The 57,671-nt window shown below is 33.0% G+C and carries 51 protein-coding genes and 1 pseudogene; 51 read left to right on the top strand and 1 reads right to left on the bottom strand.

Going from position 1 to position 57,671, the window contains the following annotated elements; translation table 11 throughout:
* Positions 1-113: 113 nt before the first annotated feature.
* From HMPREF0446_RS08930 to HMPREF0446_RS05310, 13 genes and pseudogenes are all read left to right on the top strand, one after another.
* Positions 114-236, top strand: coding sequence for a hypothetical protein (locus tag HMPREF0446_RS08930; protein WP_280510739.1), 123 nt, complete (start codon positions 114-116; stop codon positions 234-236).
* Between the two features lie 116 nt (positions 237-352).
* A pseudogene (locus tag HMPREF0446_RS05365) lies at positions 353-3,895 on the top strand (SIALI-17 repeat-containing surface protein); the annotation flags it as partial.
* A gap of 121 nt (positions 3,896-4,016) precedes the next feature.
* Positions 4,017-5,288: an ABC transporter permease gene (locus tag HMPREF0446_RS05360; protein WP_006702414.1), complete on the top strand. Its 1,272-nt coding sequence runs from the start codon at positions 4,017-4,019 to the stop codon at positions 5,286-5,288.
* Positions 5,289-5,298: 10 nt separating this feature from the next.
* Positions 5,299-5,934, top strand: coding sequence for an ABC transporter ATP-binding protein (locus tag HMPREF0446_RS05355; RefSeq protein ID WP_006702415.1), 636 nt, complete (start codon positions 5,299-5,301; stop codon positions 5,932-5,934).
* 20 nt (positions 5,935-5,954) lie between these two features.
* A complete protein-coding gene (locus HMPREF0446_RS05350; RefSeq protein ID WP_006702416.1) occupies positions 5,955-7,328 on the top strand; it encodes an ABC transporter permease in 1,374 nt (457 codons plus the stop codon).
* 185 nt (positions 7,329-7,513) lie between these two features.
* Positions 7,514-8,170 (top strand): response regulator transcription factor, encoded by a 657-nt coding sequence (locus HMPREF0446_RS05345; RefSeq protein WP_006702417.1) that lies wholly within the window; start codon positions 7,514-7,516, stop codon positions 8,168-8,170.
* Positions 8,167-9,474, top strand: coding sequence for a HAMP domain-containing sensor histidine kinase (locus HMPREF0446_RS05340; RefSeq protein ID WP_006702418.1), 1,308 nt, complete (start codon positions 8,167-8,169; stop codon positions 9,472-9,474). The genes HMPREF0446_RS05345 and HMPREF0446_RS05340 overlap by 4 nt, the downstream gene beginning before the upstream one ends.
* 111 nt (positions 9,475-9,585) lie before the next feature.
* Positions 9,586-12,207, top strand: a complete 2,622-nt coding sequence (locus HMPREF0446_RS05335) for a helicase C-terminal domain-containing protein (RefSeq protein ID WP_006702419.1) — start codon at positions 9,586-9,588, stop codon at positions 12,205-12,207.
* 190 nt (positions 12,208-12,397) lie between these two features.
* The gene (gene glgA, locus HMPREF0446_RS05330) at positions 12,398-13,816 is read left to right on the top strand and encodes a glycogen synthase GlgA (protein WP_020991386.1); all 1,419 of its coding nucleotides are present in this window, start codon (positions 12,398-12,400) and stop codon (positions 13,814-13,816) included.
* Positions 13,817-13,836: 20 nt separating this feature from the next.
* Complete coding sequence (locus tag HMPREF0446_RS05325) at positions 13,837-16,230, top strand: glycogen/starch/alpha-glucan phosphorylase (RefSeq protein WP_020991385.1); 2,394 nt, start codon at positions 13,837-13,839, stop codon at positions 16,228-16,230.
* 193 nt (positions 16,231-16,423) lie between these two features.
* Positions 16,424-19,399 carry a pneumococcal-type histidine triad protein gene (locus tag HMPREF0446_RS08145; protein WP_006702422.1) on the top strand — a complete coding sequence of 992 codons (2,976 nt, stop codon included), beginning with the start codon at positions 16,424-16,426 and terminating at the stop codon, positions 19,397-19,399.
* Positions 19,400-19,614: 215 nt separating this feature from the next.
* Complete coding sequence (locus tag HMPREF0446_RS05315) at positions 19,615-21,906, top strand: dipeptidase (RefSeq protein WP_006702423.1); 2,292 nt, start codon at positions 19,615-19,617, stop codon at positions 21,904-21,906.
* Between the two features lie 107 nt (positions 21,907-22,013).
* Entirely contained in the window at positions 22,014-22,706 is a 693-nt protein-coding gene (locus HMPREF0446_RS05310; protein ID WP_006702424.1) for a DUF554 domain-containing protein, read from the top strand.
* A 64-nt stretch (positions 22,707-22,770) separates the two neighbouring features.
* Here the strand turns inward: HMPREF0446_RS05310 and HMPREF0446_RS05305 are convergent, their stop codons facing one another.
* Positions 22,771-24,621, bottom strand: coding sequence for a glycoside hydrolase family 13 protein (locus HMPREF0446_RS05305; protein WP_006702427.1), 1,851 nt, complete (start codon positions 24,619-24,621; stop codon positions 22,771-22,773).
* A gap of 284 nt (positions 24,622-24,905) precedes the next feature.
* Between HMPREF0446_RS05305 and glgB the strand changes: the two genes are divergently transcribed.
* The 38 genes from glgB (at position 24,906) to HMPREF0446_RS05120 (ending at position 57,566) form a co-directional block, all read left to right on the top strand.
* Complete coding sequence (glgB, locus tag HMPREF0446_RS05300; RefSeq protein WP_020991384.1) at positions 24,906-26,762, top strand: 1,4-alpha-glucan branching protein GlgB; 1,857 nt, start codon at positions 24,906-24,908, stop codon at positions 26,760-26,762.
* A 19-nt stretch (positions 26,763-26,781) separates the two neighbouring features.
* A complete protein-coding gene (locus tag HMPREF0446_RS05295) occupies positions 26,782-27,954 on the top strand; it encodes a glucose-1-phosphate adenylyltransferase (protein ID WP_020991383.1) in 1,173 nt (390 codons plus the stop codon).
* A 1-nt stretch (position 27,955) separates the two neighbouring features.
* A complete protein-coding gene (gene glgD, locus HMPREF0446_RS05290; protein ID WP_006702430.1) occupies positions 27,956-29,068 on the top strand; it encodes a glucose-1-phosphate adenylyltransferase subunit GlgD in 1,113 nt (370 codons plus the stop codon).
* Between the two features lie 128 nt (positions 29,069-29,196).
* Positions 29,197-29,673: a cell wall elongation regulator TseB-like domain-containing protein gene (locus tag HMPREF0446_RS05285; RefSeq protein WP_020991382.1), complete on the top strand. Its 477-nt coding sequence runs from the start codon at positions 29,197-29,199 to the stop codon at positions 29,671-29,673.
* A gap of 12 nt (positions 29,674-29,685) precedes the next feature.
* Positions 29,686-30,873, top strand: coding sequence for a pyridoxal phosphate-dependent aminotransferase (locus HMPREF0446_RS05280; protein ID WP_006702432.1), 1,188 nt, complete (start codon positions 29,686-29,688; stop codon positions 30,871-30,873).
* A 29-nt stretch (positions 30,874-30,902) separates the two neighbouring features.
* On the top strand, positions 30,903-32,204 hold the full coding sequence (gene asnS, locus HMPREF0446_RS05275) for an asparagine--tRNA ligase (protein ID WP_040507901.1): 1,302 nt from the start codon (positions 30,903-30,905) through the stop codon (positions 32,202-32,204).
* Positions 32,205-32,276: 72 nt separating this feature from the next.
* A complete protein-coding gene (locus HMPREF0446_RS05270; RefSeq protein WP_006702434.1) occupies positions 32,277-32,960 on the top strand; it encodes a DnaD domain-containing protein in 684 nt (227 codons plus the stop codon).
* 12 nt (positions 32,961-32,972) lie between these two features.
* On the top strand, positions 32,973-33,611 hold the full coding sequence (gene nth, locus HMPREF0446_RS05265) for an endonuclease III (RefSeq protein WP_006702435.1): 639 nt from the start codon (positions 32,973-32,975) through the stop codon (positions 33,609-33,611).
* A 201-nt stretch (positions 33,612-33,812) separates the two neighbouring features.
* Positions 33,813-34,163, top strand: coding sequence for a hypothetical protein (locus tag HMPREF0446_RS05260; RefSeq protein WP_006702436.1), 351 nt, complete (start codon positions 33,813-33,815; stop codon positions 34,161-34,163).
* Positions 34,164-34,204: 41 nt separating this feature from the next.
* Positions 34,205-35,119: a hypothetical protein gene (locus HMPREF0446_RS05255; protein WP_006702437.1), complete on the top strand. Its 915-nt coding sequence runs from the start codon at positions 34,205-34,207 to the stop codon at positions 35,117-35,119.
* A gap of 96 nt (positions 35,120-35,215) precedes the next feature.
* Positions 35,216-35,428 (top strand): cold-shock protein, encoded by a 213-nt coding sequence (locus tag HMPREF0446_RS05250; RefSeq protein WP_006702438.1) that lies wholly within the window; start codon positions 35,216-35,218, stop codon positions 35,426-35,428.
* Positions 35,425-35,829 carry a ribonuclease HI family protein gene (locus tag HMPREF0446_RS05245; protein ID WP_006702439.1) on the top strand — a complete coding sequence of 135 codons (405 nt, stop codon included), beginning with the start codon at positions 35,425-35,427 and terminating at the stop codon, positions 35,827-35,829. The genes HMPREF0446_RS05250 and HMPREF0446_RS05245 overlap by 4 nt, the downstream gene beginning before the upstream one ends.
* Before the next feature lie 12 nt (positions 35,830-35,841).
* Positions 35,842-36,123, top strand: coding sequence for a glutaredoxin (locus HMPREF0446_RS05240; RefSeq protein ID WP_006702440.1), 282 nt, complete (start codon positions 35,842-35,844; stop codon positions 36,121-36,123).
* Complete coding sequence (locus tag HMPREF0446_RS05235; RefSeq protein ID WP_051349238.1) at positions 36,089-36,391, top strand: DUF1294 domain-containing protein; 303 nt, start codon at positions 36,089-36,091, stop codon at positions 36,389-36,391. Before HMPREF0446_RS05240 ends, HMPREF0446_RS05235 begins: the two co-directional genes overlap by 35 nt.
* 13 nt (positions 36,392-36,404) lie before the next feature.
* The gene (locus HMPREF0446_RS05230) at positions 36,405-37,082 is read left to right on the top strand and encodes a YoaK family protein (protein WP_020991380.1); all 678 of its coding nucleotides are present in this window, start codon (positions 36,405-36,407) and stop codon (positions 37,080-37,082) included.
* A complete protein-coding gene (locus HMPREF0446_RS05225) occupies positions 37,079-37,600 on the top strand; it encodes a cysteine hydrolase family protein (protein ID WP_006702443.1) in 522 nt (173 codons plus the stop codon). Before HMPREF0446_RS05230 ends, HMPREF0446_RS05225 begins: the two co-directional genes overlap by 4 nt.
* A 15-nt stretch (positions 37,601-37,615) precedes the next feature.
* Complete coding sequence (locus HMPREF0446_RS05220; protein ID WP_006702444.1) at positions 37,616-37,807, top strand: hypothetical protein; 192 nt, start codon at positions 37,616-37,618, stop codon at positions 37,805-37,807.
* Positions 37,808-37,820: 13 nt separating this feature from the next.
* Entirely contained in the window at positions 37,821-38,171 is a 351-nt protein-coding gene (locus tag HMPREF0446_RS05215) for a thioredoxin domain-containing protein (RefSeq protein WP_006702445.1), read from the top strand.
* A gap of 33 nt (positions 38,172-38,204) precedes the next feature.
* Entirely contained in the window at positions 38,205-39,557 is a 1,353-nt protein-coding gene (locus HMPREF0446_RS05210; protein WP_006702446.1) for a DUF2130 domain-containing protein, read from the top strand.
* Positions 39,558-39,568: 11 nt separating this feature from the next.
* The gene (locus HMPREF0446_RS05205) at positions 39,569-40,279 is read left to right on the top strand and encodes a B3/B4 domain-containing protein (RefSeq protein ID WP_006702447.1); all 711 of its coding nucleotides are present in this window, start codon (positions 39,569-39,571) and stop codon (positions 40,277-40,279) included.
* 72 nt (positions 40,280-40,351) lie between these two features.
* Positions 40,352-41,410, top strand: a complete 1,059-nt coding sequence (gene dinB, locus HMPREF0446_RS05200) for a DNA polymerase IV (protein WP_006702448.1) — start codon at positions 40,352-40,354, stop codon at positions 41,408-41,410.
* 314 nt (positions 41,411-41,724) lie between these two features.
* Positions 41,725-42,831, top strand: a complete 1,107-nt coding sequence (pdhA, locus tag HMPREF0446_RS05195; RefSeq protein WP_006702449.1) for a pyruvate dehydrogenase (acetyl-transferring) E1 component subunit alpha — start codon at positions 41,725-41,727, stop codon at positions 42,829-42,831.
* Positions 42,832-42,833: 2 nt separating this feature from the next.
* Entirely contained in the window at positions 42,834-43,811 is a 978-nt protein-coding gene (locus HMPREF0446_RS05190) for an alpha-ketoacid dehydrogenase subunit beta (protein WP_006702450.1), read from the top strand.
* A 93-nt stretch (positions 43,812-43,904) separates the two neighbouring features.
* Complete coding sequence (locus tag HMPREF0446_RS05185; RefSeq protein ID WP_006702451.1) at positions 43,905-45,521, top strand: 2-oxo acid dehydrogenase subunit E2; 1,617 nt, start codon at positions 43,905-43,907, stop codon at positions 45,519-45,521.
* 76 nt (positions 45,522-45,597) lie between these two features.
* The gene (gene lpdA, locus HMPREF0446_RS05180) at positions 45,598-47,004 is read left to right on the top strand and encodes a dihydrolipoyl dehydrogenase (RefSeq protein WP_006702452.1); all 1,407 of its coding nucleotides are present in this window, start codon (positions 45,598-45,600) and stop codon (positions 47,002-47,004) included.
* A gap of 121 nt (positions 47,005-47,125) precedes the next feature.
* Positions 47,126-48,505 (top strand): MATE family efflux transporter, encoded by a 1,380-nt coding sequence (locus HMPREF0446_RS05175; protein ID WP_020991379.1) that lies wholly within the window; start codon positions 47,126-47,128, stop codon positions 48,503-48,505.
* Between the two features lie 78 nt (positions 48,506-48,583).
* Complete coding sequence (locus tag HMPREF0446_RS05170; protein ID WP_006702454.1) at positions 48,584-48,856, top strand: UPF0223 family protein; 273 nt, start codon at positions 48,584-48,586, stop codon at positions 48,854-48,856.
* 14 nt (positions 48,857-48,870) lie between these two features.
* On the top strand, positions 48,871-49,650 hold the full coding sequence (locus tag HMPREF0446_RS05165; protein ID WP_020991378.1) for an inositol monophosphatase family protein: 780 nt from the start codon (positions 48,871-48,873) through the stop codon (positions 49,648-49,650).
* Positions 49,651-49,699: 49 nt separating this feature from the next.
* Complete coding sequence (locus HMPREF0446_RS05160; protein WP_006702456.1) at positions 49,700-50,245, top strand: LOG family protein; 546 nt, start codon at positions 49,700-49,702, stop codon at positions 50,243-50,245.
* 78 nt (positions 50,246-50,323) lie between these two features.
* Positions 50,324-50,809: a hypothetical protein gene (locus HMPREF0446_RS05155; RefSeq protein ID WP_006702457.1), complete on the top strand. Its 486-nt coding sequence runs from the start codon at positions 50,324-50,326 to the stop codon at positions 50,807-50,809.
* A gap of 58 nt (positions 50,810-50,867) precedes the next feature.
* Entirely contained in the window at positions 50,868-51,413 is a 546-nt protein-coding gene (locus HMPREF0446_RS05150) for a DUF1697 domain-containing protein (RefSeq protein ID WP_006702458.1), read from the top strand.
* A 79-nt stretch (positions 51,414-51,492) separates the two neighbouring features.
* On the top strand, positions 51,493-51,831 hold the full coding sequence (locus HMPREF0446_RS05145) for a putative DNA-binding protein (protein ID WP_006702459.1): 339 nt from the start codon (positions 51,493-51,495) through the stop codon (positions 51,829-51,831).
* A 20-nt stretch (positions 51,832-51,851) separates the two neighbouring features.
* Positions 51,852-53,288, top strand: a complete 1,437-nt coding sequence (gene ffh, locus HMPREF0446_RS05140) for a signal recognition particle protein (protein WP_006702460.1) — start codon at positions 51,852-51,854, stop codon at positions 53,286-53,288.
* 21 nt (positions 53,289-53,309) lie between these two features.
* Complete coding sequence (locus HMPREF0446_RS05135) at positions 53,310-53,864, top strand: NADPH-dependent FMN reductase (RefSeq protein ID WP_006702461.1); 555 nt, start codon at positions 53,310-53,312, stop codon at positions 53,862-53,864.
* A gap of 156 nt (positions 53,865-54,020) precedes the next feature.
* Positions 54,021-55,358 carry an MFS transporter gene (locus HMPREF0446_RS05130; RefSeq protein WP_006702462.1) on the top strand — a complete coding sequence of 446 codons (1,338 nt, stop codon included), beginning with the start codon at positions 54,021-54,023 and terminating at the stop codon, positions 55,356-55,358.
* 325 nt (positions 55,359-55,683) lie between these two features.
* Positions 55,684-56,571 (top strand): diacylglycerol/lipid kinase family protein, encoded by an 888-nt coding sequence (locus HMPREF0446_RS05125; RefSeq protein ID WP_006702463.1) that lies wholly within the window; start codon positions 55,684-55,686, stop codon positions 56,569-56,571.
* A 407-nt stretch (positions 56,572-56,978) separates the two neighbouring features.
* Positions 56,979-57,083, top strand: a complete 105-nt coding sequence (locus tag HMPREF0446_RS08870) for a putative holin-like toxin (RefSeq protein WP_396276372.1) — start codon at positions 56,979-56,981, stop codon at positions 57,081-57,083.
* A 228-nt stretch (positions 57,084-57,311) separates the two neighbouring features.
* Positions 57,312-57,566 (top strand): GlsB/YeaQ/YmgE family stress response membrane protein, encoded by a 255-nt coding sequence (locus HMPREF0446_RS05120; protein WP_006702464.1) that lies wholly within the window; start codon positions 57,312-57,314, stop codon positions 57,564-57,566.
* Positions 57,567-57,671 lie beyond the last annotated feature (105 nt).

Genomic DNA, 57,671 nt, shown 5'->3' with positions numbered 1-57,671 from the left:
GGAAGGTAAAGACGGAGATAAATACGTAAATACTGAAAGTGGAGACGTATTCGTTAAAAATAACGGAACATGGGAAAAAGAAGGCAACATCAAAGGACCAAAAGGAGACAAAGGTGAACAAGGTCTTCAAGGACGCGATGGCCGTGAAGGAGCCCAAGGACCAGCAGGTCGTGATGGACGTGACGGAGCACAAGGACGTGATGGACGCGATGGCCGAGACGGAAAAGATGTACTAAACGGAAAAGTAGACCCAACAACAGAAGGTAAAGACGGAGATAAATACGTAAATACTGAAAGTGGAGATGTATTCGTTAAGAATAACGGAACATGGGAAAAAGAAGGCAACATTAAAGGACCAAAAGGCGACAAAGGTGAACAAGGTCTTCAAGGTGAACGCGGACGTGATGGAGCACAAGGTCTACCAGGTCGTGATGGCCGAGATGGAGCTGCAGGACGTGACGGACGCGATGGCCGAGATGGAAAAGATGTACTAAACGGAAAAGTAGACCCAACAACAGAAGGTAAAGACGGAGATAAATACGTAAATACTGAAAGTGGAGACGTATTCGTTAAAAATAACGGAACATGGGAAAAAGAAGGCAACATTAAAGGACCAAAAGGCGACAAAGGTGAACGTGGTGAAGATGGTAAGACTCCAGAGGTATCTGTAACACCTGGTAAAGATGGAAACAGTACTGATATTACATTTACAGTCCCAGGTAAAGATCCAGTAACAGTAAATGTTAAAAATGGAGAAAATGGTCTAAACGGAAAAACACCAAAAGTTGACTTATTACGTGTAGAAGGTCAAAACGGAAACCCATCACATACAATCGTAACATTCTATACAGATGAAAATGGAGATGGAAAATACACTCCAGGAACTGATGAATTACTAGGTTCTGAAATAATTAAAGATGGTGCTAAAGGTGCAGATGGACAAAATGGTAAATCATTAATTACTGTTAAAGATGGTAAAGAAACAAAAGTTTACCAAGAAGATCCAGCAAATCCAGGTCAACCATTGAATCCTGAAAAACCTCTTGCAGTGATTAAAGATGGAGTAGACGGAGTCTCTCCAACAGTAACAGCTGTTCGTAAAGATGAAGAAGGTCATAAAGGTGTAGAAATCACTGTTGATAACCATGATGGTTCACAACCAACTACAGTCTTTGTTCAAGATGGTGCTAAAGGTGAAACAGGAGCAACAGGTCAAGATGGACAAACTCCAACAATCACTACTCAACGTGGAAAAGATGGCCAAAGCACTGTTGTAACAATTACAACACCAGGAAAAGAACCAGTAACATTTACTGTGAATGACGGTAAAAATGGTAGAGATGGACGTACACCACATATTGATTTAAATGCATTAGCGGATGCAGTTAGAAGAGGTGCAGGATTAGCTGCTAATCCACAACCTTCTGGAACATCAAGAAGTGCAAGAAGAGCAAGAAGTGTAGGAGATAATCCAGATGAAGTAACTCCACGAACTCAACCAGCAACTACAGACTCAACAGGTTCACAACCAACATCTTCAGATTCAACAGCATCACAACCAGTAGATGGTACTCGTATTACAGCATACTATGATAATAATGGTAACGGTAAATACGATCCAGATGTGGATGAATTAATTGGTACAAGTGATATCTTGAATGGTACAAATGGACGTAATGGTACAAATGGAGCTTCTGGAGCAGACGGACGTAACGGTGCTGAATTACTAAGTGGCGCTACTGCACCAACTGCTAAAGATGGTAAAGACGGTGATACTTATATCGATGCTAATACAGGTGACGTGTACAAGAAAGAAAATGGTTCTTGGAACAAGATTGGTAATATCCGTGGACCTCAAGGAGCAACTGGTGAAAAAGGTGAAAAAGGCGAAAAAGGTGACAAAGGTGAAAACGGGGTTAATGGAGCAGATGGTAAATCACCAGTTGTAAATGTAGCGGACAATGGAGACGGAACGCACTCTATTACAGTTCGCAATCCTGATGGTTCAGAATCTACAACTAAAGTTAAAGATGGTAAAGACGGTAAAACTGCTACTATCACTACAACAGAAAACCCAGATGGAAGTCATACAATTACTGTAACAAATCCAGACGGAACAACTAAAGAAACAGTTGTTAAAAACGGTAAAGACGGTAAAACTCCTAAAGTTGAAGTAACTGATAACGGAGATGGAACTCACACTGTTAAAGTAACAGATGGAGACGGTAATGTTACGAATGCTATTATCAAAGATGGTAAAGATGGTAAAGCTGCAACAGCAACCACTACTGAAAATCTTGATGGAAGCCATACAGTAACAATTACAAACCCAGATGGAACTAAGAATGAGTTTGTTGTTAAGAATGGACGTGACGGTGTTGACGGACGTACTCCAACTGCATCTGTTCGTGATAATGGTGACGGAAGTCATACAATTGTTATTACAAATCCAGAAGGTGTTACAACTGAAACAACAGTACGTGATGGTAAATCACCAAAAGTTACTATTACTGATGAACAAAATGGAACTCATAAAATCTCAGTTCTAAATGGTGATGGAACAACTACTGAAACAATTATCAAAGATGGTAAATCACCAGTAGCAACTGTTACTGACAACCATGATGGTACTTATACTATCCGTGTAGAAAATGGAAATGGAACTGTTTCTGAAACAACAGTACGTGATGGTAAATCACCAACTGCTAAAGTAGTAGACAATGGAGATGGAACTCACACAGTTACAATCGTTAACTCTGATGGAACTACTACAACTACAACAGTACGTGATGGTAAATCACCAAAACTTGAAGTGATCGATAACAATAATGGTTCACATACTATTAAAGTGACAGGTGCTGATGGTAAAGAAACTACAACTACAATCTTTGACGGTAAATCACCAAAAGCGAATATCGTAGATAATGGAGATGGAACACACACATTAACAATCGTTGATTCTGATGGTCGTGAATACAAATCTGTTATTAAAGATGGTAAAGACGGAAAAGATGGAGTTTCACCAACTGTAACAGTTAAAAATAATAATGATGGAACTCACGTTGTTACAATCACAAATCCGGATGGAAGTAAAACAGAAATGGTAATCAAAGACGGCAAAGATGGTAAATCACCAAAAGTTTCTGTTGAAGATAATGGAGATGGATCTCATACAATCACAATTATTAATTCTGACGGCACTGTAACAAAAACAGTTGTTAAAGATGGTAAAGACGGACGTGACGGTAAAGACGGCAAAGACGGCAAAGATGGTAAATGTGGTTGCCAAGACAAACCAGTAACACCATCAAATGATAAACCAGTACCTCCAGTAGCTGATAAACCAGAGGGACCTAAATTTGCAATGCCAGAACCACCAGTTTATGAAGTACCAGAATACACAGGTGGGATAACACCACTTGATCCTCCGGTTTATGATAAACCAGAATTTAATGGTGGAGTGCCAGGAATGCCTGAGGTTACTGAAGTACCAGAATTTAATGGTGGAGTACCAGGAATGCCTGAAGTAAATGAAGGTAATAATGCTGATGTACCAGGAATGCCAACACCTCCAGTACACGAAGTACCAGAGATGAAAATTCCAACTCCAAGTGATAATGGTAATGTTCCTCCAGTTAATGAAGTACCTAGAGAAGGTAAAGTACCACCAACAAATGGTACAACACCTCCTCCAGCAGAAGTTTCTCGTGAAAAAGAAGTTCCAACAGAAAATACTACACCTGTAGTTCCTGAAAGAACTCCTGTACCAGAAACAGGTACTACAACTCCAAATAGTTACTTACCAGAAACTGGAACTCAATCAGATTATATCTATATTGTTTTAGCTAGCGGAATCTTAATGTCACTATATGTGGGAAAAAGACAAGAAGACTAAATTAAATAAAAAATCTCGTCAGTTATTCTGGCGAGATTTTTTTGTTTTCATTTCATATACATTTCATAAACGCTCTCTATAATAAGTTACAGATAAGAAATGAGAGAGAGGAGTTATTCCTTTGATAAAAAATGCAGTACTTTATATTTTTAGAAAGAGAAAGAAAAGTCTGATATTAATCACTATTTTTAGTGTCATTTTAGCTTGTATATTTGCTTGTATGAGGTTATTATCTACGACTTCCACAGTGCAACAACAATTAAAACAAACGACAACTTCTTCGTTTGAATTTAGAAAAAAAGATGGAACAAGTTTTTCATTTAAACAAGTGGAAGAAATAAAGAAAGTTGCAGATAATGAGTCTTTAGAAAAACATTATCAAACAATTGCAAAATTAGAAAATCACTCAGTGGTGACTGGGGAAGAAAAAATTCAACGAGATGACATTGATGAAGAAATGAAAAATGTTGTTTCGCTCAATTCTAGTAGCCAAGTGAATCGAGAAAAACTATTTTCAAGTGGAGTTTTCTCATTGTTAAAGGGAAAAATGATAGAAGCAACAGATGTTCATAAAATCATGATTCATGAAGAGTTAGCTTCTAAAAATCAATTAAATCTTGGAGATACGATAACTCTTGATGTTATCCAACAAGAAACTGGGGAAAAGAAAAAAGTCGACTATGAAATTGTTGGAATTTTTTCTGGGAAAAAGCAAGAAACTTACACAGGATTAACTTCTGATTTTAGTGAAAATACAGTATTTACGGATTATCAATCCATTCATCAACTCTTCACTAGTGAATTAGGGGAAGTTGTGACAGGATTAAATATCTATGCTTCATCAAGTGAAGAATTACTAAAAATGAAACAAGCAATAGAAGCTTTACCATTCAATTGGGAAGAGTTTGTAATAGAGGATCAAAAGCAAGATTTCGATGATATATTAGAAAGTATTACAGGTCTTCAAAGTATGGTTCAGTGGATGACAATAGGGATATTAATTGCTGGAGCAGTTGTTTTATCTCTAATGCTAATGTTAAGTGTGCGAGAAAGAATTTATGAAATAGGTATTTTATTATCGATTGGAATTCATAAAGCTTGGATTATTGGTAAATTCTTTGTTGAATTATTTTTATTAACGATTCCAGCTGTTTTTGTTTCGCTTGCATTAGGGCCTATGATGGTTCAACAATTAATGAATGGATTTATATCGATGGATTCAGAACAATCTCCTTTAGGAAACTTTATTTCAAAAGGAGCACAACAGGGAGTAATAACCGTATTTAGTCAAAGTTATGCATTATTAGCAATAGTGATTGTATTCTCACTTGCTGTAACATTAGGAATCTTTTTAATGAAAAAACCAAAAGAAATATTATCAAAAATGAGTTAGGAGAATGAACATGAGTGTATTATCAATGAATAAAGTAAGTTATCAATATAAGGAAGCACGTCAATCTGTGTTATCACAAATTGATCAAGAATTTGAAGCCGGTAAATTTTACGCGATTATTGGGAAATCGGGTTCTGGAAAATCCACATTACTATCATTATTAGCAGCATTAGATAATCCAACAAGTGGAAAGATTTTATTTGAAGGAGAAGATATTCAAGAAAAAGGTGATAGCTATCATCGTAAACATCATATTTCTTTAGTATTCCAAAATTATAATTTAATTGATTATTTAACGCCTTTAGAAAATATTCGTTTAGTCAATCCTACAGCTACAAAAGAAATTTTATTACAATTAGGATTAGAAGAAAGTCATGTGAATCGTAATGTTTTAAAATTATCAGGAGGACAACAACAAAGGGTAGCGATTGCTCGTGCGTTGGTTTCAGAGGCTCCAATTATTTTAGCGGATGAACCAACAGGAAATTTAGATGAACATACAGCGGGTGAAATTATAGATGTACTAAAATCACTGGCAAAAGAAAGAAAAAAATGTGTCATTGTTGTAACACATAGTAAAGAAGTAGCAAATGCTGCAGATACGATATTAGAATTACGTGAAACAAAACTTCACGAAGTGAAATAAGTAAAGGGAGATAGAATAGGATGAAAAATGCATTTGCTTATATTTCAAGAAAAATCTTCAAATCATTCGTATTATTTGCCGTTATACTATCTATGGCGACATTAAGTATGATTGGATTATCTATGAAAGATGCAACGAATCAAGCTTCAAAAGAAGTATTTAAAAATATTACAAATAGTTTTTCAATGGAAATTAATCGTCGTGTGAATCAAGGAACACCACGAGGCGGAGGAAATATTAAAGGAGAAGATATTAAAAAAATCTCTGAATCTCCAGATATCGAAGGAACTGTTAAACGTATTAATAGTGTAGCTGATTTAGCAGATTACGATATTATTGAAACAAAAGAAACTCAAGGAGTGTTAACACCCGATCGTATTAAGAAATTTAAACGTGCTGTTATGTTAACAGGGGTTAATGATTCTGCGAAAGAAAATAAATTTGTTTCTGGCGCCTATCAATTGGTAGAAGGAAGTTCATTAGTAGAATCAGATAAACATAAAATTTTAATGCATAAAGATTTAGCTGAAAAAAACAACTTAAAAGTAGGCGATAAAATTACATTAAAATCAAATATTTATGATGCTGATAATGAAAAAGGTGCTAATGAAACGGTAGAAGTTGAAATTAAAGGTCTGTTTGATGGTCATAATAAAACGAGAGTTACAGCAGCACAAGAATTATATGAAAATACTTTAGTAACCGATATTCTTACAGCTGCTGAAGTATATGGAAATACAGAAGATACAGCAGTGTATCAAGATGCGACATTCTTTGTAAAAGGAAATAAAAATCTTGATACAGTCATTAAAGATTTAGGGAAATTAGCGATTAATTGGAAATCTTATAATTTAGTAAAAAGTTCTTCTAACTTCCCAGCCTTACAACAATCAATTTCTGGGATGTATTCAATCGCAAATAAATTATTTATTGGATCTATTGCATTTGCAGGAATTACAGTAGCATTATTACTATTCTTATGGATGAATGCTCGTCAAAGAGAAATTGGTGTTCTATTATCGATTGGCTTATCGAAAATGGAAATATTTGGACAATTTGTATGGGAGTTATTGTTCATTAGTTTACCAGCCTTTATCGGTGCAACAGGAGTTGCTATTTTAACAGGTAAAACAGTTGGAAATCAATTACTTTCAAGTGTTACTTCAAGTATTGCAAAACAAATGGGCAAACAAGCAGCCTCAACGGGTCTAGGTGGCGGAGCTGAAGTAGATGGCTTTAATAAGACATTAACTTCTTTAGAAATGGTGATTCAACCAACTAATGTATTATATGTAGTTGGTTTTATGATTGTGGTATTAGGGATTGCATTAACGATTGCCAGTGTGAAAACATTTAGTAAAAATCCTAAAGAATTATTAATGGATGTTGAATAGAAGGTTAAAATTACGGGAGAAAAGATGAACCTCTAGGATAAATAAACTGTCATTAAAAATGAAATAGATCAATAAAAGGAGCAGACAAAGAATAAAAAAGGATTCTAAGTCTGCTCATTTTTTATGAAATGACAAGGACAGAAATAAGAAAATCATTTATAATAAGAATGAGAGGAGATGAAGCTGTGAGAATTTTAATGGTCGAAGATGAAGCACCAATTCGTGAAGGAGTCTGTGATTATTTAATTGAATGTGATTATGAGATGATTGCTGCAAGTGATGGACAAGAAGCAATCGATTTATTTGATTCAAATGAAGTACATTTAGTGCTATTAGATATTCAATTGCCAAAAAAGAATGGATTAGAAGTTCTAGAATATATTCGAAGAAAAAGTTCAATCCCTGCATTAATGTTAACAGCTTTTAGCGATGAAGAATACCAATTAAAAGCTTTTAGTCAATTAGCAGATGGATATATTGAAAAACCATTTTCTTTACCTGTTTTAAAAGCTAGAATTGATGCTTTAATGAAACGTTATTATCCGGATACAGAAGTGTTTACTTATCAAAATACGAGTGTGAATTTCTCTAGTTATACAGCAACTCTTTTTGGTGAAAAAGTAGATATGAATGCTAAAGAAATTGAAATTTTAAAATGTTTAGTTGATCATGAAGGGCAAGCATTAAGTAGGCAACAAATTATTGATCAAGTTTGGAAAGAAACAGACGAAATTCCTTTTGATCGAGTGATTGATGTCTATATGAAGGAATTACGTAAAAAATTAGCATTGGATTGTATTATTACAATTCGTAATGTGGGATATAAATTGGAGAGACTATGAAATCATTAAAAATATTTCCAAAAATTTTAGCGACAACTTTTTTTATTTTAAGTATGTTAGTTATCGGCATTCATATTTCGATTTATTTTATTTTTCCTAAGACTTATCTTGAAACGAAACAACAGGAATTAAGTATAAAAGCAGACCAAATTTCGTCCAATTTAAACTTAAAAGAAGAAAGTCAAATTATGGATTTTGTGAACTTATATTCGAAAGGAAATGATATTACTTTGATGGCAGGAGCTGAAACAGGCTCTAATGAATTTGAAATTAGTCAAGGGATACCAGCAGATTTTTCAAGTTATACTAATTCTTTAGTCATTGAAGAGCGACAAATTCAAACAAAAACTGGAGAAAATTTAAACTTACAATTTATTACAACAACTGATTTACAAAAAGAAGCTATTTCTTTAAGTTGGAAATTTTTACCATATACTTTGTTAGTATCCTTCGTGATGTCACTGATGATAGCTTGGATTTATGCGAGAATTATAACCAAACAAGTTCAACAGATGAAAAAGACAATGAGAAGAATGAAGGAATTGGATCGTCATGCTTTGTTAGAAGTTCAGTCGACCGATGAGGTTGGTGAATTAAAATCACAAATTAATCAATTGTATATTAATTTATTACAAGTGATTGATAATGTAGAAGAAAAGAATGAAACGATTCTTCAATTAGAAAAAATCAAATACGAATTTTTCCGTGGACGTTCCCATGATTTAAAAACACCTTTAGCAAGTTTAAAAATTATTTTAGAAAATATGAAATATCATGTTGGAAAATATAAAAATCGTGATTATTATATTGATGAATGTATTCAAATTGTCGATGGACTGACCGTTAAAGTAGTTGAATTATTAAGAGAATCTAAGGAAGCTCTAGGGGAAAAAGCAAAATGGATTTCCCTCGAAGAAGAGATTCAAAAAGTTACTCAGGATCATCATTGGATTGCAATGAAGAGAAATTTAACCATTCATAGTCATATTGTTTCAAAGCAATTATTAATCGGACAGGAAGCTTTTAAAATGGTACTCTCCAATATTTTTAGTAATGCGTATCAATATGCTAAAAAAGGTTCGGTCATTCGAATCGTTTCGGATGAAAATTGTTTTATGATTCAAAATGAAGTGAATGATGCCGTAGAAGAAATGAATGACTTATTAGAAGAAAATCAAAAGAAAACAGGAATTGGTTTATTAGTCGTTCAAAATTTATTAGAGCATTATGGATTTAGTTACCAGTTAGAAAAGGGTAAAAAGCAAGTAACAGTTACAATAGAGTTTCCAAAAAATATGAAGTGAAAGATGAGGTACATTTCCAAATAGAAGGAAGTGTGCTTCTTTTTTATGAGAATAGTTGCGTTTCGCTAAAAGAGTTAGTAAACTAATTTTATGAGAAAAGTAGGTGAGAGAATGAAAACGAGTTATGCAGTAGTGGATTTAGAAACAACGGGTCCTAAATTTGAAGAAGGTGGAAGAATTTTTCAATTTGGGTGTTCCATTATTGAACAAGGAGAAATTGTTACTCAAGTAGATTTGTATATAAATCCAGAGACAACGATTCCTTATGAGATTCAACAATTAACAGGAGTCGACAAGAAAGAAGTGAAGCAAGCCCCTTATTTTGATGAAGTTGCCTCAACTATTTTTCAATTATTAGAAGGAAAAACATTTGTAGCTCATAATATCAGTTTTGATTATTCCTACTTAGTAGAAAGTTTTAGAGAACTAGCAGGAATTGAATGGAGTGCTCCCTGTGTGGATACTGTTCAATTAGCGCAAATTTGTTATCCGACGATTGAGAGTTATCGTCTGCAAGATTTAACGCAATTATTAGAAATTCCACATCAACAAATTCATTCAGCAGGAAGCGATGCGTATGCAACTGCTCAATTATTTTTGAACTGTTTAGAGGAATTAGAACAATTGCCTGCACCTACTTTATATCAAATGTCATTATTTGCAGATAGTTTAATGGCTGAAACAGGGAAAGTAATTCATGACTGTTATCAAAACACTTTAGTATCTCAAAAAGAAAAGGAATTTATTTTTATAGAGGGATTTGCACTGAATCCTATTGTTGAAAAAGATGAAGATAATGAACAGACACAAAAATGGAATGCATTAGAACTTTATCATCAATTAGTGGAGAAAAAGGTGATTGAATATCAACCCTTACAAGTTCAATTAATTGAATTTATGTTAGAAAGATTGAATTTTGGTGATTCTATTAATTGGGTAGAAGCAGAACCAGGAATTGGAAAAACGTTGGCGTATTTACTAGTCTCTTTACAATTACAGTCACAAAATCATCCAATATGGATTGCCACTTCGACGATTTTACTACAACAGCAATTAGTAGATCAGGAAATCAAAACGTTAGAAGAAAGTTTAGGAATCTCACTTCCAATTGCAACTGTCAAAGGACAAGAGCATTATCTTTCATTGTCAGGACTAGCTGAAGTTTTAGAAAAATATGAACAATATCAAAATCAGAAAAGTTCTTTAACAGTCATTGGATTATTAAAATGGCTAGCACATACAACTTCAGGAGATTTATCTGAATGTAATTCGTTATTTTATCATCGTGAAATATGGGAGAAAATTACTAGAAAAGAAAGACAATTCTCTAAAATGGATTTCTATCGTAGAGCGATACGACATGCGAGAAAGTCTAAAATGGTCATTACGAACCAAGCATTTTTAGTCCAATATTTAAAACAAACGCCTCAAAGAGATCATTTTGATAAACCAATTGTGATCATAGATGAAGTACAACAATTGGAGCATGTTTTAGAAAGCCAAGAACAAAAATTATTGGAATTTGATGCATTATGGCAAATACAAATGGAGTGGAACGAATATCATTTAGAAAGTTATTTAGAAATGTCGAGTACTCAAGAACATCAATCTAGACAAATCAATCGTCGATTACTTGAGATTTGTGACTTATATGAAGAATGGATGCAAATGATTCGAAAAGAAAGTTATCCTACTTCGGTTATATTGCTATCTGCAGAAGAATGGGAGAAGAGTATCCATCATCAAACATTAGCAGCGGTAAAATCAGCTTGTATTGATCTATTAAAACGAACATTTGATTTTAAATGCAATGATGAACTGGTTCAAAAAACTCATGCTTGTTTACAAAAGTTAGTACAAGAAATGGTTCTTTTATTAAAACAAGAAGAGGGATATGTTGCCGTTTCTTATGTGTTGAAAAAAGGACAATATAGTTTACAGCTAGAAAGTATGAAATCTGCATTGAAAATGTGGAGAGAAATATATGGATATATGTATCAATTTATAGGTATTTCTGCAACTATTCCAATCTTTACACCACTATTTCATTCAATCGTAAAACAAGAAGATGGATTATTTTTACCAAAAACGTATCAAAATTTTGAACATACTGTATTTATACCGACAGATTTACCGACTCCTTCCATCATTGTGACACCTGAAAGAGTGGAATTATTAGCGAGACAATTACTAGATATTTATCAAAGAAAGCAAGGAAGATGTCTAGTATTGGTTCATTCCATTGAAATGCTAGAGGAATTGGAGCAAGTGTTATTAGAACATCCAGATATTCCGTTATTAGTCCAACGAACGAATCAGTCGAGCAGAAAGGTTCAGCGGAAATTTCAACAACAAGAATCTGTTTTATTATTAGGCGTGTATAGTTTTTGGGAAGGTTTTGATAGCGGAGAGGTATCCATTGATCAATTAATTATTCCAAAATTACCTTTCCCAAATCCAACACAATTACAGCAAAGAGTCATTGCTGAGGAAATGAAATTACAAAATCGTCATTATTTCCAAGATTATGCTTTGGAAAAAATGTTACAACAATTTTATCAAGGATTAGGAAGAATGAATCGTCCGCATCAAGAAAAAGCAGAAATATGGATTTTAGATACACGTTCTATCAATTCTCCTTATGCGAATCGAGTGATGCAATGTATTCCAAATCGAGCAAAGATTTATTCTCAAACTTTTAGAAAATTAATTCAAAAAACAATGAAAGAATAGAAAAATCAAAAAACGGCAGTCGTGAGGACTGTCGTTTTTATTGTTCCTGTAAAGTTCATTAAAAAGTAAAAAACAAAACAATATTATAGTTTAATTTGTGATAAATAAGAGTATAATAGGAAATAATCAGTGAATTTTATTTCAAACTGATTAGAAGCAAGTTCCTATTAACCTAAAAAGGAGAATGATGATGAAAGTTCTATTTATCGCTGCAGAAGCATCCCCTTTTGTAAAAATTGGTGGACTAGGAGATGTGATTGGATCACTTCCCAAAGCGTTACAAGCCGAAGGAGTAGAAGCAAGAGTAGTATTACCACTTTACTCAAGTATCAATCGTGAAAAATTTCCTTTAGTATATAAAAAACATATTTTTGTGCAATTAGGCTGGAGACAAGCTTATTGTGGTATTTTTGAGTGTAATATCGATGGAATTACGTATTATTTTATTGATAATGAACAGTATTTTAATCGCTCAACGGTTTATGGACAAGAAGATGATGGTGAGCGTTTTGCATTCTTTTCAAAAGCTGCATTAGAAATTTTACCTCATATTGATTATCAACCGAATATTATTAATGCGAATGATTGGCATACAGCATTATCCATTATTTATTTAGATGACTTCAAATCAAGAGAAATGGAATTTTATCAAGGAATGCAAACTGTATTGTCTATTCATAATATTGAATTCCAAGGAAAGTTTAATCCGTATAGTATGGGAGATTTATTTGGATTAGATAATAAGTATTTTGATGCATTGATTTATAATGGTGATTTGAACTTATTAAAAGGAGCGATTCAATTAGCAAATCGTGTGAATACAGTCAGTCAAACTTATGCAAAAGAAATTTTAAATCCATATTTTTCTTATGGACTAGATAAAATATTGCAAGTAGAGCAAGGAAAATTAGTAGGAATTGTGAATGGACTAGATACAGATACATTTAATCCAGAAACAGATACTCATTTAGAAAAAAATTATTCTTTATCCTCAATCACAAAAAAAGTGGAAAATAAATTAGCATTTCAAAGACAAATGGCCTTAGAAGAAAATCCTCATAAGATGATGGTAGGAATGGTTACAAGATTAACGCATCAAAAAGGAATTGATTTAGTTTTAGACGTAGCAGATCAATTGTTAGACTTAGGAATCCAATTAGTGATTTTAGGAACGGGTGATGCTCATTATGAATCAGCCTTACGCTCATTAGAATATCGTAGACATGATGTTGTTAGAAGTTTAATTATGTTCTCAAGTGAAATGTCTTCAAAAGTATACGCTTCATGTGATGCATTTTTAATGCCTTCTAAAACTGAACCATGTGGCTTATCACAATTAATTTCTATGCGTTATGGAACAGTTCCAATTGTTCATCGTGTAGGAGGATTATATGATACTGTTCAACCATTTGATGGGGTTCATGGAACAGGATTTACATTTGAAAGTTTTAATTCTGGAGATTTATTAGATGCAGTAAGACGAACAAAAGAAGTCTATGATTTTCAAAAGGAAAATTGGACATCCATTGTTTCTCAAGCAATGAGTAAAGATGTTAGTTGGAATCAATCTGCGAAGCAATATGTTTCATTATATCAATCAATTTTATAAAAAGGGTTAAGGTGATTTTTGTGAATTCATTAAATTTTCAACAACGTATCGAGCAAACATTACAAATTCAATTTGGTGTAACAATTGATCATGCTAGTAAACGTCAAGTTTATGAAGCGATGATGAGAAGTGTTCGTGAGATTTTATCTCAAAAGAAATTTGGATATGAACAAGAATTAAAAAAACGTAGAGTGAAACGTGCGTACTATATGTCTATGGAATTTTTAGTGGGAAGAACGTTAAGAAATAATTTATTTAATTTAGGAATTGAACAAGAAATTCAAACATATTTAAGTAAACATCATATTTCTTTGGATGAAATTTATCAAATTGAACCTGATCCAGGGCTTGGAAATGGCGGTTTAGGACGTCTAGCTTCTTGTTATTTAGATGCACTAACAAGTCAAGATTATCCAGTAACAGGATTTTCAATTTTATATGAATATGGAATTTTCAAGCAAGTGATTAATAATGGTTGGCAACAAGAATTTCCGGATTACTGGTTAGATTTAGGAAAATACGGTTTAGTTTATCGTAGTGATGAAGAAGTGGAAGTTCGTTTCTATGGAAATATTAAAGAAGAAATGACAGCAGAAGGATTCCGTGTGACTCATGAAAATTATACGGCTATTCAAGCTGAACCGTATGATTTATTAATTTCAGGATATGATACAGATACTGTTAATACTTTACGTTTATGGGAAGCAAAGGCGAAAACAGGATTTAATATGAAATTATTTGAACGTGGAGAATATTCTCGTTCTTCAGAAGCAGAAGCAATTGCATCTTCTATTTCTAAATTATTATATCCAGCAGATAGCACAAGAGAAGGAAAAGAATTACGAATTAAACAACAATATTTCTTCATTAGTGCCTCACTACAACAACTAGTGAAAAATCATTACCGTGAATTTGGAACTTTAGAAAACTTCCATGAATACGCAGCACTTCATATTAATGATACTCACCCAGCGATGGCAGTAGCAGAATTTATGAGATTATTAATTGATGAATACCATTATTCTTGGGAAAAATCATGGGAAATTACTACGAAAACATTTGCTTATACGAACCATACGATTATGTCTGAAGCGTTAGAAAAATGGGCTGTGGATTTATTCCAACCAATTCTTCCAAGAATTTATTCTATTATAGAAGAAATTAATCGTCGCTTCTGTCAATGGGTGATTGATATGGGTTATGAAATGACATTACCAGAAACAGCGATTATTTATGATGGTATGATTAAAATGGCGAACTTATCAATTGTTAGTAGCCATTATGTCAATGGTGTATCAAAATTGCATAGTGATATTTTAGTCGATTCTACATTCCGTTCATTTTATGCTTTATATCCGGATAAATTTGGTAATGTGACAAATGGTATTGCACATAGAAGATGGTTAGGACAAGCCAATCCTGAGTTAACGAATTATTTAGAATCATTAATCGGTATTGATTTTGTAAAAGATTTATCTAAAATTTCTAAGTTATTAGAGTATAAAGATGATGAAAAAGTTTTACATGCATTAAAGGATATTAAACATCAGAAGAAACAACAATTAGCAGCTTATATTCAAGATACATTAGGAATTACGGTAAATCCAAATTCCATTTTTGATGTACAAGTGAAACGACTTCATGAATATAAACGTCAATTATTAAATGCTCTGCATATTGTTTATTTATATCAAGCGATTAAATATCAAGGATTAAGACCAACACCAAGAACATTTATTTTTGCTGCAAAAGCTTCATCAGGTTATGATATGGCAAAAAATATTATTAAATTTATCCATTCCATCTCTCAATTAATTGAAAGTGATGAATTAGTAAGAGAATACATTAAAGTAGTCTTTATTCCAGATTACAAAGTAAGTTTAGCAGAAATTATTTTACCAGCAGCAGATGTTAGTGAACAAATTTCTCAAGCTGGTAAAGAGGCAAGTGGTACTGGTAATATGAAATTGATGTTAAATGGAGCCATTACACTAGGAACATTAGACGGTGCCAATGTTGAAATTTTAGAAGCAGTTGGTGAAGAAAATATTGTTATTTTCGGATTAAAAACAGAAGAAGTTAATCAATTAGTTGCAGAAGGGTATAAACCTTGGGAATGGTATAATCGTTCTGAACGAGTGAAACAAACACTTGATTTCATTCGTACGATGACTGTTGGAGGTATGAACTTTAATTTCTTAGTAGATTATTTATTAAATGATGATCCGTTTATGTGTTTAGCAGATTTTGAATCTTATATTTATGCGCAACAACAAATTGAAGAGGCATATAATGATGAAAAACAATGGCAAAAGATGAGTTTAGTGAATACTGCAAAAGCGGGTATTTTCTCAGCAGATCGTGCTGTAAAAGAATATGCAGATAGAATTTGGCACATCCAACAAGTGAAATAGAATAGAAATTGACTTTTCTGAAGTAGCAATGGACGCCATCAGCTTTGCTGTAGTGACCCTAAAAAGTTAGACTTTTTTGAGACGACTGAAGTCGTCTCTTTTTTGTATAAAAAATAGGAGATAAGTCTTGACAAAAGATGAAAAAAGGGTTATTTTATAAAACGTAATATTTACGATTTAAAAGGAGATAAATATGAAGCCAACTAGAAAACAACTTTGGATGGCAAGCTTAAGTAGTGTTATTGCACTTAGCACAGCAGCTTGTGGACTATTTCAAGGACAAACAGATAATAATTCTCAACAGCAAGTTGAAGAAACAACAGTTTCTAATGCTCAAATGACTAAATTTGAAAAACTTGCAGAAGAGATTAAAAATAATAAACCGAAAACTATTGTTGGAGAAGTATTCGAAAATGGATATTTAAAAAAACATGGAGATCACTACCATTTTGTATACGGAGCTCCTCCAGCAGATGCTATTTATGAACAAAAGAGTTCTGCAACAGCAATTAGTTCTGCAGATGATGGATATGTTTTTAATCCAAATGATATTGTAGAAGAAAATGAAATGGGATATGTTGTTCGTCACGGAGATCACTTCCACTTTATTTATAAAAACAATGCCCAACAAACAATTGCAACAACATTGGCTACAAATTCAGTAGCACATGAACATCATGAAGAAGATGGGTATGTATTTGATAAAAAAGATGTTGTTAGTGAGACAGAAACAGGATATGTCGTAAGACACGGGGACCATTTCCATTTTATATATAAAGATAAACAAGGAAATCCAGTAGTAACTACAGAGCACCATGAACACGATGGAGAACATCACGACCACGAAGGTGAACACCATGACCATGATGGGTATGTATTTGATAAAAAAGATATTGTTAGTGAAACAGCAGAAGGTTATGTAGTTCGTCATGGAGATCACTTCCACTTTATTTACAAGGATAAAGATGGGAAACCTGCAGCTAGTGCTGAACACCATCATCACGAAGGTGAGCACCACGACCATGAAGGTGACAAACATGATCATGAAGGCGAGCACCGTGACCATGAAGATGACAAGCATAATCACGAAGGTGAACACCATGACCATGATGGGTATGTATTTGATAAAAAAGATATTGTTAGTGAAACAGCAGAAGGTTATGTAGTACGTCATGGAGATCATTTCCACTTTATTTATAAAGATAAACAAGGAAATCCAATTTTAGAGCACCACGACCACGAAGGTGACAAACATGAACATGAAGGTGAGCACCACGACCACGAAGGTGACAAACATGAACATGAAGGTGAGCACCACGACCACGAAGGCGACAAACATGAACATGAAGGTGAACATCACGATCATGACCATGATGGCTTTGTCTTTAGAAAAGAAGATATTGTAAGTGAAACTGAATCTGGATATGTAGTACGTCATGGCAATCATTTCCATTTTGTTTATAAAGACAAAAATGGAAAACCAATTTTAGGTAATCACCACCATGAGCATGAAGGCGACAAACATGAACACGAAGGTGAGCATCATGACCATGATGGCGACAAACATGAACATGAAGGTGAGCACCACGATCACGAAGGCGACAAACATGACCATGAAGGTGAACATCACGACAATGAAGGTGAGCACCATGACCATGACGGTGAAGTAACTTCAGATAACCATGATTCTACAATTCCAAATGAAAAAAATTTAAATGAAAAATCTCCGGAAGTTCAAAAATATTTGGACTACATTGCTTATGCATATGGTGTTGAAAGAGATTCAATTAAATTAGAATCTGCTTATAAAGATGGAAAATATGTAGGAAAAGTATTTGCTTTCCAAAATATGGAACAAGGTCAAGATAAAACACATATCCATCCTTGGGCGATTCCACTACGTAATTTTGAAGTTCCAAGTTCAGATGAATCAATTGACCCTGAATTAAGATTTGCACAAGAAATTGCTTCTTTAGCAAAACGTATGGGAATTTCTGTAAAAGATATTCGAATTTTAGGCGATAAATTTGAAGTACCACATGGAGACCATAGTCACTCTCTAAAAATTCAAAATATTGAAGGTGCTAAAAAATATGTTGCGAATAAATTGAAAGAAATTACACCAACTTATATTGCTGGAGATTTAGATACTAAAGCAGTTGAAAATCAAATTGAATCTTTAGCGAATAAAGCAGCTGAAAAATATAAAACTCAACCTGTTGAATTAAGTCGTATCCTTACAAGTTTACGTGAAATTAAAGAACGTTTAGATGAAAAAGGAAATTCAACTCAAGGATATTTAGAGTTATTAAAACAATTTGATGAAAAATATATTGAAAAAGCATCAACAGTAACAACACCAGAACTTTCTAAAGAAGAGAAAGCTCTAAACGCATTACACGAAAGTGTTATTCGTATGATCAATGAATTGGAATTAAAAGATTATAATGTTACAAAAGATGAATTAAGAGCTGCAGCAAATAAAGCTATCGAAGCCAAAGATATGAAAGCTTTAGAAGCAGTAAGAGATTATGTACAAGCTTTACAAGATGCAAATAAACGTCTTGGAGTTGAAGCGATGAAATATTTATATTTCTTTACACAACATGTACAAGACAAACCATTACCTTTTGAATTAAGAGAAAAAGTTTCAGAGTTAATTTCAAAAATTTCAAAAGCAAAATTCATTCCAGGTGAAACAGGAACAACTGAAGCTGTAATTAGTCCATCATACCTTACAAAAAATGAACTTAAGAAAGTTTATGAAAATCCATCTGAAAAAGTGGATACACGTGTTGGTGAAAAATACAAGGCAATTGCAAAACCAGATGATGAAGAATCTATGAGTAAATTAGCTGAGATGAAAGAAATGGCTGAAATTGCGTTGGATCAAGAAGATAAAGATAATTCAATCCCAACTTCAGATTTCACTGAAGAACTATCTGAAGAAGTGAAGAAAGATTTAGCAACACCAAAATCTAAAGATCAAGCAACTTCTGAAAATACAACAACTCCAAAAGCTGAGGAAACATCTACAAATGTTACAAGTACTCCAACTGAAAAGGAAAAACCTGTAGCCAATGATAAAGTAGAAGAAAATGTAGCACCTACTACAGCAACAACTGCTTCACAACCTGCAACGTCAGCTAGTGAAAAACTACACGCTTAATTTGTCGATAAACTGATAGCCAAACTACTTGTAGAACATACATATAGTGGCAATCGAAAAAGAACCGAATTATATTCGGTTCTTTTTTTATATAATCATTATAATTATTATAAATCAATGAAAAGTATTGATTTTATAACAAAGAAAGCGTATTCTACAGTTGGTTAAAATAATCGTTTAACCATAATAGATTCTTTTAAAAAGAGGGGATAGCTATGAATAAAAAAGTTAGTAAGACATTATTATCTACTGTCCTTATTGGACTTGTGTTATCTCAACAAGCTGTTGAAGCTTGTTCTGCATTTATTATTGGTAAGGGACTAACAAAAGATGGTTCGTTCTTATATGGACGTACGGAAGATTATCCATATCCACACGAAGATGGAACTCAAGAACATACTCATAATAAAAATTTCTTTGTAAATCCTGCTAAGGATTATAAAGAAGGAGATATTCTCTTGGATAAATCAACTGGAACAGTTTATCCTCATTTAAAACATGAATATAAATATACAGTAGTAGCGGATGATTCAAGAGATTCAAATGAAGGTATTTTCTCTGAACATGGTTTTAATGAACATGGGGTTTCAATGACTGCAACAGTAACAGCAACACCACGTAGTGAAGTTGTAGGAGGAAAAGCTCCAAAAGTTGCAGCAGATGGACGAGTTTTGGAAGGACCAGAAAATGAAGTTGAATATCCGGCGATTGATCCACTAGTTAAAGCAGGAGTTACTGAAGCAATTGTAACAGATTTAATTTTACCACGTGTAAAAACAGCTAAAGAAGCAGCTCAATTATTAGCAAAAGAAATTGATGAAAAAGGGTCTGCAGAAGGAAATATTATTGTTTTTGCTGATAAAAACGAATTATGGTATATGGAAATTTATTCAGGTCATGAGTATGTAGCATTTAAATATCCAGACGATAAATATTCTGTATTTCCAAATACGTATTTCTTAGGTAAAGTGAATATTAATGATAAAGAAAATATTATTGCTTCAAAAGGAATTATTGAAACTGCTAAAAAAGCAGGAGTATTTGTAGGGGAGGAAAGTAAAGGGGAAATTGATTTAGCGGCTACTTATGCGCCACCTTTAGAACGTGGTGACCGTTCACGTGTGTATGCAGGAATTAAGTTATTAAACCCATCTTCTAACGTAACTTATCAAGATAAACGTTATGAATTTTTACAAGATAGCCCAAGAAGAGATTTCACTGTAATCGATGGCTTAAATGTTCAAAGAAATCGTTTTGAAACATTAAACGGAGAATTAGTACCTGATGATCAAGTGCCAGGTTATGATACTAAGACAGATGCTTATAGAAAACAAGCAGATCCATCTGATCCAAACTATGGAAAATATGCTTATGCTCCAGGAAACGAAAATGTGATTGATCCACACGTTTATCAAATTAACCAAAAATTACCACAATCATTAGGTGGGGTAATGTGGTTAAGTTTAGGTCGTTCACGTAATACACCATATGTTCCTTATTTTGGTAGTATTAAAGATACATTTGAAGCTTATAAAGTAAGAGGAAATAAATATGATGCTAATTCTTGGTATTGGGTAGCTACTAATATTGATACAATGGTGATGGATCATCCAGATTTATTTGGAAAGACTATTCGTTCAAATTGGGAAAAAATGGAAGCATTATTAATAGATTACCAAAATCAATTAATTGATGAATATACAGGTAAATCTGATGATTATGTAAAAGAACATGCTGATGAATATACTGCTAAATCAATTGCAGTTGCAAAATCTGTCTTCCAATTAATGAAAGATGTAGAAGCTAAGATGGAAAAAGCTGTTGAAACAAAAACACCACTAGCAAGTCCATTTATCGATGTGACACCATTAAAAGAAGTATTAGATCGTCTACAACCTACTGCACCTCAACCAGCTGAACCTGCTGAAACAACAGTTGCACCAGCGACAAATAATAATACTTATGTTGCTTCAAATAATCAATCTTCAACATCTTCTAATACGACTCAAACAACACCTGTTCAGAAGAAAGGTTTTGATGGCAAACATTATATTAATGAAGAAGGACAAAAGGTAAGTAATCAATGGGTTTATGATGTGACTTATCAAAGTTGGTTCTTTATTGATTCTAATGGGGAATATGTTGAAAATAAATGGGTTGGAGATTACTATGTAAAATCTGGCGGATACATGGCGAAGTCAGAATGGATTCACGATCAAAAATCTAATGCTTGGTACTATGTAAATTCTGAAGGGAAATATTTAAGAAATACTTGGGAAAAAGTTGGTAATAAATGGTATTACTATAATGGGTCAGGTAAGATGGAAAGTGATTGGGTATTCTTAAATGGAAAATGGTTCTACTTAGAAGAAAGTGGAGCAATGAAAGAAAACCAATGGTTTGAAGTCAATGGAAAATGGTACTATGTTGATGCATCAGGTGAATTATTAGTCAATACGAAAACTCCTGATGGATACTATGTAAACGAAAATGGAGAATGGGTATAATTCTATAAAGTAAATAAGGAATCCATTAGATTTGCTAAATTCTAATGGATTTTCTAATTTATTAGCAGTATACTTGTAGCAGTATCGCTATAAGGAGCTAGAGTTAAATGGGTGTAATTATAAATGTTATTGCGATTGTGATTGGTACAATGATTGGATTATTCTTAAAACGAGGAATGTCTGAAAAGATGTCTTCTCATATTATGCAAGGTCTTGCATTAATCACATTTATCATTGGATTAAAAGGAGCTTTAGTAGATCAAGATATGATTTTGTTAATTGTTTCGATTTCACTAGGAGGATATCTTGGAGAAATGATGCAATTAGAAGAGAATATTCGAAAATTTGCAGAGTGGGTTCAAGATAAACTATCAAAAGAGGGGTCTCAAAATCAATTGGCAGAAGGTTTTGTGTCAGCTGTATTAATCTTTTGTGTTGGAGCGATGGCGGTAATGGGGTCTCTTGAAGCAGGATTGAGAAATAATCACGGTATTTTAATAACGAAAGCATTAATTGATGGATTTGCTTCGATTATACTAACGACGACAAAAGGAGCAGGAGTAATGTTATCCGCATTAGCTATTCTTTTGTATGAAGGTGGAATGATGGTTCTAGCTCAATTTGTAGCACCGTATTTAAGTGAATCCATTGTTTATGCGATGTCTGCAGTGGGTTCTTTATTACTCGTAGCATTAGGATTAAATTTATTGGAATTGACAAAAATAAAAGTCATGAATTTTTTACCCGCAATGTTTTTACCCATTGTGTTAATTCCATTATTTAGTCTCATTCGTGGATAAGATAAAAATAAGAGAGTGAATAGAGTACAAGATGTATTTCTATTCACTCTCTTTTATATATAATTTAAGCTAATTGAATTGCTCCAAAACTATTTGGTCCTACTACAACTCCGTAAGGAGTAGGGTAAAATTCTCCTTTTTGGTAAAGAATATCTCCTGAAAAGTTTTCAATAAAATGAGCAGAATTATCTAAGTTGATAATACATAGTAAATCGCCACGTTTATAAGCGATACATCCATTTGTTACTTTTATGATGTCACATTCTGCTTTAAAATCTTTTTGATATTTATGTCTGAAGTTAGTTAATTCTTGATAGAATTCTAAAATTTCATCATCTTTTTCTTTAAGGTTGAAAGTTTGACGATTATAAGGATCTCTAAAACCATACATACCAATTTCATCTCCATAGTAAATACATGGGACACCAGGGAGAGTAAATTGGATAAAGGAGGCAATATAGAATCTGTCTTTTGCTAATTGATATTCGCTAGCAGTCAGTTTATAATCTGGACGTTTTTCAACAGGAAATTCCTCAGGATTTTCAAATGCTAATACAGTTAAAATTCTTTCTGTATCATGACTAGATAAAAGGTTCATTAAAACATCTAATGCTGGTTTTGGATAGTTTTCTAGTAATTCTAATAAAGCTAGAGAAAATTTACGGGCATCCTTGTGTTTTACATACTGAATAATCGCATCTCTCCATGGATAATTCATGACACTATCAAATTGTTTTCCTAGGAAATATCTTCTTCTTGTATTATATGAGAATTTTGTCGTAGCATCTTCCCATACTTCTCCTAATAAGAAGCAATCTGGATCTTCTTGTTTTGCAGATTTTCTTAATTGATCGATAAAACAATCAGGGAATTCATCTGCTACATCAATTCTCCATCCACTAATTCCTAATCGTTGCCAATAAGGGATGACTCCATTTTGAGGATGGAACATAAATTCTTGATATTCCTTATTTTCTTTTATAACCGTTGGTAAATTCGTGAAACCCCACCATGATTGATACACATTTGGAAACTCATTAAAAGTAAACCATGGATAGTAAGGTGAATCTTGAGATTGAAATGCTCCAACACTGTCATAATGCCCATAACGGTTGAAATAAATACTATCTGCACCCGTATGGCTAAATACACCATCTAATGTAATACGAATATCCTTTTCTTTAAACTCTTTACACAAATCTTTAAAGTCTTGAATAGTTCCTAAATATGGATCTACATTAAAGTAATCAGAAGTAGAGTAACGATGATTTTCAGGACTTTCTACAACTGGATTTAAGTAAATACTATCAATTCTTAATTGTTGGAAATAAGGTAATCCTTCTTGAATTCCCTTTAAATTTCCCATAAAGAAATCTTGAGCTCGATAATTCTCATGAGTAATGGAAGAATAAGGGATATCATTCCAATCATCATGTCTTACTCTAATAGCTTCATTAGCAGCTACAGTTGCTGTATATTGTGGACTCTTTTTAAATCGATCTGGGAAAATTTGATACATGATACTACCTTTCATCCAATCTGGAGTTTGGAAATCTGCATCATAAACGGTTAATTGCCAAGAAGCATAAGATTGTTCTTCCATCGTAAAGACAGCATTAAATTCATGTTTTTTCAAATATCCGATAGAGTCATCGAAAGTAATTTCAAAATCATAAAAATATAATCCAGTTTCTAATGGTGGAATAGTCACGATATATTTTCGAGATTGCTCTCTTAGAATAGTTGTAGGTTCTAATGCGTAACTTGTTTTTTCATGAGTAAAATCGTTTAATAAAACTAAAGAAATTTGTTTGAAATAAAAATCTTGGTGAACCCATACTTCAAACAGAATATCTTGAGAAGAAGAGACTGCACCTTTAGGGTGTTTATCTTGAATAGGATTAAATTTAAGCATGTTTTATCATCCTTTCTAAAATTGTTTTATTAATATAATTGTAGTATAAAATCCGAAAAAAAGAAACTGTTTGTGAAAGAAATATTTTGATAAGATAAAGTAATAAAACGCTTTATATTTTTTGAGAAAAATTGAAAAAAATATACGAAAATAATCAAGGATATGCTATAATTAAGCCATAAGTAAACGGAAAAATACGATTAAAAGGTTTTTATTGTACAAAATAATGAAAACGCTTATCACAAAAAGTAAAACGTATTGATTTTAGGAAGGGAGGTATGCGTATGGAACATACTTTGGACAAATATTTGTTTCATGAAGGAAAGAATTTTCATGCATATGAATTTTTAGGTTCATTCCTTGAAGAAAACCAATGTACGTTTAGAGTTTGGGCCCCACATGCACAACAAGTATTTGTTTCGGGAGATTTTTGTGGGTGGAATCCAACGGCATATGAGTTAACAAGAATAACGAATGAAGGGATTTTTGAAGGGATTGTACCAAATGTTCAATCCTATGATGCATATAAGTATATCATTAAGACTTCGGATGGAAGAATGTTGTGGAAGTCAGACCCTTATGCAAGACATACACAAACTCGTCCAGAAACAGCTTCTAAAGTATATGAAAATTCAAATTATACTTGGAATGATGCAAGCTGGATTAAAAATAGAACGATTCCTTATCAACAACCGCTTAATATTTACGAAGTTCATTTAGGTTCATGGAAGCATAGTGAAAATGGAGGATTTTGTAGTTATAGACAAATTGCAGATACTTTAATTCCCTATGTAAAACAAATGCACTATACGCATATAGAGCTTCTTCCTATTACAGAGTATCCATACGATCCTTCATGGGGGTATCAAGTAACAGGATATTTTGCTGTGACATCTCGTTATGGAACGCCAGATGATTTTAAATATTTAATTGATAAAGCTCATCAAAATGGGATTGGTGTTCTATTAGATTGGGTGCCAGGTCACTTTACAAAAGATGAATTTGGATTATATGAATTTGATGGACAGTGTTGTTATGAATACTCTGATGAACGGAAGAAAGAACATAAATCTTGGGGCACACGAGTATTTGACTACGGACGTGGTGAAGTTTGTTCTTTCTTATTCTCGAGTGCTAATTATTGGATTAAAGAATTCCATCTAGATGGATTACGAGTAGATGCTGTTAGTTCAATGCTATTTTTAAACTACGATCGTCCAGAACATTTAGCAGCTAAAAATATTTATGGTGGAAATGAAAACTTAGAGGTATTAGATTTCTTCAAAACTTTAAATCAATATGTAAGAGAAAATTATCCAGGTGTCATGATGGTTGCTGAAGAAGCGACTGCGTATCCTAAGATTACTGCTCCAGTCGAAGATGGTGGACTCGGTTTCCATTTTAAATGGAATATGGGATGGATGAATGATAGCTTAGATTATATTGAAACAAATCCAGTTTATCGTCAAGGGTGTCATAATAAACTAACTTTTTCAATGTGTTATGCATTTGTTGAAAACTTTATTTTACCAATTTCTCATGATGAAGTTGTTCATGGGAAAAAATCATTATTAGATAAAAATCCTGTTTCTTATGAAGAAAAGTTTTCTAATTTTAAAACATTTTTAGGATATATGTTTGCACACCCAGGAAAGAAATTAACATTTATGGGAACTGAAATTCCGCAATTTATTGAATGGGATGAAAAAAGAGAATTAGATTGGTTTTTACTAGATTATCCTCTTCATAAAAAAACTCATGATTATGTTAGAGAATTAAATATTTTCTATCAACAAACTCCAGCATTTTGGCAACAAGATGGAGGTTGGGATGGTTTTGAATGGCATGTAGTAGATGACGCTGATCATAATATTTTTGCTTTTTCAAGAAAAGCAAAAAATGGGCAGGAAATTTTAGTCATTTCTAATTTTTCAGGAGTAAATTGGAACCAATATTGGATTGGATTTAATGATGAACGACGTTATCGATTAGTATTAAACTCTGATGAAGATAAATTTGGAGGGCAAGGAATTCAAGTAGCACAGCTAAAAACAATTGAGCAACAATGTGGGGAATTTCCGTATACACTTCAGATAGATATACCAGCTTTTTCAACAATGTACTTTGAAAGAATAAAATAATAAGGTGGGGGATGTACATATGGCAAGAAAAAAAGAAATGGTCGCAATGTTACTAGCAGGAGGACAGGGCACTCGTTTACAAGTTTTAACTCAAGATATGGCTAAACCAGCTGTACCTTATGGTGGGAAATATCGTATTATTGACTTTCCATTGTCTAATTGTGCAAATTCTGGAATTTCAACAGTTGGGGTTTTAACACAATTCAAGCCATTAGAATTGAATTCATATATGGGAAATGGACAACCATGGGATTTAGATAGAATGGATGGAGGATTGTCTATTTTACCTCCTTATACTGCTGGTAAAACAGGGGAATGGTATAAAGGAACAGCACATGCAATTTACCAAAATATTAAGTATATTGAACAATATGAACCTGAATATGTTTTAATTTTATCTGGGGATCATATTTATAAAATGAATTATAACAAGATGCTAGAATTTCATAAGGAAAAAGAGGCAGATTTAACAATTGCACATATTAATGTTCCAATGGAAGAAGCTCATCGTTTTGGTATTTTAAATACAGATGAAGATTTAAGAATTGTGGAGTTTTTAGAAAAACCAAAAAATCCAATTTCAACAAAAGCTTCAATGGGTATTTATATTTTCAATTGGAGAGTGTTACGTGAATATTTAATTCGTGATGAAGCAAATCCAGAAAGTGAAAAAGATTTTGGTAAAAATATCATTCCAATGTTGCTTGAAGAAGAAAAGAAAATATATGCATTCCCATTTGAAGGTTATTGGAAAGATGTAGGTACTATTGAAAGTTTATGGGAAGCTAATATGGATTTGATTAAAGCTCGTGAAGCTTTTGATATCGATGATAAAACTTGGAGAATTTATTATCGCCATGAAGGTCGTTTACCACAATTTTTAGGGGAACATGCTGATGTTCAATCTTCTATGATTTCTGATGGTACTTTAGTATTTGGACAAGTAAAAGATTCAATTATTTCTTCAGGGGTAGTTATAGCAGAGGATGCTGTTGTAAAAGACAGTATTATAATGCAAAATGCTACGATTGAAAAAGGAGCTAGTGTATATCACTCCATTGTAGCTGAAGGAGCAGTTATTAAAGCAGGTGTATCTATTGGACATGAAAAAATTGAATTAGGAAAAGATATGATTACGGTAATTGGGCGCAATGAAGTCGTCACAGAACCGAAGAAAGCGGGAGGTTGCTAAAATGATTAAAGCTTTTGCGATTTTATTTGCGGATAATTATAGACAAGATGATTTACACGGATTAGTTCGTTCAAGAACTTTAGCTTCTCTGCCAGTTGGTTCCAGATATCGTTTAGTAGACTTTATGTTATCGTCCTTAGTAAAAGCAGGAATAGACAATATCGGAATTTTAACAAATCATAATTATAAATCATTAAGAGATCATGTTGGTTGGGGAAAAGATTGGGATTTAAATAGAAAAAATAGTGGATTAACATTACTAACACCTTTATCGAACTATTTATCTACTCGTATTCCTCAAAATAAAATTGAAGCATTAGTGAATACAATGATTTATACAGAAAATTTAAAAGAAGAGTATTGTATTTTAGCAGATGCGAATATTATTGGAACAATTGATTTTAAAGAAATGTTCCAATATCATGTTGATACAGGGTCTGATATTACAGTAGCTTATCACTATCGTAAACCTGAAATTGGAGAATCTCAAATTATTTTTGACAAGGATCATAAAGTATATGAGAGTTTATATCACTTTAATGGTTCAAATGAAACTTGTGCTACACAAGCAAAAATTTATATTACGACAAAAGAATTGTTAAACGCTATTATAAAAAAAGGAATGACTCTTGGATGGGAAGATATTTTAAGAGATTATATTTCTAAAAATTTAGATACTTTAAATGTTTATGCATATGAAATTAAAGGATATTCAAAAGTTATTAATAGTGTAAAAGATTATTTTGATTTCAATCAGGATTTATTAAAGCCAGAAACTTTAACGACAGTATTTGATAGTGGAACAGATATTTTAACAAGAGTTCAAGATAGTGTGCCTACACATTATGGGGAGCATTCTAAAGTGAAAAGTTCACTTTTAGGAGATGGTTCTTGTATTAATGGAACTGTTGAAAATAGTATTATTTTTCGTGATGTAATTATTGAAGAAGGTGCTGTTGTAAAAAACAGTATTATTATGGCAGACTCCATTATAAAAAAAGGTGCTAAATTGAACTACGTTATTACAGATAAAAGCGTTGAAATTCCAGAAGATAAGGAATTATCAGGAACTAGTGAATGCCAAGTCATTGTAGAAAAAAATAGATGTGTATAATCGTTAGGATAGCTTCCAATTCGGAAGCTATCTTTTTTCATCATATTTTATAAAATACTGGTGCTTTTTACTGGCTTATCGTATAATAAAGCTATCTGAATTTAAAAATTAGAAAAGGTTGTGCATCCATGAGAAGACGTACGATGTTGCTTTTCGTCTGCACGTTTTTAGTAATATTTTTTGGAGCTGCTCGAATTTTTTATTTAAGCCAATCAGAAAAATTAAAGGCTAAAGATTTAGCGGTAGAAATTGCTGCTCAAAAAGTTCAGTTCACTAAAATTACAGACTTTTATTGGTTTAATACAGAGGAAACTTATTATTCATTAGCTGGAATTACGACAGAAGGTCAACCATTATACGCGATTGTTTCTCCAGATAAAAAAGAAGTAACCGTATTACAACAGGATGCTGTTATTAATGAACAAGAAGCACGCTCTATTACAAAAGAAGCGAAACATACAGATGAGATTTTAGAAGCAAGATTGGGAATGATAAAAGACGAACCAGTATGGGAAGTCAATTATCGAACAAAAAATCAACGTATTGGATATTATTATATTTCTGCCAAAAATGGCCAATGGATTAAAGATATTGAAAATATTTAAAGGTAGGTTATTATGGTAAAAATCTCAGAACGTGTCGCTAAAATACTACCTTCGGGAACATTAGCGATGACACAAAAAGCAAGAGAATTAAAAGCTTCAGGAAAAGATATTATTAGCTTATCAATTGGTGAGCCAGATTTTAATACTCCTGAAAAAATTACACAAGCGGCAATTGAATCATTACTGAAACATGAAACCGATCATTATACACCTACTCTGGGCTTAGATGAATTAAAACAAGCAATTAGTAATTTTCATTTAAGAAAAGATGGTGTGAAAGTTGATAAACAACAGGTTGCTGTTTTTGCTGGAGCAAAGTTTGCGTTATATTCTGCATTTCAAACATTAATTGACCCAGGAGATGAAGTCATAGTACCAGTTCCTTATTGGGTTAGTTATGCAGAACAAATTACATTAGCGCAAGGGATTCCGGTCTTTGTGGAAACGAGTGAGGAGAATGCCTTTAAATTAACGGTTGATTTGTTAGAAAAAGCTTTAACAGATAAAACTAAGGTATTAGTTTTAAATTCTCCTTCTAATCCGACAGGATTAACGTATTCAAAAGAAGAATTATATGAAATTAGTCAATGGGCATTAAACCATCAAGTATTTGTTATTGCTGATGAAATTTATTATGAATTGGTTTATGATGTGCCAAGTATTAGTGTGGCAAGTCTATCTGAAGAAATTCAAAATAATACACTAGTCATTAATGGATTATCGAAATCTGTTGCAATGACGGGTTGGAGATTAGGATATGCCTTCGGTCCATTGGAAGTGATTCGTGCATTGAATGATTTAACTAGTCATACAACGAGTAATCCAGCTGCGGTTGTTCAATATGCTGCGATTCGTGCTTTTCAGGAAGATTTACAAGAAGATAAAGAAGCGATGCGTCGTCAATTCCAAAAGAGGATTGAATTATTCCATGCACTCATTCAGGAAATTCCAGGTATGTCATGTGTAAAACCTGGAGGAGCTTTTTATCTATTTGTGAATATTCAAGAAGCGATGAAAATAGTTGGAGTTGAATCTTCAGATGCATTTGCATTAAAATTATTAGAGGAAGTTGGAGTGGCGACTGTATCAGGTGAAAACTTCGGTTGCACTGGTTACTTGCGATTAAGTTGTGCAAGTAGTGAAGAAGAACTAAAAAATGCCGCTCAAAGAATGAATCAATTTGTTAGAAATTATTTGTAGAAAGAGGGATTATTTTGAAAAAAATCAGAATGAACCAAGCAAAAGATTATGTTGGACAAACAGTCCTAATTGGAGCTTGGGTAGCTAATAAACGTTCAAGTGGGAAAATTGCATTCTTACAATTACGTGATGGAGCAACTTATTTTCAAGGAATTGTTGTAAAAAGCGATGTTCCAGAAGAAGTGTTTGAAATTGCTAAATCATTAACACAAGAAACAGCTGTTTATGTAACAGGTGTTGTACAAGAAGATACTCGTTCAAGATTAGGGTATGAATTATTAGTAACAGGATTAGAAGTGATTGGAGAAAGTCATGAATATCCAATTACTCCAAAAGAGCACGGTACGGACTTCTTAATGGACCACCGTCATTTATGGTTACGTTCAAGTAAACAACATGCGATTATGCAAATTCGTAATGCTATTATTTATGCTTCATATGAATTCTTTGATCAAAATGGATTTATTAAATTTGATAGTCCAATTTTATCTGGAAATGCAGCAGAAAATACAACTGAATTATTTGAAACAGATTATTTTGGAGACCCAGCTTTCTTATCTCAATCAGGTCAATTATACTTAGAAGCTGGAGCAATGGCATTCGGTCCAGTATTCGACTTTGGACCAGTATTCCGTGCTGAAAAATCAAAAACTCGTCGTCACTTAACAGAATTCTGGATGATGGATGCTGAATATCCATTCGTGACTCATGACGAATCATTAGATTTACAAGAAGCTTATGTAAAAGCATTAATTCAAGGAGTTTTAGACCGTTCTCCTCATGCTCTTGAAACATTAGAAAGAGATGTAGAATTATTGAAGAAATATGTGAGCGAACCATTTAAACGTATTTCTTATGATGAAGCGATTGATTTATTACAAGCTCATGAAGCGGATGAAGATACAGATTATGAACATTTAGAACATGGAGATGACTTTGGTTCTCCTCACGAAACTTGGATTTCAAACCATTTTGGAGTTCCAACATTCGTTATGAACTATCCTGCAGATATTAAAGCATTCTACATGAAGCCAGTACCTGGTAATGAAAGTCGTGTACTATGTGCAGACTTATTAGCTCCAGAAGGATATGGAGAAATTATCGGTGGTTCTGAGCGTGAAGTGGACTATGATAAATTATATGAAAAAATTAAAGAGAATGGCTTAAATCCAGATGATTATGCATTCTATTTAGATTTAAGAAAATATGGTTCAGTTCCTCACGCAGGATTCGGACTAGGATTAGAAAGAATGGTAACATTCGTTGCAGGTACGAAACATATTCGTGAAGCAATTCCATTCCCACGTTTATTAAACCGTATTTTCCCATAAAATAGACAATTTCAAACCGATTTTTAGAGTTTCTAGAAATCGGTTTTTATGTCAGAAAAAGAGGTGAAAATTTTGGAACAAACATTTCAACAATTTTGGATGTATCAAGGAGGAACGAACGTTCCAAATCCATTCATCCGATATTATCAAAAATTACAATTAACTGCTCAAGAATGCTTAATGCTCGCTTGGTGGTTACAACATTCAACTTCAGAATATTTTCCGTTGAATGTAGAAGAAGTCTGTGATGTTTTTTCGATTACAGAAAATACTTTATTTCAAATTATTCAGCATTTATTAGATCGACAAGTGGTATCTGTTACCCAAAAAGAAAATGAAGAAGGTAAAAGAGAAGAGTATTATAGTTTAGCTCCTTTATTTCAACAATTAGAAATTTTACATCGCCAAGAAGTTGCTAAAAAGTCTGAAACTGATAATCCAAATTTAATTTTTGTGATTGAAAAAGAATTTGGAAGACCCATTAGTTCGTATGAAATTCAAATGATTAAAAGTTGGATTGATAAAGATGAATATTCTTATGATTTAATTTTAGCAGCTTTAAAAGAAGCTGTTTTAAATCAAGTGTTTACCTTGAAGTATATGGATAAGATTCTATTAACATGGCAAAGAAAAGGGTTCAAAACGGTTCAACAAGTCATTCAAGATAAGAATCGTATGAGAAATGGCAATTTCACAGCAAAGCCAAAAGAAACAACACCGATTCCTCAAGTGCCATTAGATAATTGGTTGGAATGATGGAGGAAGGTTATGTTATCAAAAACAAAAACGATTGAAGCAGTTCAAACAATGGGGGATTTATTTCCAGATGCTCATTGTGAGTTGAACCATCGCAATGCTTTTGAACTATTAATTGCAACAATTTTAAGTGCTCAAGCAACAGATGTAGGTGTGAATAAAGTTACTCCAAAATTATTTGAGAGATTTCCAACTCCAGCTCGTTTAGCAGCAGCAAGTGAAGAAGAAGTGATTGAATGTATTCAGTCTTTAGGATTGTATCGCAATAAGGCAAAAAATATTCGTCTTTGTGCTCAACAGTTAATGGAACGATTTGATGGTGAAGTTCCCTGTACTAGAGAAGAATTAGTTAGTTTAGCAGGTGTGGGTAGAAAAACTGCTAATGTAGTGATGAGTGTTGCCTTTAATATTCCAGCGTTTGCGGTAGATACTCACGTTGAGAGAATCTCCAAAAGATTACAAATTTGTAGGCAAAAAGATACAGTGTTAGAAGTAGAAGAAACTTTATGTCGAAAAATTCCGAAAGAACTATGGTCGAGAGCGCATCATTGGATGATTTTCTTTGGAAGATATCATTGCATTGCTCGAAAACCAAAATGTCATGAATGTCCCTTATTAGAAATGTGTGCGTTTGGACAAAGAGAAGTATAAAATCATTCATTAATTATTTAATATAAAAATTGAAACGTTAACAAAAATTCCTAACAACTTCGTCTTTATTGCTTAAAAATGTGATAATAACAATGTTTTTAAGACTTTTCAACTGACAACAAACTCCTTTTGTGCTATACTAAACTTAGTAATATTGTAGATGTGTTGGATTTGGAAGGCCCGTGGGAAGAGGCGATAGAGATGGCACTTAAAGTGACAAAAAAAGTTCAAGGAATCGTTGAAACGGAACTTCGTAAAGGAACTAGCAAATCTCGTATTGCACATATATTGGGTATATCATATGAAGAAGTTCTTGTTGTGATAAAACGAGTAAAAGATTCGATTCGCCCAGATGTAGGAGATCGAATTCATTTTACGTTTAGAGAGCAACAAATGTACGGTGTGATTTATAAGTTACTTTCCAATAGTGCAGTCGTGATTATTGACTGGGAATCTTCTACGACCGTTATGAAAGATATTTGTGAAGACCGCACCATCGTGAATTTTAAAGATATTATTGAATTTTTACCAGATGATGCTGAGGCAGACTAATCTTGGATTAGTCTGTTTTTCTTTTAAAGAGGAGGAAAATAATGGGAAATACAATTGAGTTTCCAAATCAAGAAGAATTTTATATACAAAAAGCGAATCAATGCAAGAAAGAAGAGGATTTAATCGGCGCTATTGATTGGTTAGAAAAAGGATATATTAAGACAAATTCCAATCAATTATTAGAAAAATTATGGAATTTATTATGTCGCACCCAAGATTGGAATGAAATTATTTGGCTAGTAGAAGAGTTTGATTTAAAGGAAGAAAAGTACTTATCGGTCTATATTGAAGCGTTAATCTTTATGAATCGATTTGAAGAAGTAGAAGAGTTATTAAGAGATTCTCAGCATTTAGAGTATCCTTGGATAAACACTCTTCAACTGAAAATGATGAATCAAAAATTGAAAAATCAACAAGATAAAATTCAGCAGTTACAAGAAATAGGAGAAGCATTACAAAAGCAGGATAAAATTTTTTCTGTAGAAGAAATTCATTATATTTCTCAAGTTTTAATTGATTCTACATTGAAACAAAAAGAGTATGTGATTCAATTATTTTTAATTCATCCATATACGCCAATGTTTGATAAAGCAATTTTATTAGATGAATGGTTGGAATCAGGGACATTTAAGGCTATCCAAATATTATGGAATGGTGAAATGAAACGAATCGAACGAGATAAATTGTTATCTATTTCGAAATCACCTTTGTATAAAGAAGAATCTGTGTTACTAAATGAATTGATGAATCACTATTCAATGGAAGAGGCTACGATGTTAGCTCAAAAATGGATGCAAGACACGATTCGATTATATCCATTTCATGAGGAGTATATTTCTTCTTTTGAAGAATGGGTAAAATATTTTTCAGAAAAAGAAGACTTAATGCAAAGTTTATTTTTTGATGATGCTACTTTTGTTAAACAATATGATGATTTTCGAAAAAGTAAATACTGAAAATAGACTTGAAACAAATCATTTTAAAAAAAGAATTAGAACGTATATAATGAGATAAAAGCTGTCTAATAATAGAAAAGGCTGGAGGTTTTCATCATGAAAAAAGGAATCGTAAAATGGTTTAGTAATGAAAAAGGCTATGGTTTTATTTCAGTCACTGATACAGATGAAGATATTTTTGTTCACTTTACTGGCATTATATCTGAAGGATTTAAGACTTTAAAGGAAGGACAAAGAGTAGAATTTGAAATTGCACAAGGTGCTCATGGACTTCAAGCTACTCATGTAAGTGTAGTAGTTTCTGAATGATTCGAGTAAGAACAGATGCTGCTGTAAATGGAAATCCAGGGAAAGTTGGAATTGGAATTGAAATTTTATATGAAAAACAACAATTTTTATTTAAAGAAAATTCTGAACAATTAATGGATAATCATCAAGCAGAATTATGGGCGATTTATCGTGCTTTAATTATTCTTCAGGAAAAAGAATGGCATCATGATATGATTTTTTTAAATTCTGATTCGAAATTTGCGATGATGGCGATTGAAAAAAATTATACGAAACAAGTAGCTTACCAAGAGATTCTAAAAAAAGTTCAGGGAGAACTTCAATTTTTTCCTCAACTATTTTTAGAATGGATTCCTGAAAAGGAAAACCGAGGTGCTGATCAATTAGCAAGACAAGCTTTACAACAAATTTTAGGAAAATAGGGAGTTTTTAAGATGGAAGAACATGTATTATATTTTAGTAGTTTATGTCCAGATACTAAAGCATTTGTAGAGGAGTTACAAAGACAAAATATTAGCTATCGTGAGGTAGATATTACTGCAAGTATGGCAAATTTAAAAGAATTTATTCGTTTAAGAGATGATAAACCACAATTTGAAGGTCGTAAACAATGGGGATTGGTAGGTGTTCCTTGTTTAGTGACAAAAACTGGTCAATATATTTTTGAAATTGGTCAATTAAATGGAACTAGCTGTGAGGCTGTACCAGTTGAGTAATATTCTGTCGTTATTTTTAGGATATGTACTATTGATAAATCTTTTATTATTTCTTTTAATGGGAATTGATAAGAGAGCAGCCAAACGAAAAAAGTGGCGGATACCTGAAAGAAGATTATTAACATTAGGAATCATAGGTGGGGGAATTGGTGGAATACTAGGAATGCTCGTATTCCACCATAAAACTCACCGAATTTATTTTACAATTTGTTATTTAGTGAATGTGTTTTGTTTGGGAATTGCTTTCCTATACTTTATAAAACAATAGTTAGGGGGAAGTGATGAAACAACAAAAAGGAATATTATTTGCGATGTGGATAGGGCTTCTAAGTGCACTTTCAGGATTCGTAAATATTACAACATTATTATTGTATGAAAAGCCTACTACTCATATGACTGGGAATGTTTCAGGGGTTTTAATCCATGCGATGTCAGGCGAAACGAGTCATGCACTTACATTACTATTGATTATTATTAGTTTCCTACTAGGTGGAGTTTGTTGCGGAATGATTTTTTCTGAAAAAGTTTTCCGATTTGCAAACCGATATGGAATATTACTGATTGTATTAGGTTTGTTATTAGGAATCAGTTTTTGGTTAAAATTAGAGGTTTTATGGATTTATCAATTAGCATTTACTGTTGGTGTTCAAAATGGAATGTTTATTTATTACCGAGGGATGATTGTAAGAACTTCTCATTTTACAGGATATTTAACGGATACAGGATTTGCAATTGGTAGATGTCTAAGAGGTCATCGTAAGGATAAAATAAAAATAGTTTTTTATAGTTTAAGTATGTTGTTCTTTTTATTTGGAGGGACATTAGCATTTGAAATGGCAGCATGGTCTAAAGAATTATTACTTCTCGTCATAAGTATTAGTTATGTATTAGTAGGCGGATATTATTTCTTATTCCGTCATTTATACGAATACTATCATTTATTGGAGGATCAATCATGACAGATATTTTAGTTGTAGTGGATATGCAGAAAGATTTTGTTGATGGAGTCTTAGGAACAAAAGAGGCAGTAGCAATTGTTCCTAATGTAGCGTCAACGATTCGAGAGTTTTCAGGTAAAGTTTTTTATACTTTGGATACTCATCATGAAAATTATTTAGAAACAGAAGAAGGAAAAAAATTACCAGTTATTCACTGTGTCAAAGGAACTCCAGGTTGGAAATTAGATGCAACTGTACAAGAAGCTCTTTTAGAAAAAGAAGCTGTTGGAGTTGAAAAGCCTACTTTTGGATCTACAGCGTTAATGGAATTATTGAAGGAAGTTCCTTCTATTAGCTCCATTACATTTTTAGGTTTATGCACAGATATTTGTATTATTAGCAATGTTTTATTAGCAAAAGCAAACTTTCCAGAGGTACCGATTAATGTATACTCCACTACATGTGCAGGGGTAACCCCTCAAAGTCATCAGCAAGCATTAGAAGCCATGAAAATGTGTCAAATTAATGTGGTAGAATAAAGTGTAGGTGAAAGAATGGATTCTAAAGAAAAATTAAAAGAATTAAATGTCCTGAATGCCATCATGTTAGTAGCAATTCTAATTGGTATTGTAATTGGGATTATCATTCAAGAATTAATCGGGGGAGTAGCAATTGGGATGCTCGGTGGATTTATTACAAGATTAATTTATTTAAGAAAAAAATATAAGGATATTAATCCAAAATAAAGGAGAAATCATTATGTCACAAGAATTTTTTGAAGCAGTAGAAAAATTTGAAAAAAAATCAATTAAAGAAGTAGAAAGCTTAATCTCAAGTGGAGAAGAAGTCGTTTTATTTATTGGTCGTCCAACTTGTCCTTATTGCCGTCGTTTCGCTCCAAAAATGAATGAAGCACGTCAAGCTTTAAATAAACCAGCTATTTTTGTTAATAGTGAAGATGTTACACAATTAAATGAGATTCAATCATTCCGACAAAAATATGGTATTCCAACAGTGCCAGGTCTATTAGTTGCTAAAGGTGGAGAGGCTCGTGTAGTTTGCGATTCATCAATTAGCGTGGAAGATATTATTGCATTCGTTAATAAATAAGACTATTTTAATTTAAAAAGGAGAGGGACTTGTATGAACGAAATTAAATGTCCGCACTGTCAAAAGGTTTTTACAATTGATGAACATTCTTATGCAGATATTGTGAGTCAAGTTCGTAATCAAGAATTTACACAAGAAATTCATCAACAATTAGAATTAGCCAAAAAACAATTTGAAACAGAACAACAATTAAAATCTCAACAAGCTCAATCTCATTTTGAAGAGAAATTAGCACACTATACACAACAAATTGCTTTATTAGAGCAAGAGCTAAAACAAGCTAGTCAACAAATGGAAGTTCAAGTTGAAAAAGAAAAACATAAATTAGAATTGGAATTATCTAAGATTCAACAAGAACAAGTTGTTTCAAAACAAGAATTGACGCAGCAATATCAAGAAAAAATTACTCAGCAAGAACAATTGATTCAATCGCTTCAAGCGAAAATTGACGCACAAGAAACAAAAGAAGCCTTACGAGTTTCTCAGTTATCTGCTGAAAAAGATCGTGTTATTGCTGATTTAGAAGCGAAAAATCATTTGCAAGAAAAAGAACAAGAAGTTCAAGCAGCTGCTTTAAAAGAAAAATACGAGTTAGAATTACGTCAAAAAGACGAAACGATTGCCTTTTATAAAGATTTTAAAGCAAAACAATCGACAAAAATGATCGGTGAAAGTTTAGAACAACATTGTGAGATTCAATTTAATCAGTTGAGAATGACGGCTTTTCCAAGAGCTGAATTTGGTAAAGATAATGATGCTAAAACAGGAAGTAAGGGTGATTATATTTACCGAGAATATGATGATTTTGGGAATGAAATTTTATCGATTATGTTTGAGATGAAAAATGAAAATGATGAAACAGCAACGAAGAAGAAAAATGAACATTTCTTTAAAGAGTTGGATAAAGATCGGCGTGAAAAAAATTGTGAATATGCGATTTTAGTATCTTTGTTAGAAGCAGATAATGAACTATACAATAATGGAATTGTGGATGTCAGTTATGTATATGAAAAGATGTATGTTGTTAGGCCTCAATTCTTTATTCCAATCATTACATTATTAAGAAATGCAGCGTTAAATTCATTAAAATATAAACAAGAATTAGCACAAATGAAAGAGCAACAATTAGATATTACGCATTTTGAAGAAGATTTGCTAGCATTTAAAACTGCCTTTTCTAAAAACTATGAATTAGCGAGTAAGAAATTTAAAACAGCAATTGATGAAATTGATAAAACAATTTCGCATTTACAAAAAACAAAAGATGCATTGTTATCATCTGAGAATAATTTAAGATTAGCGAATAATAAGGCGACTGATTTAACTGTTAAAAAACTCGTCAAAAATAATGCAACAATGAAACAGAGATTTGAAGAATTAGAATAGGAGAATGAAAAATGGCAAAATTTATCGTAGAACCAGAATTTTGGGAACTATTTCCAGAAGGTCAAGTGAATGTATTAGTATTAAAAGGCATTAATAATTTTGTAGATGAAACAGAAGATCCTTATTTTGAAGGGATTTTACAAGAAGCTTGTCAAAAAGCCCAAGTTCATTTTACAGAAGAAGTGTTTAGCGATAATCTTGTTATCCAACAATGGAGACAAGCCTATTCTAAGTTCAAAACAAAAAAAGGAGCTCGTTCTTCTATTGAAGCATTATTAAAACGTGTTTCTCAAGGACATACATTCCGTTTGATTACTCCATTAGTAGATATTTATAATAGTATTTCTATTGAATATGCTGTTCCATTAGGGGGAGAAGATTTAGATAAAATTCAAGGAGATTTACGCTTAGGTAAAGCAAAAGGTGGAGAAAGTTTCTTCCCATTAGGAGCTGATGAAGATGCCCCAGCATTAGAAGGCGAAATTTGCCACTTCGATAATGATGGAGCTGTATGTCGTTGCTTGAACTGGAGAGAAGCGAAGAGAACGATGTTACAAGAAGAAACAACTAATGCAGTTCTTATAATGGAATCTGTGACAAAAGATCAAGCTGAAAGAGCAACAATTGCAATGGAAGCACTAAAAAAACGTTGCGAAGAATACTTCAATGTAACAGGAGTAAGTTTTATTGTAACGCCTGAAAATAGCGAAGTTGAATTATAATAGGAAAGTGGTAGAGCAATTGTTCTGCCACTTTTTGAATAGTTTAAAAATACAAAAGGAAGGGGGAAGCGAATGCGCAAAATATTACATATTGATATGGATGCTTTTTTTGCATCTGTTGAACAAATGGACCATCCTCATTTAAGAGGAAAACCGATTATTGTTGGCGGAAAAGTAAATCAACGTGGAGTGGTGGCAACTTGTTCTTATGAAGCAAGAGCATTTGGAGTACGATCCGCAATGCCAACGAGTAAGGCCATACGATTATGTCCAAAAGCCATTATTGTTCCTCCGAATTTTGAACGATATCGACAATTAAGTTTACAAATTAGAGAAATATTTCATAGATACACTCCTTTAGTTGAACCGATGTCGATTGATGAAGCGTATTTAGATGTTACGGAGAATTCAAAAAATCAAACTTCTGCAACAATAATTGCTAGAGAAATACAAGAAGCTATCTATAAAGAAGTAGGATTAACTTGCTCAGTTGGAGTATCATTTAATAAATTTTTAGCTAAAATAGCTTCCGGCCAACGAAAGCCAGCTGGAATTACCGTTATTGATCAAGAATCATTTCCAGAATTTATTAAAACTTTGCCTGTTGAGAAATTTTTTGGTGTAGGTCAAGCAACTACAAAAAAATTACATCAGAAAAAATTATTAATTGGGGAAGATATTTTAAATTGTTCAAAAGAGTATTTAATCAAATATTTTGGAAAACAAGGAGAAGCTCTGTATCGACAAGTAAGAGGACAATCTAATGATCAATTAACATTGTATCGTGAAAGAAAATCATACGGTAAAGAAGAAACTTTATTAGAAGATACAACAGATGAAGATGTACTACAGAAATATATAGAGCAATTCTCAGAACAAATATCAAAATGGTTAAAGAAAAATAAATTGGCAGCTAAAACAATAACGATAAAATTAAAACAAAGCGATTTTGAAACTAAAACAAGAAGTAAGACATTAGAAACCTATGTCCAGAGTAAAGAAAAATTAGAGATAGAAGCCTATCACTTATTGATGGAGCAGTATAATAATGAATCGGTACGCTTAATTGGATTAACAGTTTCTCAGTTTGAACAGACGGATCATTTATTTGAACAAGTGAAACTGTTTTAAAAATATTAGTACAGTTTTTAGAACAGTGTATAACACAGAAACTGAACTAAATTTTTCATTTGTTTTCATTACAAGTGAAAAATGATAAAAATATTGCACAAAATTTTATAAATAAATGTATTGTTTATAATGAAAAAATTGTAATGCTATTCACAAAAAATAAAAATTAAAACTCGAACTTAATTACTTGCATAAGTAAAAAAAGCATGGTAAATTAATATATGAAAATAATAGAAATGATACAGAAATAAAATTCTGTTTCTTCATTTTTGTTATGAAGCACAATTTCTTAAAGAAAAGGGGAAACAAAAAGTATGGCAACGAAGAAAAAATTCGATCTCGATGCACTTTTCACACCAGATAACTTGAATTTTGAAATGGTTCAAGTATTAGATGAAGAAGGAAAAGTTGTAAATCCAGATTTAGTACCAGATTTATCTGACGATGAATTAGTCGAATTAATGACTGATATGGTATGGTCACGTATTTTACATGAACGTTCAACAGCGTTAAACCGTCAAGGACGTTTAGGATTCTACGCTCCAACAGCAGGTCAAGAAGCTTCACAATTAGCTTCAATTAAAGCAATTGATAAAGGTGATGTATTATTACCAGGTTACCGTGATGTACCTCAATTGGTAAAACATGGTTTACCATTATCACAAGCATTCTTATGGTCTCGTGGACATGTTGCAGGGAATATGTATCCAGAATCATTAAAAGCATTACCACCACAAATTATCATTGGTGCACAATATGTTCAAGCAGCAGGGGTTGCATTAGGATTACAAAAACGTGGTAAGAAAAATGTCGCTGTTACTTATACAGGTGACGGAGGTTCTTCACAAGGGGATTTCTATGAAGGAATTAACTATGCTGGTGCATACAAATCACCTGCTATCTTCTTCATTCAAAACAATGGATGGGCTATCTCAACTCCTCGTGAATTACAAACAGCTGCTACAACATTAGCTCAAAAAGCTGTTGCTGCTGGTATTCCAGGTATTCAAGTAGATGGTATGGACCCATTAGCAGTTTATGCCGTAACTAAAAAAGCTCGTGAATATGCTGTTGCAGGAAATGGTCCTGTATTAATCGAAACAATCTGTTTCCGTTATGGTCCTCATACATTATCAGGGGATGATCCAACTCGTTATCAACCAGAAGGAATTCAAGATGCATGGGCTAAAAAAGACCCATTAATTCGTTTCCGTAACTACTTAACAGCTAAGGGCTTATGGTCTGAAGAAAAAGAAAATGAAGTTATTGAAGCAACTAAAGAAGAAATTAAAGAAGCAATCAAAGAAGCTGATAAACAACCAAAACAAAAAGTTTCATTCTTCTTGAAGACAATGTTTGAAGAACCAACAAACGTTATCCAAGAACAACTTGATTACTTTGAAGCAAAGGAGAATAAATAATTATGGCACAAATGACAATGATTCAAGCCATTACGGATGCATTGGCTTTAGAATTAAAACGTGATGAAAATGTCCTAATTTTCGGTGAAGACGTTGGTAAAAACGGAGGAGTTTTCCGTGCAACTCAAGGACTTCAAGATGAATTTGGAGAAGACCGTGTATTTAATACTCCTTTAGCAGAATCAGGTATTGGTGGTTTAGCTATCGGTTTAGCATTAGAAGGTTACCGTCCAGTTCCAGAAATCCAATTCTTTGGATTCGTATTTGAAGTAATGGATAGTGTTGTTGCTCAAGCAGCTCGTTACCGTTACCGTATGGGTGGAACTCGTCAAATGCCTATCGTATTCCGTTCACCATTTGGTGGTGGGGTTCACACACCAGAATTACACTCAGATAACTTAGAAGGTTTAGTAGCACAATCACCAGGTTTGAAAGTCGTTATTCCTTCAAACCCATATGATGCAAAAGGTTTATTAATTTCAGCGATTCGTGACAACGATCCAGTTGTTTACTTAGAACATATGAAATTATACCGTTCATTCCGTGAAGAAGTTCCAGAAGAAAGCTATACAGTTCCTCTAGGAAAAGCAGCTGTAACTCGTGAAGGTACAGATGTTTCAATTATTACTTACGGAGCTATGGTTCGTGAATCAGTTAAAGCAGCTGAAAACTTAGAAAAAGAAGGCATTTCTGTAGAAGTTATCGACTTACGTACAGTTTCTCCATTAGACTTAGATACAATTTTAGCTTCAGTTCAAAAAACTGGACGTGTAGTAGTTGTACAAGAAGCTCAACGTCAAGCAGGTATCGGCGCAATGGTAATGTCTGAAATTTCAGAACGTGCAATTTTACACTTACAAGCACCAATTGGACGTGTTGCAGCACCAGATACAATTTTCCCATTTGGTCAAGCAGAAAATGACTGGTTACCAAATGCAAGTGATATTGAAGCAAAAGTTCGCGAAACTTATAATTTTTAATTCGTAAAACCATTCACTAAAGAGCAAAAAGCCCTTCAAAGGTGATTTGCTCTTTAGAATATTTAAGTAAAAATTAAGAAGGGATGTACAAGCATGGCTTTCCAATTTAAAATGCCTGATATCGGTGAAGGTATCGCAGAAGGCGAAATCGTAAAAATCGACATTAAAGTCGGTGACACAATCCAAGAAGATGATATTTTATTCGAAGTACAAAACGACAAATCTGTAGAGGAAATTCCATCTCCAGTAAGTGGTAAAGTATTAGAAGTTAAAGTTCAAGAAGGAACAGTAGCTCGTGTTGGAGACATTATCGTAGTTATCGATGATGGTTCTGGTCCAGCAGAAGCAGCTCCAGCTGCATCAGCTGCTCCAACAGCAAGTGCACCAGCGGCTCCAGCAGCAGGTGTATTCCAATTCAAATTACCAGATATTGGTGAAGGAATTGCAGAAGGTGAAATCGTAAAAATTGATGTTAAAGTAGGCGACACAATCGCAGAAGATGACATTTTATTTGAAGTACAAAATGACAAATCTGTAGAAGAAATTCCATCTCCAGTAAGTGGAACAATTACTGCAGTTTTAGTATCTGAAGGAACAGTAGCTCGTGTAGGAGATGTTATTGTTGAAATCGCAGCAGAAGGAGTTGCACCAGTTGCAGCGCCATCAGCACCAGCGGCTCCAGCAGCTAGTCCAGCACCAGTAGCGGCTCCAGCACAACCAACAGGAGTTCCAGCAGCAAGCAATCCTGGTAAATTAGTATTAGCAATGCCTTCAGTACGTCAATACGCTCGTGAAAAAGGTGTTGATATTACAGCAGTTGTTCCAACTGGTAAAGGCGGACGTGTAACTCGTGAAGATATCGATAACTTCGGTGGTGCAACAGTTGCAGCTCCTGCAGTAGAAGCAGCACCAGCAGCACCAGCGGCAGTACCTGCATCAGCACCAGCGGCTCCAGCAGCGCCAGCAGCCAAACCAGAACCAGCTAAACCATTTGTAGGTTCAGCAGAACGTGAAGAACGCGTGAAATTAACTCCAATGCGTAAAGCAATTTCTAAAGCAATGGTTAATAGCAAACATACAGCTCCTCACGTAACATTACATGATCAAGTTGAAGTTTCTAAATTATGGGATCACCGTAAGAAATTCAAAGATGTTGCTGCGGCACAAGGTACTAAATTAACATTCTTACCATATGTTGTTAAAGCATTAGCAGTAGCAATGAAGAAATATCCTGTATTAAATGCTTCAATTGATGATGCAACACAAGAAATCGTGTACAAAAACTACATCAATATCGGTATTGCAACTGATACAGATTTAGGATTATTCGTTCCAAATATTAAAGATGCAAATACTAAGAGCATGTTTGGAATTGCTGATGAAATTAATGCATTAGCAGCTAAAGCTCACGAAGGTAAATTAACTGCAGCTGATATGGGACATGGAACAATTACAATTTCAAATATTGGTTCAGTAGGTGGTGGCTGGTTCACTCCAGTTATTAACTACCCTGAAGTAGCTATCTTAGGTGTAGGTACAATCGTTCGTGAACCAGTTATTAACGAAAACGATGAAATCGTAATCGGACGTAACATGAAATTATCATTAAGTTTCGACCACCGTATCGTGGACGGAGCTACTGCTCAAAAAGCAATGAATGAATTAAAACGTTTATTAGCTGATCCAGAATTATTATTAATGGAAGCTTAATTATAAATTAGTAGTACGACGTAAACCGTTTGGTATACGTCGTATCACTATTGAAAACTTTTAAGAGGTGAAAAAGATGGTAGTAGGCGATTTCGCTATTGAACTAGATACAGTCGTAATTGGTGCCGGCCCTGGTGGGTATGTTGCTGCAATTCGTGCAGCTCAAGAAGGACAAAAAGTTGCGATTATTGAAAAAGAATATATTGGTGGTGTGTGTTTAAACGTTGGATGTATTCCATCTAAAGCATTAATTTCTGCAGGACATCATTATCAAGAAGCTCAACATTCTGAAGTTTTCGGAGTAACTGCAAAAGAAGTAGTATTAGATTTTGCGAAAACTCAAGAATGGAAAGATAACCAAGTTGTTAAAAAATTAACTTCTGGTATTGAATACTTATTAAAGAAAAATAAAGTAGAAATCATCCGTGGGGAAGCATTCTTAGTTGATGACCATACATTACGTGTTGTGACAGAAGATTCTGCTCAAACATATTCATTCAACCATGCAATTATTGCAACTGGTAGCCGTCCAATTGAAATCAAAGGTTTCAAATTTGGTGGACGTGTTATCGATTCAACTGGTGGTTTAGGATTAAAAGATGTTCCTAAGAAACTAGTTGTTATCGGTGGTGGAGTAATTGGTTCAGAATTAGGTGGAGCTTATGCTAACTTAGGTTCTGAAGTAACAATTTTAGAAGGTGCTCCAAGCATTCTATCAATGTTCGATAAAGATATGGTGAAATTAGTAGAAGATGATTTCGCTAAAAAAGGTGTTAAAGTTATTACTTCTGCAATGGCTAAAGAAGCTGTTGATAATGGAGATAGCGTAACCGTTAAATTTGAAGTTGAAGGAAAAGAAGAATCAATTCTTGCTGATTATGTAATGGTTGCTGTAGGACGCCGTCCAAACACTGATGAATTAGGATTAGACGTTGTAGGTGTTGAAATGACTGAACGTGGTTTAGTAAAAGTAGACAACCAAGGCCGTACAAATATTAAAAATATTTTCGCAATTGGAGATATTGTTCCTGGTGCAGCATTAGCACATAAAGCAAGTTACGAAGGTAAAATTGCTGCTGAAGCAATCTCAGGTAAACCAGTTGCTGTTGACTATCGTGCAATGCCAGCTGTTGCGTTTACAGATCCAGAATTAGCTTCTGTTGGTTATACTCAACAACAAGCGAAAGATGCAGGATTAAAAGTGAAAGCATCTAAATTCCCTCTAGGTGGAAATGGACGTGCAATTTCATTAAATGCAACTGAAGGTTTCGTTCGTTTAATTACTACAAAAGACGATAATGTAATCGTTGGTGCTCAAGTAGCAGGGGTAAATGCAAGTGACTTAATCGCAGAATTAGGTTTAGCGGTTGAGGCAGGTATGAATGCAGAAGATATCGCATTAACAATTCACTCACATCCATCATTAGCAGAAGTAATTATGGATACAGCTGAATTAGCATTAGGAATGCCAATTCATATTTAATAAAATTTATTGAAAGACCGAGTTTACTCGGTCTTTTTTGTATTTCGAAAATATTTTGAGTTGCACATCATCTCTAATGGGTATAGAATAGAGTGTAATTTTGAAAAGAAGGAGAGATGGCATGGAAGAAGGGGGAAATCAGAAGTTTAATAAAACACAATTAAGAATGAATATTTTTCATATTGTATGGCCTGTTTTTATTGAAGTGTTATTAGGCTCTTTATTCGGAATGATCGATATGATGATGGTAGGTCGTATTTCAGAACATGCAGCTCAAGCAGTTTCTGCTGTTGGGATGACGAACCAACCCGTATTTTTAGGATTAAGTTTTGTTCAAGCATTGAATGTAGGTGGAACAGCCATCATTGCTCGTTATTATGGAGCAAAAAAATATAAAAATATTAGCTTAGTTTTAAAACACGTGATGTTGCTGGCAATGCTGGGATTTGTACTTCCTATTTCAGTGTTGATGATTTTACTAGCACCCTATGTATTATCTTTTTTAGGGGCAGATGTATCTGTTATTGAAGTAGGGTCAGCTTATTTTCGTGTCATTATGCTAGGATTTATTTTCCAATCATTTTCATTTACGATGACAGCAGCTTTACGTGGAATTGGTGAAACAAAAATTCCGATGCGTAATAATTTAATTGCGAATAGTTTAAATGTACTTGGAAATGCTGTGTTAATTTATGGTTTATTTGGTTTCCCAGTTCTTGGAGTAACTGGAGCAGCTATTTCGACAGCATTAAGTAATGTGATTGCCATGTCGTTAAACTTACGGTATGTGTTATCTAAAAAGAGTGTTTTATATTTAGATTTTAAGGAAAAATTTGAATTTCGTCTTGAAATGATGAAAGATTTAATTCGAATTGGATTACCGACTGCTTTGGAACAATTGGCATTAAGAGTTGGGATTATTTCATTTTTAAATATCGTTTCGGGACTAGGAACTAATGTATATGCGGCTCATCAAATTTCGTTAAATATTTTAAATCTAACGTATTCACCTGCACAAGCTTTTGGAATTACAGCATCAACTTTGATGGGACAATCTCTTGGAGCAAAAAATGAGCAATTGGCGAGAATGTATACTAGAATGTGTCAACGAATTGGTTTTGTCATTGCAATCGGAATGTCATTATTTATCTTTTTCGGGTCGCAAACTTTGGCAGAATTTTATTCTACAGAACCTGAAATTATTCAAAACACAATGATTGCTCTAACAATTGTAGCATTTGTTCAACCGTTCCAAAGTCATCAATTAATTACTTCTGGTGCATTAAGAGGGGCTGGAGATACGGTATGGCCATTGATTGCCATTTTTGTAGGTTCAATTGTTATCCGTGTTAGTTTAGGATATGTTTTTGTAAACATTATTGGCTTAGGTTTAGCAGGAGCATGGTATGCAGTATTTATTGATCAATTTATTCGTTGGCTCATTATTCTATTTAGATTTAGATCTGGAAAATGGAAAAATATTCGTATTTCTCTAGATTAGGAGAGGAAAGGATAAGCCTTTTTATTTTATTAAAAAAGGTGTATACTAAGTAGTGTACTTTTTTGAGGAGGGACTTATTTGGCAAATTATAGTTATCCATTAGACTTGGATTGGACTCACCAAGAAATGTCAACAGTTATTGCATTATGGAATGCTGTAGAAGATGCTTATGAACGTGGAATTGAAACAGAATTATTTATCAAACGATATAAAGATTTCAGAACGATTGTAAAAAGTATTGGTGAAGAAAAAAGACTAGGTAAAGAATTTGAATCGGTTTCTGGATATAGTTTATACCGTGTCGTTCAAATGAGTAAAAATGCTTCAAAAAGAATTAAAATGGAACAGTAGAAAGGATGTTAGTTATGGATTTATTTGCAACACATTTATTAGTCAATGATTGGATTATGGAGGCTGGAAATAAAATTCGTCATAGCTTTGGTGAATCAATTACAGTGGATACAAAAACTAGTCGTAATGACTTAGTAACGAATGTTGATAAAGAAATCGAGCAATTTTTGATTTCAAAAATTCGTGAACAATTCCCAACACATAAAATTATGGGTGAAGAAGGATTCGGTGACGAATTAACTTCAATGGACGGATATGTATGGTTAATTGATCCAATCGATGGCACATTAAACTTTGTAAAACGTCAAGAAGATTTTGGAATTATGGTCGCTTTATATAAAGATGGCGTTGGTTTATTAGGTTACATTTATGATGTAATGCGTGATCGTTTTGTTTATGGTATTAAAGATTATGGTGCTTATTGCAATGGTCGTCGCTTATCTAAACCAGAAGTTCATAGTATCGGTGATAGCTCTATTAACGTAAACGGATTTATGTTATTAGAAGCAAATGAAAAAGAAGCAGCTATGATTCGTAAAGCAATGGTAACTCGTACTTATGGAGCTTCTTCAATTGAACATATCCAAGTAGTATTAGGAAAATCTGTTGCTTATGTTTCAACATTATTAGCACCATGGGATATTGCTGCTGGTATGGTGATTGCAAAAGAATTAGATTTACACTATAGTACAGTGGACGGAAAAGAAGTAGACTTCTTAGTACCAAACAAAAAGACTACAGGAGTTATCTGTTCAAAAGATATTGCTGAAGAAATTATTGCAGCATTTAAATAATAATAATCGAGTCGTAAGATTTTACGGCTCTTTTTTATAAGGAGAATTTATGAATATTGCAGTTTATTGTGCCGCTAGTCAGAGTAATGATTCAACTTTTGATGAAAGAACAGAAGAACTAGGGAACTGGATAGCGAAGAATAACCACACACTTGTATACGGTGGAGGAAATACTGGTTTAATGGGAGTGGTTGCAACCTCAGTTATAGAATCGGCTGGAGAAGTTATTGGTGTCATGCCACAGTTTTTAGTGGATCGTGAAATCGCAAAAAAAGATATTACAAGACTTCATATTGTTGAAACGATGTCAGAACGTAAAAACAAAATGATTGAATTAAGTGAAGTATATATTGCACTTCCCGGCGGACCAGGAACACTAGAAGAAATTGCAGAAGCCGTTTCATGGGTAAGAGTCGGTCAAACGAATGGAATTTGTATTTTCTACAATATGGAAGGCTATTATGACCATTTAGAGGCTTTTTTCAATCATATGGTAACGACAAATCTACTAAGTAAGGAAGATAGAAATCAAATCTATTTTGTAAAATCACTAGAAGAAATTGAAAAATTAATCAAAAACTACGAAAAGCGTTAGAGGAGAGTCTGACGCTTTTTAATATTTGATAAAACTATTTAAATGATCAGTTTTTTGAACAGTAATGAGGTTATAATAGTGAAAGTAGGAAAGTTTAGAGTTATTTTTAGAGGTGTAAATTGGGGTGGATATGTTATGAAAAAGAGTATTATTCTTATATTGATATTAGTTGCCTGTATTTTTGCGTTTAATCATTTTGCCCAGAACAATAGAAATGAGCTTTCTGAATTAGGGACTCCTGTGCAAAATATAAAATTGGAGTATAAAAGTGAGAGAGGTTTTGGAAACGATAGATTTGATATGTACTCTTTTTCTATAGAGGGTGAAGTTAACTTTAATGACGATGTTAGTAATCTTAAAGGGATTTATCAAAAAGAATTTAGAAGTATCCTAAATACAGAAAGTAAAAAGAATCAAGAATTAAAAGAAAAACAAAATCAAATAGAAAATCTATTAGAGGAGAAACGTTTTGTTCATAAATTTATTAACCTAGAAGGCACTAAAAAATTGTATTTGTATGATACGGTATCAAACAAAGGATATTGTTTCATACTAATAATTTGATTTTTGTCGTATAATCATTAATGTAATATTAAAATGATTTAATGAAGGAGATTTTATAGTGAGATACATTCTTTTGTTACGTGGAATAAATGTGGGTGGTAAGAATAAAGTAGTAATGAGTGAACTGAAAGCATTATTAGAAGGGTTAAATTTTCAAAATGTTCATTCCTATATTAATAGTGGAAATTTATTTTTTAGTAGTATGGATACACTTGATACTTGTATTTGCAAAATCAAAGATTTGCTAGAAAGACATTATGATTTCTCAATTCCTTTTGCTTTACTGACGAAAGAAGAATATTTAAAAGAAAAAGAAAACTTACCAGAGTGGTGGAATGAAGAGTTGGCTAGAAGAGATGTATTATTCTTTTCTCATCAGTTAGATAAAAGCTCGATACTAGAGTTTCTTAATAAAGTAAACTTTCATAATGAGATAGTCCATATAGGAAATCATGCTGTATTTTGGGGGAAATTTGATGAAGCAGAGTATTTAAAGACAACTTACCATAAACAGTTATTAAAGCAAAACTTTTATAAAATGATTACGATTCGAAATGGAAACACGTTTGAAAAAATAGCTCAAATTCTAGAAACTGAAAAATAGTTCTAATTTTCATTGCAATTGGCATAAACGCTAGTTTTTGTTATAATTAGAAAGTGAGTTTAAGGACAGGAGGATGGCAATGGAAATTGAAAAGACAACTCAGATGAATTTGTTGTTAGAATTTTATGGCAAACTTTTGACTGAAAAACAACTAGGATATATGGAATTATATTACGGGGAAGATTATTCTCTTGGAGAAATTGCAGAAGAATTCGAGGTTAGTCGACAAGCCGTATATGATAATATTCGACGATCTGCTCAATTATTAGAAGATTATGAACAAGAATTACATTTAGTGAATGATTTTTATAAAAGACAAGCTATCTATGATGGAATTGAGCAGCATATCAAAGAACATTATCCAAATGATCATCAATTGCAACAATTGATGACAGACTTACAAGAAATGAATAAATAGCCTAATTGAGGAGTGAGAAAATGGCATTTGAAGGATTATCAGATCGTTTGCAAAATGCGATGGGTTCGGTAACAAAAAAAGGAAAAATTACCGAAGCTGATTTAAAACAAATGATGCGTGAAGTTCGTTTAGCGTTATTAGAAGCAGACGTTAACTTCAAAGTTGTAAAAGATTTTGTACGAAAAGTAAATGAACGTGCATTAGGTTCTAATGTATTAGAAGCATTATCTCCAGCACAACAAGTTGTAAAAATTGTTAATGAAGAATTAACCGAATTAATGGGTGGAGAACAATCTCCATTCCAATTTTCACCTAAGCCACCTACTGTTGTGATGATGATCGGTTTACAAGGGGCAGGTAAAACAACAACTGCTGGTAAATTAGCTTCATTCTTAGCAAAACATGAAAACAAACGTCCATTATTAGTAGCTGCCGACGTATACCGTCCAGCCGCTATTGATCAATTACAAACGTTAGGAAAACAATTAAATTATCCAGTATTTTCATTAGGAACAGATGTTAATCCTGTTGAGATTGCTAGACAAGCGATTGAACGTGCAACGATTGAAGGTCGTGACTTAGTTATTATCGATACGGCAGGTCGTTTACATATCGATGAAGCTTTAATGGAAGAATTACAAAATATTAAAGCTGTTGCGAATCCAAATGAAATCTTATTAGTGGTCGATGTAATGACAGGGCAAGATGCTGTGAATGTTGCTGAAACATTTAATGAACGTTTAGATATTACTGGGGTTATTTTAACAAAATTAGATGGGGACACTCGTGGTGGTGCGGCTCTATCAATTCGTTCTGTAACAGGAAAACCAATTAAATTCTCTGGTCGTGGAGAAAAATTAGAAGATTTCGAAATTTTCTATCCTGAACGTATGGCTTCTCGTATTCTTGGTATGGGCGATATCATGACTTTAATTGAAAAAGCTCAACAAGATTTTGATGAAGCAAAAGCTCAAGAAATGGCAGATAAAATTAAAGCTAATACATTTGACTTTAATGATTTTATCGACCAATTAGATCAAGTGAATAAAATGGGACCATTGGAAGATATCTTAAAAATGATTCCAGGGTTAAATAAAATTCCAGGATTAAATGATTTAAAAGTGGATCCAAAAGATACAGCACGTATGAAAGCTATTGTCTTATCAATGACGCCAGCAGAACGTGAAAATCCAGATATTTTATCTCAAGCAAGACGTAAAAGAATTGCAGCAGGTTCAGCTCGTCCATTGGCAGAAGTAAACCGTTTGATTAAACAATTTAATGAGTCTAAAAAAATGATGAATCAAATGTCAAATGGAAATATGCAAGCGATGGAATCAATGATGGGACAATTAGGCATGGGTGGAGGCCGTAATAAATTAGGTCAAATTGCTATGCAACAATATGCTCGTCGTCAAAAACAAAATAAATTGAAAAAATTAAAGAAAAAACGTTAATAAATAGAAGGAGAGTTTGCAATGTCAAAACAAGTATTATTCATTAATGGTTCATTAAGAAAAGAATCTTTTAACCAAACTATTATTGATTATGTACAAGAAAAATTAGTTGAAAAAGGCTATCAAACAAAACAAATAAGTTTTAAAGATGTACCATTTTTCAGTCAAGATATTGAATTTCCAGCTCCTGCTATTGTAGAAGAGTATCGTGGAGATTTTGAAGCATCTCAAGCTGTTTGGATTGTATCTCCTGAATATAACGGAAGTTTACCAGGAAGTTTAAAAAATGGTTTAGACTGGATGTCTCGTTCATTAGACATTACTTCTTATGCACCTCCTGCTTACATTGATAGCAAATTAATTGCATTCAGTAGTGCAGCTGGACATTCTGGTGGGGCAAATGTTTTACGTGCTTTAACAGAATTAGTTACTAAAATGCGTATGAATCCACTAGAAAAAACAGTGGGACTTCATATCGGAGCAGGATTCCAAACTGGTGTTTTAACTCTAACAGATGAAGATAAATCTGAATTAGATAAACAAGTGGAATTATTAGTGGAAGCATTAGAAAAATAATGATTGAATGAATAGAAACGACCAGGCTTTTGTCTGGTCGTTTTATTTGTACCTGAAATAGTTTTCAGTGGCTTTTTATAAATGAATTATGGTAAGATATTTGGCTGTGGATTTTTAGTGAAATGTATAGCAATAAATTGAAAGGATGTAACATGAATGAATAATGAAAAATGGCATGTATTGCCAGCAGTAATTGCGACAGCCATTATGAGTTTCTGTGGTGTATTAATTGAAACGGCAATGAATGTAACATTTCCGACATTAATGCAAGAATTTCAGACAACTTCATCTGGAATTCAATGGGTGACAACAGGTTATTTATTAGCCATTGCGATTGTTGTGCCTATTTCTGCGTATTTAGTACGTAATTTTACAACAAGACAATTATTTTTAGCTTCGAATTTAATTTTTATTATAGGAGTTTTAATCAATTGTATTTCTCCAAATTTAATTATGCTATTATTTGGAAGATTTTTACAAGGGGTTGGTACTGGAATTGCGTTACCATTAATGTTCCATATTGTATTAACTCAAGTACCAATTGAACAGCATGGTATAGTCATTGGATTAGGTTCTATGACAACTGCTTTAGCACCACCTATTGGACCAACTTTTGGTGGACTAGTTTCAGCAGCTTTAGGATGGAGATTTATTTATTGGATTTTAATTCCATGTTTGGTTATTTCTTTAGTGATTGGTTTATGGGCGATTCCAAAAGAGAAAAGTATTCAAAAATCACCATTTAATCTGCTAGCATTTTTCTTCTTAGCGAATTGTTTAGCTAGTTTATTAATGGCAATTGAACATTTATCTCTTGTATGGCTATTAAGTGCAGTAGTAACGGGTGGATTATTTGAATATTTCAATCGTAAAAATGCTTTATTATCTTTTGCACCATTTAAAAATCATACATTTAATGGAATGTTATATGTAGTGTTAGCGTTCCAAGCAACAGTATTAGGTTTATCATTTGTTTATCCGAACTATTTACAATTAGGTTTAAATCAAAGTGCGACAACTGCAGGGCTATTTATGTTCCCAGGTGCAGCAATGGTTGCTTTATTGGCTCCTGTTTCAGGTAAATGGTTTGATGTTAAAGGACCGTTGAAGCCTTTATTAACAGGTTTAATTTTGGCGAGTATTGGTGGAGTATTGATTAGCGTTTTCTTTGAACATTTAGCGATTCTTCCATTATTAGCATTGAATATTATTTTAATGAGTGGAAATGGATTTGTAATGGGAAGTAATGTAACATTTTGTTTAATGCAATTAGACAAGGATGTTCAAGCAGATGGAAATAGTATCGTTAATACTTTACAACAGTTTACTGGGGCTATTTCTACAACAGTCGTGGCAAGAATTTTTTCAGCAAATATGGATCGATTACCATTTGCTGGAAAATATAGTTTAATGTTTATTACAACTTTAATTTTATTAGCTTTAGTAATCTTTATTGTTCAGTATAAGAAGACAAGAAAACCTAGTGAAGTATAATAATGATGTTTCGTACATAAAATTCAAAAAGAAAAAATTTCTTTGTAGCTAAAGTAAAAAAATCCATCGTGAAGATGGATTTTTTTAAAGGCAAAATTCGAGACTAAGGCTCGAATTTTAGCCATGAGACTCGCTATGCGAAGCTGCTGGCGCCCTAGCCTACAAAAGGAATTTTTTTTGAATTTTATAAGAGATGAGTGTTATTTTTATTAACAATTTTAGTAATTTAACTTTATAGGCAAGTTAGAATGCGTTTTCTTCATCCTATGATATAATCTTAGTATATTATAAAAATAATATGGATTAAAATTAAGGAGCTGATGATTTGAAAAAGGCAATGGTTATTATTAACCCAACCTCTGGAGGAGAACAAGCATTAAATTATAAAGAAAAAATTGAAAATAAAGCAAAAGAATATTTTGAAGTTGTTGAAACACGAATTACTGAAAAAGCTTTAGATGCCACTCATTTTGCTGAAGAAGCAGCTAAAGAAAAATATGAGGCTGTAATTGTTTTCGGTGGAGATGGCACGGTGAATGAAGTTATTTCAGGGATTGCTGAAAAAGAATATATTCCAAAATTAGGGATTATTCCTGGAGGAACAGGTAATTTAATTACTAAATTAGTACAAATTGATCAAGATATTGATAAAGCAATCGAAAGTTTAGATTTTAATTTAACAAATAAAATTGATATTGGTAAAGCAAATGATCATTATTTTGGATATATCTTCAGTGTAGGTTCATTACCAGAAGCAATTCATAATGTAGAAATTGAAGATAAAACAAAATTTGGAATGTTTGCATATGCAATTAATACAGTAAAATCTGTTATTAGAGATGAAGTTTTTAATATTAAAGTTGAGACTGAAAATGGCAACTATGAAGGAGATGCTAGTCAAGTATTAGTGTTATTATCAAACTATTTCTCAGATAAAAAAATATTTGATGAGAACAAAGTAGGATATGCTAATATTTTAATTTTAAAAGATGCGTCTATTTTCTCTAAATTATCATTAATTCCTGATTTATTAAAAGGGGATGTGGTAGAAAATGATAGTATTGAATATATTAAAGCAAAAACGATTAAAATTTCTTCTGATATCGAAATCGAATCAGATATTGATGGAGATCAATCAGATGATTTACCAGTGGAAATTAAAGTGTTAGGAAATCATATTGAAATCTATTCATATCCAATTGAAGAAGCATAAATAGGATATTCAATCGTTCAAGTGAATTGAATGATGTTTTGCGTATATAAAATTCAAAAGAAAAATTCCCTTTGTAAGCTAGGCCCGCCAGCAGACAGCTTTGCCTGTAAAAAAATCCATCTCATGATGGATTTTTTTACTTTAGCTACAAAGAAAATTTTTCTTTTTGAATTTTATTAGAGTTGAGCGTAATTTCTCAAAGAACGTAAAAGTATACGATTTGGTAATAATACTAATATAGGAGAAACTAAATTATAAATCGAAAGATTAAAAATAGAGCTATTTCATTTTAGGAATGTTTATGGTAGAGTATATGCGTAGAAAGTTTGAAAGCGGTGGCAATCTCTTAATAAGGTAGGTGATGCTTATGAGCATTGAATTAAATCTACTAGAAAGGAGGTTGCGATTTGTCAAGCTATGAAGTAATGACATTGATAGGAACCTTTGCCATGGTACTATTGGCATTGTTGTCATTAATTGTCAAAATCATAGAAATAATGACAAAAAAATAACACCGCTCACAACTTTGACGAGTTGAGTGATGTTATTTTAGTCACTTAATTAGCCACCGTCTTTTTAACGGTCTACAAGAGAGTCGAGTTCCCGCTCGGCTCTTTTTGTATCTAAAGTATAACAGAATATAAAAAATATGCAAATAATTCTTCTTTGATTTGCAAGAACATAGTGAATCTGTTACTCTAATTTTAGAAAATAGAAATATGATTAAAAGGGGTAGAAAAATGGGATTATTTACATGGATTGCTATTGGAGCGTTTGCTGGATGGATTGCAAATTATTTTATGGATCAAGATGAAAGACTTTTTCCTTTTTCTGATATTATTATTGGAATATTAGGTGCAGTAGTTGCTAAATTTGTTTTTAGTTCTTTTGGTGCTGATCCAATAACAGGATTTAATCTTCAAAGTGTTGTATTTTCATCTCTAGGAGCAATTTTTTTAATTTGGTTTTTTAGAAAGAAAAAATCAGAAGATTGATATTAATGAAATCTAGAATAAAATGACTATTTTATGTAAATAAAAATTCAAAAAGAAAAAATTTTCTTCGTAGCTATAGTAAAAAAATCTACTACTACTAGTAAG

Source organism: Granulicatella elegans ATCC 700633, assembly GCF_000162475.2.
Classification (GTDB): domain Bacteria; phylum Bacillota; class Bacilli; order Lactobacillales; family Aerococcaceae; genus Granulicatella; species Granulicatella elegans.
Note: the sequence above shows the minus strand (reverse complement) of the source record. Positions and strands in the feature narration are given on the sequence as shown.

What these genes read in the sequence shown, in the direction of transcription:
- HMPREF0446_RS05355 (WP_006702415.1), top strand. Translation starts at nt 5,299, where the DNA reads ATGAGTGTATTATCAATGAATAAAGTAAGTTATCAATATAAGGAAGCA.
- HMPREF0446_RS05350 (WP_006702416.1), top strand. Translation starts at nt 5,955, where the DNA reads ATGAAAAATGCATTTGCTTATATTTCAAGAAAAATCTTCAAATCATTC.
- HMPREF0446_RS05340 (WP_006702418.1), top strand. Translation starts at nt 8,167, where the DNA reads ATGAAATCATTAAAAATATTTCCAAAAATTTTAGCGACAACTTTTTTT.
- HMPREF0446_RS05335 (WP_006702419.1), top strand. Translation starts at nt 9,586, where the DNA reads ATGAAAACGAGTTATGCAGTAGTGGATTTAGAAACAACGGGTCCTAAA.
- glgA (WP_020991386.1), top strand. Translation starts at nt 12,398, where the DNA reads ATGAAAGTTCTATTTATCGCTGCAGAAGCATCCCCTTTTGTAAAAATT.
- HMPREF0446_RS08145 (WP_006702422.1), top strand. Translation starts at nt 16,424, where the DNA reads ATGAAGCCAACTAGAAAACAACTTTGGATGGCAAGCTTAAGTAGTGTT.
- HMPREF0446_RS05315 (WP_006702423.1), top strand. Translation starts at nt 19,615, where the DNA reads ATGAATAAAAAAGTTAGTAAGACATTATTATCTACTGTCCTTATTGGA.
- HMPREF0446_RS05310 (WP_006702424.1), top strand. Translation starts at nt 22,014, where the DNA reads ATGGGTGTAATTATAAATGTTATTGCGATTGTGATTGGTACAATGATT.
- HMPREF0446_RS05305 (WP_006702427.1), bottom strand. Translation starts at nt 24,621, where the DNA reads ATGCTTAAATTTAATCCTATTCAAGATAAACACCCTAAAGGTGCAGTC.
- glgB (WP_020991384.1), top strand. Translation starts at nt 24,906, where the DNA reads ATGGAACATACTTTGGACAAATATTTGTTTCATGAAGGAAAGAATTTT.
- HMPREF0446_RS05295 (WP_020991383.1), top strand. Translation starts at nt 26,782, where the DNA reads ATGGCAAGAAAAAAAGAAATGGTCGCAATGTTACTAGCAGGAGGACAG.
- glgD (WP_006702430.1), top strand. Translation starts at nt 27,956, where the DNA reads ATGATTAAAGCTTTTGCGATTTTATTTGCGGATAATTATAGACAAGAT.
- HMPREF0446_RS05285 (WP_020991382.1), top strand. Translation starts at nt 29,197, where the DNA reads ATGAGAAGACGTACGATGTTGCTTTTCGTCTGCACGTTTTTAGTAATA.
- HMPREF0446_RS05280 (WP_006702432.1), top strand. Translation starts at nt 29,686, where the DNA reads ATGGTAAAAATCTCAGAACGTGTCGCTAAAATACTACCTTCGGGAACA.
- asnS (WP_040507901.1), top strand. Translation starts at nt 30,903, where the DNA reads ATGAACCAAGCAAAAGATTATGTTGGACAAACAGTCCTAATTGGAGCT.
- nth (WP_006702435.1), top strand. Translation starts at nt 32,973, where the DNA reads ATGTTATCAAAAACAAAAACGATTGAAGCAGTTCAAACAATGGGGGAT.
- HMPREF0446_RS05260 (WP_006702436.1), top strand. Translation starts at nt 33,813, where the DNA reads ATGGCACTTAAAGTGACAAAAAAAGTTCAAGGAATCGTTGAAACGGAA.
- HMPREF0446_RS05255 (WP_006702437.1), top strand. Translation starts at nt 34,205, where the DNA reads ATGGGAAATACAATTGAGTTTCCAAATCAAGAAGAATTTTATATACAA.
- HMPREF0446_RS05250 (WP_006702438.1), top strand. Translation starts at nt 35,216, where the DNA reads ATGAAAAAAGGAATCGTAAAATGGTTTAGTAATGAAAAAGGCTATGGT.
- HMPREF0446_RS05245 (WP_006702439.1), top strand. Translation starts at nt 35,425, where the DNA reads ATGATTCGAGTAAGAACAGATGCTGCTGTAAATGGAAATCCAGGGAAA.
- HMPREF0446_RS05240 (WP_006702440.1), top strand. Translation starts at nt 35,842, where the DNA reads ATGGAAGAACATGTATTATATTTTAGTAGTTTATGTCCAGATACTAAA.
- HMPREF0446_RS05235 (WP_051349238.1), top strand. Translation starts at nt 36,089, where the DNA reads ATGGAACTAGCTGTGAGGCTGTACCAGTTGAGTAATATTCTGTCGTTA.
- HMPREF0446_RS05230 (WP_020991380.1), top strand. Translation starts at nt 36,405, where the DNA reads ATGAAACAACAAAAAGGAATATTATTTGCGATGTGGATAGGGCTTCTA.
- HMPREF0446_RS05225 (WP_006702443.1), top strand. Translation starts at nt 37,079, where the DNA reads ATGACAGATATTTTAGTTGTAGTGGATATGCAGAAAGATTTTGTTGAT.
- HMPREF0446_RS05220 (WP_006702444.1), top strand. Translation starts at nt 37,616, where the DNA reads ATGGATTCTAAAGAAAAATTAAAAGAATTAAATGTCCTGAATGCCATC.
- HMPREF0446_RS05215 (WP_006702445.1), top strand. Translation starts at nt 37,821, where the DNA reads ATGTCACAAGAATTTTTTGAAGCAGTAGAAAAATTTGAAAAAAAATCA.
- HMPREF0446_RS05210 (WP_006702446.1), top strand. Translation starts at nt 38,205, where the DNA reads ATGAACGAAATTAAATGTCCGCACTGTCAAAAGGTTTTTACAATTGAT.
- HMPREF0446_RS05205 (WP_006702447.1), top strand. Translation starts at nt 39,569, where the DNA reads ATGGCAAAATTTATCGTAGAACCAGAATTTTGGGAACTATTTCCAGAA.
- dinB (WP_006702448.1), top strand. Translation starts at nt 40,352, where the DNA reads ATGCGCAAAATATTACATATTGATATGGATGCTTTTTTTGCATCTGTT.
- pdhA (WP_006702449.1), top strand. Translation starts at nt 41,725, where the DNA reads ATGGCAACGAAGAAAAAATTCGATCTCGATGCACTTTTCACACCAGAT.
- HMPREF0446_RS05190 (WP_006702450.1), top strand. Translation starts at nt 42,834, where the DNA reads ATGGCACAAATGACAATGATTCAAGCCATTACGGATGCATTGGCTTTA.
- HMPREF0446_RS05185 (WP_006702451.1), top strand. Translation starts at nt 43,905, where the DNA reads ATGGCTTTCCAATTTAAAATGCCTGATATCGGTGAAGGTATCGCAGAA.
- lpdA (WP_006702452.1), top strand. Translation starts at nt 45,598, where the DNA reads ATGGTAGTAGGCGATTTCGCTATTGAACTAGATACAGTCGTAATTGGT.
- HMPREF0446_RS05175 (WP_020991379.1), top strand. Translation starts at nt 47,126, where the DNA reads ATGGAAGAAGGGGGAAATCAGAAGTTTAATAAAACACAATTAAGAATG.
- HMPREF0446_RS05165 (WP_020991378.1), top strand. Translation starts at nt 48,871, where the DNA reads ATGGATTTATTTGCAACACATTTATTAGTCAATGATTGGATTATGGAG.
- HMPREF0446_RS05160 (WP_006702456.1), top strand. Translation starts at nt 49,700, where the DNA reads ATGAATATTGCAGTTTATTGTGCCGCTAGTCAGAGTAATGATTCAACT.
- HMPREF0446_RS05145 (WP_006702459.1), top strand. Translation starts at nt 51,493, where the DNA reads ATGGAAATTGAAAAGACAACTCAGATGAATTTGTTGTTAGAATTTTAT.
- ffh (WP_006702460.1), top strand. Translation starts at nt 51,852, where the DNA reads ATGGCATTTGAAGGATTATCAGATCGTTTGCAAAATGCGATGGGTTCG.
- HMPREF0446_RS05135 (WP_006702461.1), top strand. Translation starts at nt 53,310, where the DNA reads ATGTCAAAACAAGTATTATTCATTAATGGTTCATTAAGAAAAGAATCT.
- HMPREF0446_RS05130 (WP_006702462.1), top strand. Translation starts at nt 54,021, where the DNA reads ATGAATAATGAAAAATGGCATGTATTGCCAGCAGTAATTGCGACAGCC.
- HMPREF0446_RS05120 (WP_006702464.1), top strand. Translation starts at nt 57,312, where the DNA reads ATGGGATTATTTACATGGATTGCTATTGGAGCGTTTGCTGGATGGATT.